This window comes from Klebsiella sp. Sb-30 (genome assembly GCF_057652795.1).
In genome coordinates this window covers 2,575,285-2,630,986 of the sequence record NZ_CM172749.1, presented here as the reverse complement: position 1 = coordinate 2,630,986, position 55,702 = coordinate 2,575,285, and the positions used below count along the sequence as shown (strand labels likewise).

Below are 55,702 nucleotides of genomic sequence, written 5' to 3'. Positions count from 1 at the left end.
CCGCCATAGACGAGGTACAGCGCGGCCAGGCCGCTGACCTGAGCCGAGAGAACCCAGCTCAGTCCGGCCATGACCGTGCCGATAGAGATAAGCAGCCGCGGGCCAAAGCGCTCAACCAGCCGTCCCTGAAACGGCGAGAAAAACGTCTGCAGGATAATCAGCAGCGAAAAGGTAACCTGAAGTTCCGCTAACCCGACGCCCAGCTTTTCGGTCAACGGTCTGGTCAGCAACGTCCAGACATATTGCGGACTGGATATTGCAGCCATACAGATCAGGCCAAGTGAGAGTTGCGTCCATTTGCCATATCTGGCGACAACCAAAGGTTCTCTGAGAACGGTCATAATCAGCTCCAGTAATCCGTTAGCCACAAATCAACAATGACGGCCATGACGGTTATGGGTCCTTGAAACCCCGCCCCGTCCCCTGCGCATCCCAATACTTACAGTGCTAAGCATTAACCATGCCACGTTATTTATTTGTTATTTATCAATGTCTTCTTGAAGTTATCGGCCGCCGTATGTTCAGCCTGGCGTTGCGCTGCACCGCTGAAGGGCGGTTTTTGTTCGCCTGATGTGCAGCTAAAAAGGGAGATTCGCTATAATTGTGTCGCCGCCGGGGATGTTCCGGGTTCAGGCAGGGAAAAGAGAAAGGAGTGAGATTGACTATTTCAGTTCGTCAGGCAACCCGTCATGACTGGCCAGCATTACAGCGGCTGTTTCTTTTATCGCGGTGTCATACGTTTACGTGGCTGAACGTCACCGATTTTCGCTTAACCGATCTGGAAAAGCAGACTGAAGGGGAAACGATCTGGCTGGCGCATGATCCTCAGGGAGAGCTGGCCGGTTTCATTGCCGTCTGGATGCCAGACCACTTTATTCACCATTTGCATGTCGCTCCCGCCCGTCAGGGATGCGGAGTGGGCAAAATGCTGCTGCAGGCATTACCCGGCTGGCAAGAACACGGCTATCGGCTGAAGTGCCTGACGCGCAATCACAAGGCGCTGGCGTTTTATGCCGCCAGCGGCTTTGTCACGCTTGGCGAAGGGAAAAGCGACGAGGGAACGTATCACCTGCTGGAACGCAAAGCGGCCTGGCCGCAACAGCAGGCGAAAAAAATGCGCCCGCAGGCGCATCGTTGACGCGGCGCGGATCTACTCTTCGCTGGCCGGGGATTTCACCCGTACGCCGGCAAAAACAATAATCATGGCGGTCAGCAGGAGTAAACCGCTGCCGGTAAAGACGCCGCTGGCGCCATTGAGGTCAAACACCGCCCCGCCGCCGGCCGCGCCGGCGCCAATCGCCAGCTGAATAGAGGCAACCAGCAGCCCGCCCGCGCTTTCCGCTTCATCCGGTACCGTCGTCGCCAGCCAGGTTGACCAGCCTACCGGCACCAGACCGAAAGCAAAGCCCCACATGGCGACCAGCAGTCCGTCGAGAAGCGCGATGTGGCCGAAGGTCACCATCATCAGCGCCAGCACGCTCATGGCCAGAGGAACCAGCGCCAGCGTCAAACGCAGGCTACGGCTCAGCAGATGCCCGGCAATAGAGGTCCCGATAAAGTTCGCCACCCCAAATCCCAGCAGAATCAGAGAGACCCCTTCGACGCTGGCCTGGGCGACGGTCTCCAGGAACGGCCGCAGATAGGTGAAAAAGGCAAAATGTCCGCTGAAGATTAAAATGGTGGCCAGCATCCCGCCAACCATGCCGGGACGACGCAGAACCTTAAGCAGCGTAGCAAAGCTGCCGACGCTTTCCGGGCGCATTGAGGGCAGTACCCACAGTTGCCACAGCAGCGCCAGAACGCTCGGGACGGTACAGAGAATAAAGACGCTGCGCCAGCCGATCAGGCCGCCCAGATAGCTGCCCAGCGGCGCCGCTACCACGGTCGCTATCGACACGGCGGAGAAGATCACCGCCAGCGCTTTCGGCACGAACGCGGCAGGCACCAGACGCATCGCCGTGGCGGTCGACATCGACCAGAATCCGCCGATCGCTATCCCCAGCAGCAGACGTCCCAGCAGCAGAAACTCCAGCGAAGTGGCGAAAGCCACCATCAGGCTGGAGACGATCTGCAGGACAGAAAAGAACATCAGTACCCAGCGGCGGTCGATATTTTTAGTGGCGGGGGTGATCAGCAATCCGGTCGCCAGCGCCACCAGAGCCGTCGCGGTCACCGCCTGCCCCGCCATCCCTTCGCTGACCCCAAGGCTGGCTGCCATCGGTGTTAACAGGCTGGCGGGAAGAAACTCTGCAACAATCAGGCCGAAAACGCCCAATGCCAGTGCATACACGGCGCGCCATGCGGGCCTGGCGGTGGCCAGCCTCTCTTCAGTTGCAATGCAGGAACTCATAAACATCTCTCCAGAACAATTAACATTTCGTTAAGGTTAGGAGGTTCCGTCAGGACGATCTATGATAAATACTCTGTGATTATTGATAATTCGTCCGGGAATGATGTTATGACTCAGCAAGCCCTCGATCTCACCAGCGAACTACTGCGCGGCATGCGCCTTTCCGGCGTCAACTATCGGCGCATCGAAACCTCCCGTCCTTTCGGCGTCGAGTTCGGCTTTGTACCCGGTAAAGCGCAGTTTCACTTTATCAGCCGGGGACCGGTACTGCTGCGCATGGTCAGCGGTCAGCGCTTAATGTTGCAAAGCGGCGATGCGCTGTTTATTCCCAACGGCGATGGCCACGTGCTGCTCTCTGATGACCAGGCATCGGTAGTCAACGTCTCCAGACTTCCCAGCGAACCGGTTTGTGACTCGGTAAGCTGTGTCAAAAACGCGTGCGACGACGCGGAAAGCGGCAGCGCCATTATCTTCAGCGCTTGTATGGACTTTGAGCTGGGCGGCATGCAGCCTCTGGTTAAAGCGATGCCCGAAGTGATGCTGGTCAGCAGCCTTCTGACCAGCCGCCCGGAAATCCAGCCGATGCTGGCGGCCATGGAACGCGAAAGCCTCACTCGACAGGCGGGCTATGCCGGTATTCTGGCGCGACTTGCCGATGTGGTGGCGGCGCTGATTGTTCGCGGCTGGGTGGCGTGCGGTTGCGGTAACGCAAACGGCTGGGTACAGGTCCTGCGCGATCCCAAACTTGCCAGAGCTATCTACGCGATGCATCAGCAGCCTGGCGTCAACTGGAAAGTCGAAGAGCTTGCGCGCGAAGCCGGGACCTCACGTTCCGTTTTTGCGGAACGTTTCCTCGCCGCCACCGGTACCACACCCGCGCGTTACCTCACGGAACTGCGGATGCGTCTGGCCGTGCAGTATATTTCGGATGAAGGTCAGACGCTGGAAAAGGTCGCCTTCCGCCTGGGATACAGTTCGTTAGCCGCCTTCAGTCGGGCCTTTAAGCGCATCACCGGCAAAGCGCCAGGGGCGCTCCGTGGCGAGACGGTGCTGTAACGCTTCGCGCTTACGCCCTACTCTTTTTTATTCTGCCAGTTCGCCCACGGGCTTTCCGCCGACAGCGGCGTCGCGGTGGAGGTTGAATCGCCGAGAGAGTCGATATAAAGGTCTTCAACCTCTTTACGCGCCCACGGGGTTCGACGTAAAAATTTGAGGCTCGATTTGATGCTCGGGTCGCTCTTAAAACAGTTGATATTGATCCGTTTTGCCAGCTCGGCCCAGCCATACTTCGCCACCAGGGCGTTCAGTAAAGCCTCAAGGGTGATGCCATGAAGAGGATCTTTAGAAGGCTGCATTGCGATGTTGAATCCTGAATACCTGATAAATGTCGCACACCATACTGGCTACACCGCCCCTGCGCAAGGCAGAAAGCAGGTTCGCGACGCCTTTATCCATTATTCGCAAAAGCACAGAACCCCGCCCGGTCATAAATTAGAAAAGAAGGTTATTGGTTGATTATTTTCCGTTGAGGCAAGCTGTGTTCACCCCACAGAATGAGGAAATCACCATGCGCTGTTGTTGTCCCCGAACCCTGAATATGAATAAACGCAACTCCCTGAATGCCGTCTTCGGAGCACACAATGAACGCAACGACTTTGCCGATTCTCGATCTTGCTCGCTACGCCGATCCTGCTGAAAAAACGGCTTTTCTGGCCGACCTTCGCCATGCGGCCCGCGAGATCGGCTTCTTTTATCTGATCAATCATGGCGTCGACGATGCCCTGCAAAAAGCTGTCCAGCAGCAATCCCGCCGCTTTTTTGCCCTGCCTGATGAGCAAAAACAGCCGGTTGCGATGATTCATTCCCCACACTTTCGCGGCTATAACCGCGCCGCATCCGAGCTGACCCGCGGACAGCCAGACTGGCGAGAACAGTTTGATATTGGCGCCGAGCGTCCGGCGCTGCGTCTGGATGACGATGCGCCGCGCTGGCAGCGTCTGCAGGGGCCTAACCTGTGGCCGGAAGCGCTACCGACGTTGAAACCCACGCTGCTCAGCTGGCAGCGCGCCATGACCGAGGTCGGCACAACCCTGTTGCGCGCCTTTGCTGAAGCGCTGGCGCTACCTGATGACGCCTTTGAGACCTTGTATGGCAATAAACCCAACGAGCATATCAAACTGATCCGCTATCCCGGTCAGCATGAGACGCAAAGCCACCAGGGCGTCGGCGCGCATAAAGACTCCGGGTTCCTCAGCTTCCTGCTTCAGGATGAGCAAAAGGGTCTGCAGGTAGAAGTTGCCCCCGGGCAATGGATCGATGCGACTCCGCTGGCCGGCAGTTTTGTCGTCAATATTGGCGAACTGCTGGAGCTGGCCACCAATGGCTACCTGCGTGCCACCGTCCATCGGGTGGTGTCTCCGCCGGTACACCAGGAGCGTCTCTCTATCGCATTTTTCCTCGGTGCGCAGCTGGATGCCACCGTTCCGGTCTTCACCCTGCCGCCGGAACTGGCGCAGGAAGCGCTCGGACCGGACAGCGATCCGCAAAACCCGCTGCTGCGCGAAGTGGGCTGGAATTACCTGAAGGGCCGCCTGCGCTCACACCCGGATGTGGCTGAACGCTACTACCAGGATGTGTTTCGCGAACCGGCCGGGCAACCAATCGTTTAAAGATAACAATAAAGGAAAACACCATGAAAATTGCCGCTTTTAAACTGGCAGGGGTTGCTCTGTCTCTCTCTTTCGCCTGGACATCAGCGCAGGCCGCCGCCTTACGCGTAGCGGCTGACCCGGTTCCGCATGCGGAGATCCTTAACTACATCAAGAAAATCGATCCGAGCCTGGATTTGAAGGTGGTCGAACTGACCAGCGGCGTAAATGCCAATGAACTGCTGGCAAACGGCGACGTGGATGCAAACTATTTCCAGCACGTACCCTATTTGAAGGATCAGGAAAAGGCGCTGGGCAAGACCTTCGCCGTCGCCGCCACGGTTCATATTGAGCCTTTGGGTATCTATTCGCGCAAGCACAAAGACTTTGCTTCACTGCCGGAAAATGCCACCGTCGCCGTGCCCAATAACACCACCAACCTGAGCCGTGCCCTGTTCCTGTTGCAAAGCCAGGGACTGATCAAACTGGCCTCCTCCTTCACCGACCCGGCCACGACGCTGGCGACGCCCAAAGATATTGTGGAAAACCCGAAGCATCTGAAGATTCTCGAAATTGAATCGCCGCAGATCCCGCGCTCTCTGGACGATGTCGATCTGGCCGTGATCAACGGTAACTATGCGCTGGAAGCCGGGCTGACGCCGGCAAAAGACGCGCTTGGCCTTGAGAGCGCCAGCCATAACCCTTACGCCAACATTCTGGTCACCAATCCCTCCCTGGCAAGCGATCCGCGCATCAAACAGCTGGCGAAAGACCTGACTTCGCCGCAGGTGGCTGAATTTATCCGTCAACGCTATAACGGCTCGGTTATCCCGGTTACCCCGAAATCATGATTGAAGCGATCGGGCTGAGTAAAACCTACGCCGGAACAGGCCGACCGGCGCTGAACAATGTGTCGCTGCAGGTCCCGAAGGGCGCGATTTACGGCATCCTCGGACGCAGCGGCGCGGGAAAAAGTACGCTGATCCGCTGTCTGAATCTGCTGGAGCGGCCCACATCGGGCCGCATTATTGTGAACGGACAGGATATTACGCAGATGGATAAAGCCGCGCTGCGCGCTTATCGCCTGCGTACCGGGATGATCTTTCAACATTTTAACCTGCTGCACGCACGTAACGTCGCCGACAATATCGCTGTGCCGTTGGAAATTGCCGGCATGACCAAAACGGCGCGTCAGACGCGAGTCGCGGAGCTGCTTGAGCTGGTCGGGCTTAGCGATAAAGCCCACGCGTTCCCTTCCCAGCTATCGGGCGGGCAAAAACAGCGCGTGGGTATTGCAAGAGCGCTGGCGTCAAGGCCGGACGTCCTGCTGTGCGACGAGGCGACCAGCGCCCTGGATCCCGAGACCACCGCCTCGGTGCTGGCATTGCTCGCAGATATTAATCAGCGTCTGAATCTGACGATTGTGCTGATCACCCATGAACTGGAGGTGGTCAAAACCCTGTGCGACCACGCCGCGCTGCTGGAAAATGGCGAAATCGTCGAAAGCGGCAGTATCGCCGAACTGCTGGTGGCGCCGTGGTCGAAGCTGCGTCAATCATTGCTGCACGATCCGCAGTCGGAACGCGATTTTCTTGCTCGTCATGGTTATCAGCGGAGGCCATTATGCACAGTCGCATGAGCTGGGATGACCTTTGGCCGCTGCTGTGGGACGGGACGCTGGAGACGGTGTATATGGTGGGGCTGGCGGCGGTATTTACCGTTCTGCTCGGCCTTCCGGTTGGCGTGGTGCTGTTTATTTCGCGTAAAAACGGGTTGCTGCCGATGCCGAAACTCAACGCGCTGCTGGGGGCAGTGATTAACTTCGGTCGCTCGCTGCCGTTTATCGTGCTGCTGATCGCCCTGATCCCGTTTACCCGGCTGATTATCGGTACGACGCTCGGGAGCACGGCGGCGGTGGTGCCGGTAACGATTGGCGCCTTCCCTTTTTTCGCCCGGCTGACGGAAAACGCGCTCGATGAAGTGGATTACGGACGTATTGAAGCCATTTTGTCGATGGGCGGCACGGTCTGGCATGTAATTTTTAAATCGCTACTGCCGGAAGCATTGCCAACCCTGCTGGCTGGCGTCACGCTGACTATCGTGATGTTGATTGGCTTCTCGTCAATGGCCGGCGTGATCGGCGGCGGCGGGCTGGGCGATTTGGCGATTCGCTATGGCTATCAGCGCTTTAATAATGAAGTGATGGTCGGCACGGTGCTGATTCTGGTGGCCCTGGTGCAGGGCGTGCAGATGGCGGGCGACAGCCTGGTCCGCCGACTGGCCCACCGTCGTTAAACATCAGCCGTCGCGGCAGGTCGCCATCACCGCCGCGACGGCTGAGTGGAAAATCCGCCCTCCCGGATCAGCGTTTGCATCAGCTCCGCTGCCGGCAACGCCCGGATCATCCCGACCCCCTGTCCTGCCCAATGTGCCCCAAATCCCCATTCGCCCTGCGCTTTCGCCGCTGCCGCCAGCGCTTTTCCCGCGTCGTAGGCTAGCGGGTAGTCCGGGGGCATAACGTCGGGATTGCGTCGACCGGTTTCACAAAATGCATTGTCAATGCAGCGCGCCGGGCGACCGGAAATCGCCGCAGTCATCACGGTTTCTGGCGTTGGTTCACCGCTCAGCGCCTGGCGATATCCGGCGTCGGTAGCCGATTCCGGGCAGAGCAGGAACGCGGTCCCCAGCTGAACCCCTTCTGCGCCCAGATGCATCATGCTGCGGATCCCGGCACCGTCCATGATCCCCCCGGCGGCAATAACCGGTATCGACACCGTCCGCTTTAGCGCCTGGACCAGCGTCAAGGTACTCATTTGCCGATCGTCGCCGCGAGGATCGAAGATCCCGCGATGACCTCCGGCCTCATACCCCTGCGCAATCACCACATCGAAGCCCTGGGCGACGACCCACTGTGCCTCGTCTACGCTGGTGGCGCTGGCCATGGTCAGCACACCTTTTTCCTTCAGCCGGCGAATGAGTGTCTTATCCGCCACGCCAAAGTGGAAACTGACCACCTCTGGCGCCAGGTCAAGTAGCAGCTCGGCCATGGGCTGATTCACAAGGAAACTTTGATAGATTTCCGTCAGCGTCTCGGGCGGTTGCGCGCCGAAACGAGCGAATAGCGGACGCAACAGCGCGGTCCACCTTGCTTCCGTGTGCGGGTCCCGGCGCGCCGGCGCATGGCAAAACAGATTGACATTGACGGGCTGCGTGGTCAGATGACGAGTACGCGCAATCAGCGCTTCGGCCTGGGAAACGGTCGCGGCCCCCAGCCCCAGCGAGCCGAGCCCGCCGCTGTTACTCACCGCGGCAGCCAGCTCTGGGGTTGAGACCCCGGCCATCGGCGCCTGAATGATGGGATAGGCAATATCCAGTCTCTGCGTAAAGCGGTTGCTCATGGTCACCCTGTTTGAATGTGTGATGCTGAATGCTTAACATCTCTTTTTGAGATGTTAAGATCAATATCATTTCCATATTTAGAAGAAAAATATGAACCACGCCACGTTACTGATCTTTAAAATTGTCGCGGAAGAGCAAAGCATTACCCGGGCAGCCAAGAAGCTGGGCCGTGTGCAATCAAACATCACCACGCGCATCCAGCAGCTGGAAGAAGAGCTTGATGTCGAGCTGTTCGTGCGGGGCAATAAAAAAATGGTGCTCTCCTCTGCCGGCAAGCAGTTCCTCGATTACGCGCTAAGAATACTGAGCCTTGGCGAAGAGGCGAAACAGGCGCTGCACCCGACAAACCCCGCCGGGCGCCTGCGCCTGGGGGCGATGGAAGCGACAGCCGCGAGCCGGCTTATTCACCTCCTTCCACGGTTCCGCGCCATCTGTCCGCAGGTCGAACTGACGTTGCATACCCAGCCTACGCAGCAGTTGACCGATCTGGTACAGCGTGCCGCCCTCGACTGCGCGCTGGTGAGTCTGCCGGTTACCGCCGAAGGTGAGCTTGTCCGCCCGACGGACATCGACGCGATCCCCGTTTTTGACGAGCAGCTGATGCTGGTGAGTCCAGAGGGGCCGGCTGATATCAGACTTGCCGCTTTTCCCAGGGGCTGCAGCTATCGGGCGATCGCGGAAGCGTTTTTCGCCTCCGATGCGCATGTCGAGATTCAGGATGTGGGGTCGTACCACGCCATGATCGCCTGCATTGCGTCCGGTGGTTATCGCGGTATCCTGCCGCAAAGCGTAATAGATATCCTGCCCCTGCCAGACAACTGCCAGATTCAGCCGCTTAAGCAGGTACAGACTCAGCTCATCTGGCGCCGGGAATCTATGTCCCCTGCGCTCAGTGAAATGCGGCAACTGCTGACGGCGGGCATCCAATTTTAAGGATGCGCGCGCGCTGACCTGACCGCAACCAGCCCTGCCGCCAGACATAGAGACGCTGCCGCCGCAAGCAATGAGGGATTAAACGATCCCGTCAGGTTATGCAGCGTCCCGGCGACAAATGGCCCGATAATCTGTCCGATACCATAAGTGGCCGTCATCGCCGCGATCATATTGAATTTTACCCGCTGATTCAGCCTTCTGGCTTCCGGGAGCGCAATGGTAACGGTGCCCATAAAGGTAAAACCGACCAGCAGCGCGCTGAGCAGGCAAGCGAGGAGCGTCTGGCTGAGAGCCGGCAGTACCACGCCCGCCGCCTGTATCAGCAGATTGGCGGTCAGCGCCCGGCGGAAGCCCAGTTTGATCACCAGTTTGTGCCAGATAAAGCATGAAGGGACCGCCGCGAGACCAAACAGCGCCCAGAGTTGCACGGGATCGATCTGCGCCAGCGAAGCGGATAAAAACAGCGGCAGGTAGGTCGCGGTAATGATGTAACCAAAGCCAGAAAAACCATATATCGCCAGCAATCGCCAGGCATCGGCGGTTTGTCCATCCGTCGCTGTTAAAGTCGGCGACTGCGGCGGCCAGGTCTGCACCTCATGGGCCGGCGTCAGCAGCAGGCACACGACCAGTAAAAAGAGGATCGTCGCGCTCGCGGCGCAGATAAGCCAGATTTGTGGGCTGGAGAGCGCCGCATGTTTCGCCAGCGAAATACCTTCGGCGGATAAAAAGATCCCCATTCCAACGCCGGAAAAGAGTACCGGCGCACCGTGATGGTGTTGCATATGCTGGAGCAGCCATAGCGAGGCGGCGATCATCGTCACCGCACTCAGCACCCCCGCCAGTCCGCGGATAAGTATGATCCCCGAGGGCGAACTCACCCACGCCAGTAGCGCCAGGCACACTAACGTGCATGCCACCGAAGCGAGAGTCAGGCGGGTGCTGTCAGCCGGTCGGGCTTTCGACAGCAGCAGCGCCCCGATCAGATAACCCGCGTAGTTGACCGACGCTGCCAGATTCCCCTGCCGCAGCGATAGAATCTGCTCATTCAGCATTACCGGGAGAATTCCGGTATAGGCAAAACGCCCGTATCCCATGCCGATAATCAGCACCACTGCACCGGCCAGCGCCAGCCACAAAGCCTGACGTTCCGGCCGCTGTTTCGTCCTGTTCACTCGCTACCTCGCCGCTGAAAATCTCAATAAGAGAATGACGTTTCTACTGTTCTCTTGGTGTCGTGGTAATAAACAGGCCGACCAGCAGAAAACGCGGAGCGCAGGCCGACCACTGCTGCCAGTGTAGAGGAGCCCGATGAAGATGCTTCGCTGAACAACGAAGTGTGGTGGTCAATGCGACGGATAAATAATGCGGGGGGCTTGCAGCCCCCGTAACGGTTAGCGGTAACTGAGCGCCAGTCTGGCCGCAAAGAGCATAAATACCCCCATTTTCGGATTTAATACGTTCCCGAGCACTCCTTTTAAAAACCAGTTGCTGGTAGAAGGCGCGGTAGACTGGCGCGTATCGAAGGCCTGACGTGGACGAAGCAGAAGCTGAAAGCCTGGCCAGCATAAGTAGGCTGCCCCACACCATTTCAGGATGTTGGTCACGAGCCGCATCGTGCTTCAGCGCACCAGGCGGTTCCACTCCTCCCGGGTGATTTCCCACAATTCTGCATCCAGCATGCCCGCGGTAAACTGCTGTTTCTCTACGCGAATCAGGCGCATGCCGCTGTTCATCGATATTTTCCTCGATCCATCGTTGTCGCGGGCTTTAGGCGCGCGCAGCACCTCCCGATGGAGAGTGTTAAACCAGAAATCGGTCACACAGCGGCAGGCTTCGGTCATTAACCCCTGACGCTGCCAGGCCGGATCCAGCCAGAAGCCGCGATTGTTATCCGCCTGGTCGGAGAGCGTAATCAGGCCGATAAGCTGCTCCGGGTCGGCCTGGCGGCGAATCGTCCAGAACCAGCCGCTCCCCTTTTCGGCAGCCGGTAAGGCAATCGTGTTCACATAGCGAGACGCGCCGTCGTCCGGGAACGGCCACGGAAAACTGGCCGCCAGATGGCGCACGATTTCCCATTGCGGAAACACCGCCTGAATCTGCGGCGCGTCGTCTTTGACCAACGGGACCAGCCGCAGCCTGTCGGTGGTTAAGAGTGGCGCTTTCACGGAGCCTCCTCGCGGAGCCATGGCGTAATCGTGACGCCCGTCAGCAGCCCTTCCGGGCTGAGCAGTCGGGTGACGGTCTGACCCCATGGTTCTTCCCGGTTGGCGATCAGCAGTCGGTATCCTTTGGCCATCAGCACGTCGGAGGCGGCCTGAATATCGCGCACTTCAAATTCAATCCACGCCTGGGGAACGGGCAGATCTGCCGGCCACTCTTCACTGCCAAAGCAGGAGAACGCCGCCTGGGCCAGCGGCCAGAGGGCAAAATGTTTCACTCCCGCCAGCGCATCCTGCTCGGTCAGCAGATAGTCATCGTTACCCGCCATCCGTTTCAACGGTAAACCTAACGTCTCGCCATAAAAGGCATGGCTCAGCGCGGTGTTTTGCGTGATGGGACCAAATCCCGCGACAAACAGCACGGCGATATCGGTGAAATCTTTTGTCATCTTCCCTCCTGACGGTGAACACAGAATAGAGCCAGTAGAAAATTTATACATTGAATACGCAGACTTGCACAGATTCGTCTTGTCCCAACGCTAATTTTGGTGGGTTTGGCTAAAACAGCGGAAAAACGCATCCTGTGCTCGTCCGAATGACCGGGTCTGCGCTATGCTGCTCACACCTTCGTTTGAAATACCATGATGTTATGACCTCTTCAGTCAGTAATACTCAGCTTAATCTGCGCATTATCTCGATCGTCGTTTTCACCTGTATCTGCTATCTCTCCATCGGCCTGCCGCTTGCCGTGTTGCCGGGATATATCCATTACCAGCTGGGATACAGTACGCTCATTGCCGGTGTTGTTATCAGCCTGCAGTACATTTCGACGCTGTTCAGTCGGCCGCACGCCGGACGCTATACGGATATCTGGGGGCCGAAAAAGGTCGTCAGTCTTGGGATCGTCTGCTGCCTGTTGAGCGGTCTGTTCACACTGGTTGCTGTGGCGCTGCAATCGGTGCCGGTGCTGGCGATTAGCGCTTTGTTGATTGGGCGTATTTTCCTCGGCGTCGGTGAAAGCTTTACCGCGACGGGAGCAACGCTGTGGGGAATTAAAACCGTGGGGGCGATCCATACTTCGCGAGTGATTTCGTGGAATGGCGTGGCCACCTATGTGGCGATGGCGGTAGGCGCGCCGCTCGGCGTGATGCTCAACAGCGTCTTTGGTATCAGCGGTTTTGCCGCGGTGGTCGTTCTGGTGGCGGTGATTGGCCTGCTCTTTGCCCGTACGCGCCAGGATGTCAGCGTCACCGCCGGTATCCGGGCGCCGTTCCACGTGGTGGTGCGCAAGATCTGGCCTTATGGCCTGGGCCTGGCCCTGGGAACCGTCGGATTCGGGGTCATCGCGACCTTCATCACGCTCTACTTTTCCGCGCATCGCTGGCAAGGCGCGGCATTTACCCTCTCCCTGTTCAGCGCCGGGTTTATCTGTGTTCGCCTGGTCGCAGGCAATGTAATTACCCGCTATGGCGGCGTCCGCGTCTCTCTGGTCTGCTTCGTGGTCGAGTGTCTCGGGCTGATGATTATCTGGCTCGCGCCTTCCGCATGGATAGCCGGCCTCGGCGCACTGCTGACCGGCAGCGGTTTCTCTTTGGTTTTCCCGGCGCTGGGCGTGGAGGCGGTCAGACAGGTTGAAGAACAAAACCAGGGGACGGCGCTGGGGACCTATTCGGCCTTTCTCGATTTAGCGCTGGGTTTGACCGGCCCGCTGGCTGGCTGGGTCGCCGGCTATTATGCACTGGATACAATTTATCTGCTGGCCGCGGTGGTCGTCGTGCTGGCATTCCTGCTGGTTTTTCGTGTCCACCTGCAGCAACGCGCCGCTTTGCGCCACGTATGAGCGACGGTCTCCGGTAGCCGCAGGTTACCGGAGCCGGTAAAAAACTAATCAATAATTGACTGTGATTCCGCATCCGTGCCAACATCCTTGTCACGTCTGGTTACAGGCGCACTGACGTGGCGGGTGGCATAACAGAGATCGCGTAATTAAAGATCCGGCCCGTGACGTAACCCAATCCGAATCACTGACCACGACGGTGAGTTCTTGAGCCTGGCGGGAAATACGCAAATGCATCAAAGCTTTAATCAGCGCGTTCATTTCTATTACTGCATCTTAGTCGCGCTGAAAATTCATGGAAAATCAAAAAAATCGGGTGGAATCAGAGGAAAGAACAATTTCCTGCTGAAATGGCTGCGTAAAGCTCAGGACAACAATATCTTCCATCCGGATATCACCAGCGAAATCGAATGGCTGCGCGGTAAAATTATTCAGGCCGGGTATGACACCGATCTGGAGCCGATGCTGGACTTCGTCTATGCCACGGCGAAACGCGCCGAAGCGCTCAAGGAGAGCGATTAACCGCCGGCACATTGCACATTGCACATTACACATGCCGGGCTCCCCGGCATAGCCCACGTGTAAACGCTGAGGCACGTGCGGCGTACCGCTCGTGCGTGACATTGTCACAAAAAGGGTGACAATTCCTTCATCGCGAGCAAAAGACGTTTTATCTGACGGCATTGCCCTCTATGCTGATGAACGCGTATATCTTACCCGGAGTCACCCATGGCCGACTGGAATCCTTCCCTGTATCTGAAATTTGGCGCTGAACGTACGCGCCCCGCCGCTGAATTAGTCGCCCGTATTGCACAGCATCCCGTCACATTCGCTGTCGATCTGGGCTGCGGTCCTGGTAACAGCACCGCTTTGCTGCATCATGCCTGGCCGGAAGCGACCCTTGTCGGCGTCGACAGCTCACCGGCGATGCTCGATGACGCCGCCCGGGCGCTGCCGACCTGCCGGTTCGTCGCCGCCGATATTCGCCAGTATCAACCCGAACGCCCCGCGGATCTTCTCTATGCGAACGCATCGCTGCAGTGGCTGACGGATCATGAAACCCTGTTTCCGCACCTCGTTAATCAGCTGGCGGATAACGGCTTGCTGGCGGTACAAATGCCGGACAACTGGCAGGAACCCTCCCACACGCTTATGCGTCAGGTGGCGCAGGAGATGGGATTCCCGGAGAGCGGACGTCATCCGCTGCCGGGTGCGCAGGCGTATTACGATATTCTCACCGCCTGCGGTTGCGAGGTGGATATCTGGCGAACAACATATTACCACCCGCTGGAGTCGCACCAGGCGATTATCGACTGGCTGCAATCCACGGGGCTTCGCCCCTACCTGCAACCGCTCGATGCCGGGCAGCAGGAGGGATTCCTCGAACGCTATCTGGCGCTGTTGCAGCAACACTATCCGCTACAGCGTAACGGAAAGGTCCTGCTGCTGTTCCCACGACTGTTTATCGTCGCGCAGCGCAAACCTCGCCTCTGATGACAGAGACGTCCGGCGAGATAGCCACGCAATGCGCTATCGCCGGGCGTCAGCGTCGTTTTTGTCGTTGTAATGACCGCTTTCTGGCATTACGCGTTTTTTCTTTTCTCATTGATCGTCAACTCAAGCATAAGGTCTTCCATCCGCTGTTTATCGTCCTCGTGGCGAAAGATAAATTGACATGAAATACGATATTCAACGCGGCTGTCGCGGCCAAAACAGGGGGGGGCTATAAATATTTTTTATCGCCAGATCAACGATTATTTCGCCATAGGCACCAAGATTTAATATGGCTTGCTTCAGATACAGGTTAGCGACTTTTAATTCACTGAATGCCTGATGCGCTATTAATCCGCAGCCGCCGCAGGATAGATTATCGATCGCAAAATGATAGTTTTTGCCATTACGAAAACGGCCATGGCAGAAGAAAGGATAGTCCGGCGCCGTCGTCAGGCGCGGATGCGCTCTTCTCTGGGTTATTGTAATGCTATCCGGGAGATTAAATAGTGTCCCGATACTGTCCGCTACACCCTTCTTTCTCCGTGAAAAAAAATTAGCCTTTCCATTCTCGCTAAAAATAGTAAAGGATAATTTTTTACCATCAGAAATATCAAGATCGGTGGTAAAACCGGCGGCACTCACCTCTTTCAACTGAGTGGTCATCAGGTTATCTTGCGTGTGTATTTGCAGGAGACTTTTATTTTTTAACTCCTCTCTCAATAAACCCATTAAATCATATTTATTCGTACGATGTATTCTTGACATATACTTCACCTCAGCGCAAATCTTAAGTGAAGATAAAAATAAACTTAAGTCAATAAACACGATAATAAATATCAATTAATACGATTGTTATTTTGCAGTCAAATTATTTATGGTTTGCACAGATTGAACGGTTTATAGCATGCCGCTATTTACTCGCCAGAAAAGACTATAATTAGGCCAATACTGAATGCGGAAAATGCTATGGATATGATTCTGGCCATGCGCGTATATGCCCGGGTTGTCGAACGAGGGAGCATCTCGCAGGCAGCCAAAGATCTGCATATGGGGCAATCTTCGGTAAGTGAAACCCTCACCCGACTGGAAAAATATCTGGCAGTACGTTTACTGATGCGCAATCCGCGCGCTATCACCTGCACGGATTATGGCATGACGTTCTACAACCACAGCAAAATTGTCCTTGCGGCGGCGGCAGAAGCCATTCGCGCCGTGACACCGACGGAAGATCGACTTGCCGGGACGTTACGTCTGTCTTCGCCCTGCTGCTTCGGCGAAACGGTGGTGCCAGAACTATTGGCACTGCTCTATGCCGCCTATCCTTTGCTAAAAATCGATCTCACCCTCAATGATGCAATTGTGGATCCGGTCACTGAGGGGGTCGACATCTCTCTGCGTCTTGGAAAATTAGCAAACGGGATTTTTATTGCCCACCCGCTTGGCCAGGTCGAAAGAAAACTTGTTGCCTCAGCTGAATACCTCCGCAACAGCGAGGCCATTACCGTTCCGGAACAGCTCCGCCATCATCCTTTTATTCGCGTAAAGGGGATTTTTGATGGTGGAGACCTGATACTGTATGACGAGGATGGCGTGGTGGTTCACACCCGTATCAATACGGTGGTGGCGACCACCCACTGGAGTTCTATTTATGGGCTGGTCAAACGCGGCATCGGCATTGGCGTTCTTCAGGCGCCGGCATGCATGAAAGAAATAAGCAATGGTGAAATGGTTGAGCTATTGCCGGGTTATCACATCCCCGCTTTTGATTTACATGCCTTGACCCCACCGCAAAAACCGGTTTCACCCGCAATCAATCAGGTGATATCTTTCCTGAAAACCACGGTGCCCTCTCTTCTGGCACAATATCATGCTTCAGCAATAAACATCCGGCGCGGTTGAGCGGCGCCAAAGCAGGCGCCGCAGCAGAGTTACCAGGAAAGATGGTGCACCAGCGAGAGATCCCACGCGGTGGCCAGCAGCGAAAGAAACATAATCAGGTTAATGGCGGTCTCGATGCGTTTTTCCATTTTTGATTCTCCTGAGTTGTTTTCAGCCGCCAGGCGACGCTGAACAACGGCTTTTCTTTTGACCTGTTTTAACAGGTGATGCGATAACGCACGTAATCATCAGCGGGAGTAAATTCGTCATACAGTCGACGGGCCGGATTGTCGGTGCGCGTATGCCAGTAAAGGCGCGACCATCCTTGCTCTTTGGCTTCCGCCCGTAGCGCCTGCATCAATTGCCGGGCAATGCCGCGGCCGCGGAGCTGCGGATCGACGAACAGGTCTTCCAGATAGCAAATCGGGGTTTTCACCCAGGTCCCTTCATGGAGGACGCAGATTGCAAAACCCGCTACGCGATCGTCGACCACGGCCACACGCCCCAGAACCGGTGAGCCGTGGTCCAGTAACCGCTGCCAGGTGTATTCCGTGACATCGGCCGGCTGCGGGCTGCCATAAAAAGAGGTATAGCCTTGCCAAAGCTGCAGCCATTGCGACTTGTCTTGCGCACAGACCTCGCGAATATCAACAACCATCGATTATCTCTCCTGATGTCCGAACTGGACCGGTTACGCGGGCGATCGATTAACGTCTTGCAGTTACGATGCCCCATTATTTTCCTGGCCTGACATTTCTTCAAGCGGCGGGGGCACAATTTGCCCTTATTCGTCTTAATCTGTACGCGCATTTACCGCTGTCTGGCGATTGCTGTTTTCAGCGCTACAGATCTGCGCGGTCTGTTTCTGATTTGCAGCCATTGTATGTTGTAACTAAATAAAGCAAGTTAATAACCCGGCCGTGGCCGGGTCAACGTTGATCGACGATGTTTAAATCAGCACAACGGCTTCACCGCTTCTCGCATGCCGCGCAGCAGAATGGCATCAAGATCCTGCGTTACCTGTTCAACCAGGCCATTAATCTGCGTCAGATCCTGCTCCCAATGAGAGGTCACCGATAGCACCGCTTTCACCAGTTCACGGGTGCCGATCTGCGCGTCGCGATGCTGCGCCCACAGGGTCTGGAAACGCGTCATCCATTCGGCGTCATCCTGCACCGGATAAGTTGCGCCATCGCGCTCCGCGCGATAGAAGGCAATCAACGCCGCCAGCGCAAAAGTCAGACGCGCCGGTAGTTTACCTGATTTCGCCTGCCCTGCCAGCAGCTGCGGCAGAATGCGGGTGCGGAATTTGGTCATGCCGTTTAGCGCAATGGAGAGCAGCTGATGTTTGATATACGGATTGCGAAAACGCCCTGTCACCGCGCTGGCAAAAGAGTCCAGTTCAGCGCGCGGCAGATCGAGCACCGGAATAATCTCTGTATATATCGCCTTCTCGACGAATGCACAAATCTCCGGGTCATTCATCGCTTCGCCGACGGTATCCAGCCCTGCCTGGTAGGCCACCGGTACCAGGGCGGTATGTGCGCCGTTAAGAATCGCCACTTTCCGCTCTTTGTACGGCTTAATATCATCAACAATCAGGACATTAAGTGGCAATTTATCCAGACGCAGTTCAGCGGCCAGCGATTTTGGCCCCTGGATAACAAACAGATAGAAGTGTTCGGCGGTGGCGAGGAAACCGTCTTTGTACCCCAGCTGCGCTTCGATCGCCGCGGCTTCATCACGCGGGTAGCCCGTTACGATACGGTCCACCAGCGTCGAGCAGAAAGCGTTTGCTTCCTGCAGCCAGGTCGTAAATGCCGCCGGCAGCGCCCATTCATGAGCATAGCGCAGCACCAGCTCGCGCAGCGCTTCGCCATTATAATCGATCAGTTCGCAAGGGATAATGATCCAGCCTTTATCCGCCGCGCCGGCGAAGTGGCTGTAACGCTCGTACAGCAGTCGGGTCAGTTTTGCCGGGTAGCTCACCGCCGGCGCATCTTCAAACCGATCGCCGGCGTGATAGCTGATGCCGGCTTCGGTGGTATTGGAAAACACAAAGCGCATATCCGGGTTATGAGCCAGCTGAAGGAAGGCGTCATAATCCGCGTAAACGCTGATTTCCCGGTTTACCGAACGGATCAGACGCGCATCGCTCACCGCCTCACCCCGTTCGTTCAAACCGCGGATAATGGTGGTGTACAGCCCATCCTGCGTGCTCAACGACGGGGGGAACGCGCTCTCTATGGGGCGAACAATCACCACGCCGGCGTTCAGGTCGGTATGCTCATTCAGCAGATCAAGCTGCCAGTCGACAAATGCCCGAAGAAAGTTACCTTCACCGAACTGGATGATACGTTCAGGGTACTGCGCGCCGGGAAAATCACGACGGTTTAATGTTTTCACAATAGGTTCCCTCGTAGAGTGGTCATACAACCTGAGTAATTGGTGTAATAACTTAACAGCTTTTCTAAGAGTAAAACCGTGTTTTGATCAAACCGGTCTCGGTTATTGCAGGATCTTATAGAACAGTGAGGTCGCCGTCATCGTTCCGTCCGGCATTAAGGCATAACGCGGAATTTCCCCGGCTTTTTCCCAGCCACACTGGACATAAAAGCGTTCTGCGCCGCTGCCGGTGGCCGTATCAAGGACCAGAACCGACTTGCCCTGCTCGCGGGCAAGTTGCTCCAGATAATTCATCATCGCATTAGCCAGCCCCTGCCGCCGCGCATTTTGGTGAACCAAAAGTTTTGCCACGTCGGCGCGATGAGGCTGATTTTCCGGTTGATCGATGACCAGCTGTACCGTGCCGACAATCTGCCCGGCATGTTCGGCCACCAGCACGAGACGCTCCCCGGCCGCCACGCTTTCGGCGATGCGCAGCCAGAACGTTCGCGCCGTTTGCAACGAAAAAGGCAGCATAAAACTGACGGAGGCACCGCCGTTAACGCAATCGGCCAGAATATCGCTCAGCGGGGAAAGGTTTTCGAGAATATCAGCACGCGAAAGCGTACGAAGGGAAAAGGATGTGGTCATTGGTCGCTCCATGAAATTGACCACATCACTATCTTTTTAACTTATATTTAACACAAGCGGAATTGTCATTGCGTTTTCTTATGGCTGATGTTCCGCCAGCGTCGGCGTACAAATCCGATTGCGCCCGGCTTCCTTCGCATTAATAAGATAATCATCGGCAGCCATCAGCAGTTGATTAAACAGCTCGGTGATCCGCCCGCCGCCGACCGGACGACACTCCAGCCCCATGCTCAGGGTCAGTTTAATCTTGTGCGGCCCCCAGACGAAGGTTTGCGCCGCCACGCCCTGGCGAATTTTCTCCGCCAGCAGCTGACCCTCCTGCGGCGTCGCGCTCAACATGGCAACGGCAAACTCCTCCCCGCCAATACGCGCCACCAGCCCCTGCTCGCCCACCAGATCCCGCACCCGCTGGGCGAACTGAGTCAGCACGCAATCTCCGCACTCGTGACCCCAGCTATCGTTGACCCGCTTAAAGTCATCGATATCCAGCAACATCACGGTAAGCTGCTGCGTTTCTGATTGCGGTTGACGCTTCAGCGCCTCGCTCAGACCGGAACGCGAGTAAACCCGCGTCTGGAAATCAAAATCAGCCCGCAGCGCCAGCTGTTTCACCAGGTTATTAATCGCGTCAACACTTGAGGCCACAATCACCGGGCTGATTAACATCGCCGCAATGCCAAGGCGGGTCGAGAACAGCTGCCATGGCTGCAGATGCGCATCGGGAGAGAGATGAACTAACGCATTCGCCACCAGCAGGATCTCCCCGATTCCGGTGAGGAAAGTCAGCAGGCAGGTCAGCGGCAGCGGATAACGAATCGCACACCAGATCAGCGCAGGCAGCGGGAAAGTGATACTTTCGGCTCCCCCTACGGCGACGCCAAGGATAATGGACAGCACCAGCACCATGACCGGTAGCAGCTGACTCCAGCGGAAGCCGCTGAACGTCGAAGGGATCGTCACCGTCAGGATAAACGGCAGGATCAGCACCGCCGTCGAGAACTGTTCGCTAAACCAATCGGCCAGCAGAGAGATAAATGTCTCCCGCTCGACATCCATCGATCCAAGCGTCCCCACGGCGGCGCTCAGGAAAGCGGCCAGCAGACAGTAACAGAACAAATTCAGCACATTGATCGGGCCCGGCATGGAATCAGTCCGTCGCTTATCCCACAGCAACAGCTGCGCCAGGCTGACGATAAAGACAATATTCGAGAAATTAATCAGCAGCGAGGCAAAGCCCATTCCCCAGCGTGAGGTCAAGCCGTCGTACACCATCATCGCCACAAAACAGGTGGCATAAAAATAGCTACGATTGAGCCAGACATAGCGGGCGAAGATCCCGACCATCACGGCATTCAGCGGCCAGAAAAAGGACAGTTCCTGGACCAGACGCAGCATGGCACCGAAAAAATGGAGCAACAACGTTAAGGTGAATAACACCAGCGCGTCACGCACGGGGTGTTCCTCACGAAACAGCGTGAATAACCGAATCGACAGTGAAGACATTCAGTGATTATCCGTCTAATTGTTTCAGGCAATTATTATGTTAATAATTAGTTAGCGGATTATCATAACATGAGAATATTTATCCAGCATACCCATGGCGGATAAATGCGCATTATTGACCTCCAGATGAATTCATCTGGATAACCAGCCAGCGATGGATCACCTGCACCACATAGCGCTGCTCCCGGTCTGTCAGTTCACGGCCGGCGGGAATATCATGCCACTTCGCGAGACAGCCACGACAGCAGGTGGCGGTGGCATGTTGGGCGATAAATACCGGATGCCCGCGCATCGGCGTCTGTTTACCGTCATTCGGAATATGCGCTGGCGCCAGCCGGCGGGCAATAAAATCCGCCGCGTGCTGGTCAATGATCTCCGGTCCTTTATCGACACAGTACTGCCGCTCTTTGCGACCAAGATGGAAGCGGGAACGAAAGGTCGACCGCTGGAGACGGGCAAATAAGGAATCTATGTTGGCCATCAGAATACCGACCTTCCCAGGCGTTGGGTCAGTTTTTCCAGTACCGCGGTTCCCGCCAGCGAGTTACCGGCCGCATCCAGCTCCGGACTCCACACCGCGATAGCCATCTCCTGCGGGACAATGGCGACAATACCACCGCCTACCCCTGATTTTGCCGGCAGTCCGACGCGCCAGGCAAATTCGCCGGCGTTCTGATACATCCCGCTGGTCATCATTAAGGCATTCACCTGCCGCGACTGGATCGGGGCAATTACCGGGGTATCCAGATGCGGAGCCACCCCGCGATCGGCGAGAAACAGAAACGTCCGCGCCAGTTCGACACAGCTCATTTCCAGCGAACAGTAGTGAAAATAGTTTTGCAGGACCGTCGCGACATCATTATGGAAGTTGCCGAACGATTTCATCAGCCATGCGATCGCGGCATTACGCGCCGAATGTTCGAACTCCGAACGCGCCACCACCGGATCATACCCGATATCCGTCACTCCGCTCAGACGACGCACGATTTCCAGCATCCTCTGTCGCGGCGCGCTCAGTCGGCTTTGCAACATATCGCAGACCACCAGCGCACCGGCATTAATAAACGGGTTGCGCGGTTTGCCCTGCTCGATTTCCAGCTGTAATAATGAATTGAACGGCTGTCCGGAAGGATCTTTCCCCACCCGCTGCCAGATCTCCTCCTCCTGATAGTGGTTCATCGCCACCACCAGGCTCAGCACTTTAGAGATGGACTGAATGGAAAAACGCTCGTGGGCATCGCCGGCAGAATAGTGTTGACCCTCCACCGTACAAATCGCCACACCCAGCTTATTACCGCTTACGCTTGCCAGCGCCGGAATATAATCCGCCACTTTGCCACGCCCAATTAGCGGCCTGATTTCTGCCAGAATCGTCTCCAGCATTGCATTATTGATGACCGTCGCCACACCCGGCTCCTTGCCCGCCGTCAAAATTCGGGCTGCGAGTATAGCAGAGCACGACGACGATCGTCAGGTGCGACTTCCGTTAGCGACGGTCTTTCCATACGGTCTGGACGTTGCAGAACTCATGCAGGCCAAAGTGGGACAGCTCGCGACCAAAGCCGCTCTTCTTCACCCCGCCAAACGCCACGCGCGCATCGCTTGCGCTGTAACCGTTGATAAAGACGCCACCGCACTCCAGCTCGCGAGAAAAACGCCCGGCTTCATCGACGCTGGCGGTAAACACGGTCGCCGACAGGCCGAATTCGCTGTCATTTGCCAGCGTCAGCGCATGGGCGGCGTCTCGCGCCACGGTAATGGTCGCTACCGGACCAAACAGCTCCTGGCGGAATCCGGTCATCTCCGGGGTCACGTTGCCCAGTACCGTTGGCGCATAGTAGTTACCCTGCCCGGCGATTTTCTCCGCCCCAAGCAGCAGGGTCGCCCCTTCAGCCAGGGTGGCCGTTACCTGTTGATGCAGCTCATCACGCAGATCGAATCGCGCCATTGGCCCGAGGTAATTGGCCTCATCACGCGGATCGCCCATCTTCAGCGCTTCAACCGCGGCAACAAACTTTTTGCTGAAGGCTTCGGCAATCCCGGCCTCAACGATAAAGCGCTTCGCGGCGGCACAAACCTGCCCGGTATTTTGATAGCGGCCAATCACCGCGGCTTTTACCGCTTCATCGAGATCGGCATCATTCAGGACGATAAACGGATCGGAACCGCCCAGTTCAAGAACGCATTTCTTCAATGCCGCGCCGGCCTGGGCGCCAATCGCTTTCCCGGCGCGTACGCTGCCGGTTACCGTCACCGCGGCAATACGCGAATCGTTGATCATCCGGGAGACGCCGTCATTGGTCGCGTTAACCCAGCCAAATACGCCGGCCGGCAGCCCTGCCTGATTAACGATCTCGCCAATCAGCGCCGCGCTCCCCATCACGTTCGGCGCATGTTTCAACAGATAGCTATTCCCCGCCAGCAGAATCGGTACCGCACCGCGCAGAACCTGCCACAGCGGGAAGTTCCACGGCATAATGGCGAGAATCGCGCCCAGCGGACGATACTCAATCACCGCATTGTTATTTTCCACCTGAGTGGCTTCGGTCGCCAGCATGGCCGGGCCGTGTTCCGCATACCAGTCGCAGAGATTGGCGGATTTAGTCACCTCACCACGAGCCTGGGCAATCGGTTTACCCATCTCCAGGCTGATCATTTGCGCCATCTCTTCGGCGCGGGCGCGCAGCGCGTTACCGACTTTACGCAGGGCGTCAGCGCGCTGTTCGAGACTGACGTGACGCCACTGACGATAACCTTGCTCAGCAAGCGCAATCGCCGAATCCACCTCTTGTTCGCTCGCCCAGGGCAGAGACGACACCCTTTCTCCCGTGGCCGGGTTGACGGAAACCGCGTGAGTTGCAGATAAATTCATCGTTATGCTCTCTCTGTTGATGACGAATGTTGATTGCGAATTGACCTCATTCTGGCTTACCCTGCTTTTCATTGAAAATGAATAATATTAAGCAACCTATTCACAAAAGAAGAACACTATGGACCTGACTCAGCTTGAGATGTTTAACGCCGTCGCCAGCACCGGCAGCATTACCCAGGCCGCGCAGAAGGTGCACCGCGTCCCGTCAAATCTGACGACCCGAATTCGCCAGCTGGAGGCCGACCTCGGCGTCGAGCTGTTTATTCGTGAGAATCAGCGCCTGCGCCTTTCGCCGGCGGGACACAGCTTTTTGCGCTACAGCCAGCAGATCCTCGCGCTGGTCGATGAAGCCCGAATGGTGGTCGCCGGAGATGAGCCGCAGGGGCTGTTTTCGCTGGGTTCACTGGAGAGTACCGCCGCGGTTCGCATTCCCTCGACGCTGGCGCTTTATAACCAGCGCTACCCGAAAATCCATCTCGCGCTTTCTACCGGCCCTTCCGGAACGATGATTGATGGCGTACTGGAGGGCACCTTAAGCGCCGCATTTGTCGACGGGCCGCTGGTCCATCCCGGCCTTGAGGGGTTACCGGTCTTTCCGGAAGAGATGATGATTGTGGCGCCCTTCGGCCATCCGCCGATTACCCGCGCCAGCGAGGTGAACGGCAGCAGCGTCTACGCCTTTCGCGCTAACTGTTCCTATCGCCGCCATTTTGAGAGCTGGTTCCACGCCGACCGGGCAACGCCGGGGCGGATCCATGAAATGGAGTCCTATCACGGGATGCTGGCCTGCGTCATTGCCGGCGCCGGGCTGGCGCTGATCCCGCGTAGTATGCTGGAGAGTATGCCCGGCCATCATCAGGTGTCGGCCTGGCCGCTGGCCGAAGAGTGGCGCTGGCTGACAACCTGGCTGGTCTGGCGGCGCGGAGCGAAAACCCGTCAGCTGGAGGCGTTTATAGCGCAGCTGAACGAAGATCGGCAACGAGCAGTTTCTCCATAAACAGGCTCAGCGGGTCCGGTTGATAGGGGGCGAAGGCGCTGCGGGTCTGATAACCCCAGCGGGTATACAACCTGACCGCTGCCTGCTGATGAACTCCCGTCTCCAGCCGCACGGTATGGCAGTCCCGGCGCAGCGCTTCCGTTTCCAGCGCCTCCAGCAGCCGTTCGCCAAGCTTTTGCCCACGATGATCCGGGTCGATAAACACCCGCTTCATCTCCCCAACCCCATCGCGGCCGAGCACAATCGCCCCGCAGCCGACCGCCTGTTGGTGGGCATCGCGGATCAGCAGCACAATCACCGACTCCACCGCCAGCTGGCTCAAATCCACGAGGTGGTTGCTCTCGGCCGGATAGAGGGATTCCTGATAGGCATCGAGGCGAGCAATCAGCGCCGCCAGATGCGGATCGGTTATGGCTGTCGGGGCGATGGTATACATAGGCGAGCTCCTTTTTTCGCCTACTGTAGCGCAGCGTATGCCCCCTTTCTCATAGTTTTAACTTATACAACCCGCCGCCACTTGCACTAAGCAATTGAACCGCAGTAATTTTATGCCATGACGCTTGATATCGGGAATGGGCCATGAATACCAAAGCACGCAAGGTGATGATTATCGGTGCCGGCAATGTCGGCACCTCAGCGGCTTACGCATTGTTAAACCAGACTATCTGCGAGGAGCTGATCCTTGTGGACCTCGATAGGGCCAGAGCACAGGCACATGCTCAGGATCTTAGCGATGCAGCCGCCTATATGCCGGGGATGATGACCATTTCAACCCGGGAGGTCAGCGACTGTGCCGATGTCGATATCGCGGTGATTACCGTTTCCGGCGGATCGCTGAAACAAGGCCAGACCCGCCTTGACGAGCTGAACGCCACCGCCAAAATCGTTAACAGCATCGTTCCACAGATGATGGACAACGGCTTCAATGGCCTCTTTCTGGTGGCCACCAACCCCTGCGATATTATTACCTGGCAGGTATGGAAGCTGTCCGGACTCCCGCGTAGCCAGGTGATAGGCACCGGCGTCTGGCTGGATACCACCCGCTTGCGGCGGGTGCTCGCCCAGGCACTCGATATTGGCGCCCAGAGCATCGATGCTTTTATTCTCGGCGAACATGGCGACACGCAGTTTCCGGTCTGGTCGCATTCGTCGGTTTACGGTTCCCCGATTGCCGATGTTTACCTGAAACATACCGGCCAGCGGCTGGATCGCCAGCAGATCGCGGAGAAGGTTCGCACCCTTGGCTTTGAAATTTACGCCGGGAAAGGCTGCACCGAGTACGGCGTCGCCGGCACCATCGCCGAGATCTGTCGCAATATTTTCACCGGCAGCCACCGTGCACTGGCTATTTCGTGCATTCTTGACGGCGAATACGGTATGTATGATGTCGCGGTTGGCGTACCGGCGGTACTGACGCAGAGCGGCGTCCAGCAGATTATTGAACTGCAACTGGCCGACGATGAAGCGGCGCAATTCCGCCGCTCTGTTGAGGTGATTAAAGCCAATATCGCCCGTCTCGGCTAGACTCGCTTCTCTGCCGTTGATGCCCGCTTTACGCGGGCATCCAGCTCTCACGGGTTTAGATTCAGCGCAGCAAAATTCTCCCCTGCAGCCAGGTCACCGCCTGGCCGGCCATCAGCACGCGATCGCCCTTCAGCTCACAGCGAATATCGCCGCCGCGCGCCGATATCTGACGGGCCAGCATTTTACTTTTCCCCAGTTTCGCGCTCCAGAACGGGATCAGCATGGTATGCGCCGAACCGGTGACCGGATCCTCCCATACCGCTTCTCCCGGGGAGAAAAAGCGGCTGACAAAGTCATACTCGCCATCGCCGGGGGCGGTAATCGTCACCTTATGTTCACCGGGCGTCATTGCCGCGATATTCGGGCGCACGGCGGCAACCTCTTCGCGGCTGGCCAGCTCGATAAGCCATGCCCGGCCACGGTGGGCGCTCACGTACCGCTCAAGGCCTAATCCGGCGAGCAGGGCTGCAGGCGGGGTGCTCTCTTGCGTGGCACTCGCCGGGAAATCCAGGGTCAGCCAGCCCCCTTCCCGGCTCACGGTCAGACGACCGGAGGCGGTCGCAAAATGAATCGCCGCGTGCGGAAAGTCGAGGTGATGAAAAATAACGTGTGCGCTGGCGAGAGTGGCGTGCCCACACAGATTCACTTCATTGCGGGTCGTGAACCAACGCAGAGAAAACGCCTCTCCCTCGCGCACCACGAAGGCGGTTTCAGACTGATTATGCTCCTGCGCCATTTTGAGCAAAATATCATCCGCCAGCCACGCGTCCAGCAGGCACACCGCCGCCGGGTTACCGGCAAAAGGCCGTTCACTGAACGCTGAAACCAGATACATGGGGATCTCTTTCACGGTATATCCTTAGCGTAGCGTAATGGTGCCGGTCATGTACGTTGTCGCTTGCCCGCCAATCAGCACTCGATCGCCCAGCCACTGACAGCGCAGATCGCCCCCGCGGGCGGAGACCTGCCGCGCCTGCAGCGTCGTTTTGGCCAGTTTTTCCCCCCAGTAGGGAATCAGCATACTGTGCGCCGAGCCGGTCACCGGGTCTTCAACAACGCCCTCGCCCGGGCAGAAAAAGCGGCTGACGAAATCATATTCATCATCGGCGGCGCTGACGCAGATCATTTTGCCCGTCCGCTCAAGCAATGACATATTCGGCCGCACGGCTTCCACCTGCTGGCGGTTTTCGAGGATCACCAGATAATCCCGCCCTTCGCGAATCTCTACGGCCTTATCCAGCCCAAGTCCGGCCAGCAGCTCCGGCGGCGGGGCGATAACCGGGGTGGTTTGCCACGCCGGGAAGTCTAACGTCAGCCAGTCGCCGTTACGCGTCACCCTCAGTTCCCCCACAAAACGGGTACTGAACACCACCGTGGTGGAAGGATGGTCGAGATATTCAAAGATAATGTGCGCCGAGGCCAGCGTGGCGTGACCGCAGAGGTTAATCTCATGCAGCGTGGTGAACCAGCGCAGCTCATAACCCTCATCGGTACGCACAAAAAAGGCGGTCTCGGACTGGTTGTGCTGCTGCGCCATACTCAGCAGCGTGTCGTCGGGTAACCATTCGGTGAGTGGGCACACCGCGGCGGCATTACCGCCAAAATTGCGATCGCTGAAGGCATCTACCAGGTAAAAATCAATTTCCTGCATCATACAACGCTTCCTGTTTTTACTTTTCTTCAACATGACATAAAAGCGGGTCATGTACACGATCTATATAAAAATGAATCCGTTAGCTTATAAATGCCGCCTGATGCCATAGTGAGATCCAGATCACAAAACGATTGTATTTTCACCAGCAATCGTTTTAAGATCGAGACCTCTTCTTCCTCTTTAGTAACCAGCTCAGAACCTATGATTACAAACACGGTTTCACGCAGGGTCGCGTGGCTTCGGGTAGTCACGCTTGCGATCGCCGCTTTCATTTTTAACACCACCGAGTTCGCTCCGGTCGGTCTGCTGTCCGACATTGCCGACAGCTTCGGCATGGAGACCGCTCAGGTGGGCATGATGCTGACCATCTATGCGTGGGTGGTCGCGTTAATGTCGCTGCCGTTTATGCTGCTGACCAGCCAGATGGAGCGCCGCCGCCTGCTGATCGGCCTGTTCATTCTGTTTATTGCCAGCCATGTGCTGTCGTTCTTTGCCTGGAGCTTCAACGTTCTGGTGATCAGCCGCATCGGGATCGCCTTTGCCCACGCGGTCTTCTGGTCGATAACCTCTGCATTAGCAATACGTCTGGCGCCGCCGGGCAAACGTGCGCAGGCGCTGAGTCTGATTGCAACCGGCACCGCGCTGGCGATGGTATTCGGCATTCCTATCGGCCGCATCATCGGGCAGTATTTTGGCTGGCGGACCACCTTCCTGGCGATCGGTCTGGGGGCGCTGGTGACGCTGGTGTGCCTGTTTAAGCTGCTGCCTAAACTGCCCAGCGAGCATTCCGGTTCGTTGAAAAGCCTGCCGGTGCTGTTCCGTCGCCCGGCGCTGCTGAGCATCTATCTGCTGACCGTCATCGTGGTGACCGCACATTACACCGCCTACAGCTATATTGAACCGTTTGTACAAACGGTAGCCGGTATGAGCGGTAATTTTGCCACCGTGCTGCTGCTGATCCTCGGCGGCGCAGGGATCATCGGCAGCGTGCTGTTTGGTAAACTGGGCAACCAGCATGCTTCCGGGCTGATTAGCATCGCCATTGGCCTGCTGCTGGTCAGCCTGCTGCTGCTGCTGCCGGCATCGCAAAACGCTCACCACCTGATGGTGTTAAGCATCTTCTGGGGCATCGCGATCATGATTATTGGTCTGGGGATGCAGGTGAAGGTTCTGGCGCTGGCGCCGGATGCCACCGATGTGGCGATGTCGCTGTTTTCAGGGATCTTTAATATTGGTATCGGCGCGGGCGCGCTGGTCGGCAGCCAGGTCAGTACGCATCTTTCGATGGACGCGATCGGCTACGTCGGGGCGATTCCGGCGCTGGTGGCGCTGGTGTGGTCAATCATGATATTCCGCCGCTGGCCGGTGTCGCTGGACGATCATCAGCCTCACCACTCCTGAACGGGATGATGAAAGAAAAAAGCCTGCCGGTTGTTCCATCGGCAGGCTTTTTTATTCGCGGGTCGTCAGTGAAGCGACGGCGACGTTATCAGGCGTGGTAGGTGGTAATAATTTCCAGCACACCGTTGATAATAAACTGTACGCCCATGCACACCAGCAGGAAGCCCATCAGGCGCGAAATCGCTTCGATTCCCCCTTTCCCCACCAGACGCATGATTGCCCCAGAGCTGCGCAGGCAACCCCAGAGAATAATCCCGACCAGGGCAAAGATAATCGGCGGCGCCACCAGCACCACCCAGTTCGGAAAATCGACGCCATGCTTCACCGTCGATGCCGTACTGATCAGCATGGCGATGGTCCCCGGCCCGGCGGTGCTCGGCATAGCCAGCGGCACAAACGCGATATTGGCCGTCGGTTCATCCACCAGCTCTTCGGATTTGATCTTCGCTTCCATCGAGTCATGCGATTTCTGCTGCGGGAAGAGCATCCGAAAACCGATGAAGGCCACAATCAACCCGCCGGCAATGCGCAGGCCGGGAATAGAGATGCCGAAGGTGCTCATCACCACCTGACCGGCATACCAGGCAACCATCAGGATAATGAATACGTACACCGAGGCCATCAGCGATTGTTTGTTGCGCTCCTCGTTGTTCATATTGCCAGCCAGCCCGAGGAACAACGCAACGGTCGTCAGCGGGTTCGCCAGCGGTAAAATCACCACCAGCCCCAGACCTATCGCCTGAAAGAGTTCAATCATAATGAATTAAGGCCCCGTTAATTTTTCACTATTAAAAAGTTTTGCCGCGCCAGTATAACTTTGCTCGTCAATATCATTCCAGCGCTTATCACCCGGCCGGTGCAGCGCCCCACCGCCGCTTCAGCCAGGGCCAGAAGTCTGCTTTAGCAAATCGTGTCATCGTCTAATCCCTCAGGTTGACATATTATTGCCTGGGCAATAATATCAGCAGCAATTAACTACTTGCCTGGGCAACCATTGTGAAAAACACCAGCGATCTGTTTAACGAAATGATCCCCCTCGGTCGCTTGATCCAAATGGTTAACCAGAAAAAAGATCGCCTGCTCAACGAATATCTCTCGCCGATGGATATTACTTCCACCCAGTTTCGGGTGCTTTGTTCCATTCGTTGCGAAGTATGTATTACCCCCGTTGAGCTGAAAACCGTGCTGTCGGTCGACCCAGGCGCAATGACGCGCATGCTCGACCGTCTGGTCTGTAAAGGCTGGATTGAACGGTTACCCAACCCCAATGACAAACGCGGCGTACTGGTGCAGCTAACACCAGACGGTGCAGCCCTTTGTGAGCAGTGTCATCAGGTTGTGGGTCAGAAATTGCACCAGGAATTAACAAAAAATCTGTCGGCGGATGAAGTGGTCAATCTTGAGCATTTACTCAAAAAAGTCCTGCCGTAATAAGAAGAGGTAAGATGATGTCCAGACGCAATAATGACGCCATCACTATCCATAGTATTTTGTCGTGGATTGAAGATAACCTGGAATCGCCCCTGTCGCTGGAAAAAGTGTCCGAGCGTTCTGGTTACTCCAAATGGCACCTGCAAAGAATGTTTAAAAAAGAGACCGGTCACTCCTTAGGCCAGTACATCCGCAGTCGCAAGCTGACGGAAATCGCGCAAAAACTCAAGCAGAGCAATGAGCCGATTTTGTACCTGGCAGAACGTTACGGTTTCGAATCGCAACAAACGCTGACGAGAACCTTTAAAAACTACTTCGACGTTCCGCCGCACAAATATCGCATGACCAATATGCCGGGTGAATCCCGCTATCTGATGCCACTAAACAACTGCTGTTAATCGCCTGCAACAAGACGTATTGAGGAAATCATGAAACTATTCGCTACCGCGGCCATGGTCCTGGTCGGCCTGGTCTCCAGCCAGAGCTATGCGGAGCAAACGACTACGCCGGTTCGCCACAATCACCGCGACGCGATGATTATGCCTTCCGAACATAACGACTCTCCATTTGATTTCAATCATATGGCTGCCGGTAGCGACAAATCGGATGAGCTGGGCGTACCGTATTACAATTAACTGCACTACCCGAGCATTTCGCCCCGTTTACGGGGCTTTTTTTTGCGCCTCTGACAACAACGGATCGCGACCCCTGACTGTCCCCAGGTGGCCGTTTACTGCGCTCCCTCAACTCAATTTGTCCCCCAATATCATATAATTCCTTATCCCTGTTCATCGTAGTTACGCTCGCAAAACGATAAGACCGCCGATGTACATTTCAACCCGGTTTAAAATTGTTCTTCACCTGTGTGGGTTTCTGGTTTTGCTCTACAGCCTGACCATGATCCCGCCGATGCTGATTGCGCTGTTCGCCAAAGAGCGCAGCGTTTTTGCCTTTTTTTCGACCTTTGTTCTCGCCTTCTCTGGCGGTTTGCTCTGCTGGCGGGCGACGCATCAGTCGAAGGTTAATCTCGAAACCCGCGATGGTTTTCTGATTATCGTGCTGTTCTGGCTGCTGTTTTCCGCCATCAGCGCTTTGCCGCTGTGGTTAAATGACGAACTACGCCTGTCGATAGCCGACGCCCTGTTTGAGGGCGTCTCGGGGATTACCACCACCGGGGCGTCAGTATTTCATGACGTCTCTTCGCTACCCGTGTCGATCCTCTATTACCGCGCCCAGCTCAATTTTGTGGGCGGCTTAGGGGTTATCGTGCTCGCTGTGGCGGTGTTGCCGCTGCTGGGCATCGGGGGAATGAAGCTTTATCAGTCCGAGATGCCCGGTCCGTTTAAAGAGGAGCGTCTGACGCCGAGGCTGGCGGATACTGCCAGAAGTCTGTGGCTCACCTATATGCTGTTGGGGGGCGCCTGTACTCTTGCTTTTTTCCTTGCCGGGATGTCGTTTTTTGATGCCCTTTGTCACGGGCTATCGACGGTGTCGCTGGGAGGGTTCTCCACGCATACGGAAAGCATCGGCTACTACCAGAGCGATGCAATAGAACTGGTGGCCGGGGCCTTTTCTCTGCTCTCGGCCCTTAACTTCACCCTCTATTTTGTGGCTATCGCGCGTCGTAGTCTGAAACCGTTTCGCCGCAGCACCGAGATGCATTTCTTTTTCCTGGTGGTGGCGCTGGTGGTCGCGGTGGTCACTTTCGAAGTGTGGCGTGCGGGGATGTACAGCCTGCCCAAATCATTGGTCCACGCCTTTTTTCTCACCAGTTCTATGATCACCGATAACGGTCTGGCAACGGCGGATTATGCCTCCTGGCCGCCGGAAATTATCGTGCTGCTGCTGTCAGCGAGCTTTTTCGGCGGCTGTGTCGGGTCGACCTGCGGGGGAATTAAGGCGCTGCGTTTTCTGATCCTCTTCAAGCAGAGCCGCCACGAGGTACATCAATTAGCCCATCCCCGGGCAATCATGAGTATCCGCGTCGGAAACGCAATCATCACCGATCGCGTGCTGCGTTCGGTGTGGAGTTTCTTCTTTCTGTATATCCTCACGACCTGCGTATTTGTCTGGCTGCTGAATCTACAGGGCTACGATCTGCTGACATCGTTTGCATCGGTTGCCGCCTGCATTAATAACATGGGCCTCGGTTTTGGGGCGACCGCCGATGGCTTCGCTGGCCTGAATGATGTCTCGAAATACCTGATGTGTATGGCGATGCTGCTGGGGCGACTGGAGATCTATCCGCTACTGATTCTGCTTTCGCGTACATTCTGGCGTAGTTAGCGGAGACGGCTTCCGGCTATTCTCCAGACAGTTGATTGCGCTCCGGCGCTGAGAAGAATACATAACGCCTGCAGTGCAGGCGTTAGTGGTTAGTTCACCGTGGCCGGATGCGCCAGACGTCCCTCGTCCTCACCCTGCTGCTCTTTCTCGTGCCTGCGCTCCGCCAGTAGTCGGCAGATCTCCGCATGCTTCTCCTCGGTAAAGGTAAAGCGCGACATAAACACCAGCCGGATCAGCGAGCCTATGGCCGGGAGCAGGCAGATACCAAAGAACAGCCCCGACAGCACACCGTCACTCTGGGTGGGCGCCTGCGGCACATAGCCGATCATCGTCAGAAACACGCCGATTAACCCGCCGCCGACCGCAACCGACATCTTGCCGGTAAAGGTTTGTCCGGAGAAGGTGATCGCCGCGCAACGCTTGTGGGTGTGGTACTCCGCATATTCGATGGTGTCGGCAATCATCGACGAGGTGAGGATATTGGTCATCATCACGAACAGCGTACTCAGGCCAAGCAGGGTAAACAGCATGGCCGCGTGCTGATATCCGACAAACCACATCACCACGCGTACCGCGACATCCAGCCCGCAGAGGATCATAAACAGCTTCCGCTTCTGCATCCTGCGCGTCAGCATCGGGGCGACAAGGCACACCATCGCCGCCATAATCCCCATCACGCCGATCGCCATCTGCAGGCTGCCGTCCCCCATATTGTTGATAAAGAAGTAGATATAGAGGCCACCGGCCACGTTGTGAAACACGCAGAAAAAGAACGACAGCAGAACGATAAACAGCGGCTTGTTCTGGCGCAGGTTATGGAAGGTGTCACGTATCGTCACCTTTTCCGGACTCGGCGGCACGCGCTCCTTAATCTGCATAAAGCCGTTGAGCATCAGCGGCAGGCCTACCAGCATCATGACCAGCGCCGCCATAAAGTAGCCTTTGTCGTTGCTGTAGTGCGCGAAAAACGCCGCCAGTTTCGGGAAGAAGATATTGGCGCAGGCGATCCCGGCGTTGACCCCCAGCATGGCCGCCGTCACCGCGCGGGTGCGCTGCCCGGAGTCATTGGTCATCACCGACGACATCGACCAGAACGGAATATCAGAGATGGCGTACAGCGTCCCCCACAGAATGTACGTCACCCCGGCGTAGAGAATTTTAGTGGTCATGTCCGCTTCGATTTTATAGAACGACAGCAGCGTGACGCCGGTAATCAGTACCGGGGCAATCAGCAAAAAGTGGCGAAACTTGCCGAACCGGGTGTTAATGGTATCCATTATGCTGGCAAATAGCGGATCGTGAACCGCGTCCCACGCGCGGGCAATCAGGAAGATGGTACTCGCCGCCAGTGCCGAGATCCCCAGCACGTCGGTGTAGAAATAGTTAATAAACGAACCCACTAAACCAAAGCTAAAACACTGACCTAAACCATAACCAAAATAAGACCACAACTCGCGAGACGGTATTTTCATTGTCATTGCCATAGTGCGTACCTGGTTGCCCGGCGGCAGGCCGCCGGGTGGATATTATTAGCCCTGAGCCTGCGGGGCAATCTGACGGAGCTTCTTCATTAAGGCCATTTCACTGCGCGAAAACGGGATACCGTTCTCCTCAAACACATCGTGGAACCAGAGACGGCAGTAGTCCGTGGACTCTTTCATCACTACCGGCCACGGCAGCCACGTCTGCGTTTTGCCGCGCACTAGTCCCCACTGATACGGAGCGATCTTCGCCGCGTACATCAGCGGGAGTTGCTCTTCGATGGTGCTGCCCACGTGGCGGGCCAGCCATTCGGTGCAGAAGATTGGTCGCCCAAGCGCCTGCAGCTGCTGGATAATCGCGGTCATACGCCCGGTGTTGGTGTAGGCGTGGAAACTCACCACGTCTGATAACGCCAGCGCGGTCTGATCCAGCGGATGCTGATAAAACGTCTCGCCCTCCTCCTCCGCCGGCAGACGCCAGGCGCAGACGGTAAGCGGCTGAGTCGGATCCTCTTCACGCGCCCAGCGGAACGCCAGTTTCATCAGCTCATGCGCGCAGGTCTCCAGCTTCGCGTCATACTGCACCTCTTGCGTACCGGTTGCGAAAATGCCGCGGTTGCCCGGCTCGTTATACAGATCCCACAGCAGCACGCGGCTGTCGTCGCGGAACTGGCGGACAACGTCGCGGATATAGCGCTCAATATGCGGCCAGCAGTCGGGATCGCAGACCTTGTCACGTCCCGGGCTCGCTGCCGCCTGGCTGTTGTGCTTACCCGGCACCGGCGGTTTTTGCGGCCCCAGATAGGGCTCATCACCGGAGAAACCGCAGTCGTCCATCAGAGTCAGCATGGTGCTGAATCCGCGACTGTCGGCGAGGGTCAGAAACTTGTCGATACGCGCTATCAGGCCGTCGCGGTCGTCTTCCCAGACAATAAACGGCAGGTTGATACGCAGGGTGTTGTAGCCCGCCTCCGCCGCCCAGCCCAGTTCGCGATCGATGGTCTCGGCATCGAAAGTCTCTTGCTGCCAGATATCGGTCCAGTTCACTGCCGTTGACGGCAGGTAGTTGAACCCGCACAGCCACCCCTTCTGCTGATACCACGCCTGCGCCTGCGCTTTACTCCACTGCTCTTTCATTACGCGTCCTCTTGCTGATAATATTTAGCTAATAAATATTAGTTGCGGGATAAATGCGCAAATCACCACGCGAAGAAAAGCGACAGCCTTCACAAAGTTCACGCTTCGGTGAATGAGAAACGTGATCGACAGCGCGTAAGCGAGCAGTTAGGGTATGATGCGGTGACGCGAGAGGGAGAGGACGAATGAAGCGAAAGACTAAAGTCACGATGAATGATATTGCGCGAACGGCGGGCGTGTCTCAGGCGACGGTATCGCTGGTGCTCAACCAGTCGCGCAACATCAAGCTCAGCGACGACACCCGCCAGCGGGTCATCAGCGTGGCGACCGAACTCGGCTACGACCGCCTGCCCGCCATTCATGCGCCGCGCAACCAGGAAGAAATCGCCCTGCTGGTGAGCTCCCTGCAAAGCTTTGATCCGTTTATCGACGCCATCAGCCAGGCGCGGGAAGCCGCGTGGCGCAACGAAGCGCTGCTGACCGTTTACGACTATGGCGATGACGTGGAGCTGGCGCTGAACATTATCCGCCAGCTGGAGAAGCGCAACTGCGTGGGGATTATTCTCGCCTCCCCCGTGACCACCCTTGTCGACATGACTGCTTTTCAGGACTGCAGCCGCATTCCGCTGGTGCTGCTCAACCAGCGCGACCCCGGCTCGCCGCTGCTGCCGTCGTTTATTCCGGACGACTACGCCAACGCCTTCCAGGTAACAAAACACCTTATCGCCTGCGGCGCAAAGCGTATCGCCCACATCACCGGGGAGAGCTGGATGGAAGCCTCCCGCCAGCGTCTGGCCGGCTACCAGGCCGCGCTGCAGCAGGCCGATTTAGCGTGTGACGACAGCCTGGTGCGCCAGACCAACTGGCAGTTCAGCGAGTCTTTTACCGCCACCACCTCTCTGCTGGCGCTGGATGAACGCCCGGACGCCATCTTCTGCGCCAGCGACTGGCTGGCGATCGGTTGCTATCAGGCGCTGGCGGTAAACGGCATTGGCATCCCCCAGGATATGCTGCTGGCGGGTTATGATGACCAGAAAATCTCCGAGCAGCTCACCCCGCCGCTGACCAGTATCCAGCTGCCATACAGCGAGCTGGGACGCCTGGCGGTGGAGTACCTGTGCAACCAGGAAGATGCCGCCACGCACGTGATGCTGGCGGGCAGGCTCAAGGTGCGGACATCGAGCCTCGTCTGAGGTGAAGACCCTTCTGGCGCAAGGCTCGCCGCCGGCGTGGCGCGTAACTTACGGCTATTGACTATCCGAGCGCGCAGAACCGCATCGATCGGCAACGATGTCCTGAAGATCTGTGCGCGAGGCGGCTACGCTTTTCACGCGACCATGATAGACCGCCGAATTAACGTGTCCGGTATCGCCAGCGCCATTAACGCCGGCGAGATGTCTCGCCCAGGCTGGAAGGCGAACGGTCGCTTGCATCGTCCCCCAGGGGGTGGGGAAATGGTTGCGATGATCTGTCTGTTCGACCGAAAGCATATTTCGTAACCTTATCTGCCCTGCATTGCTAAACACCCGCGGCTACCACTCATCAGCAGGTTTTAAACTTATTCATGGCTAATAATCAAGCGGTCCCACAAAAATCCGTAACGTGCGTATCGATAAGACCGATAATTGCACTTCCCTGTTTTTTTTTAAATATCAGATGCTCAGAAAATATCGGGTGTTTTTTAATCCCTCATGTAATTATATTCGCTGCAAGGAGATGCAATGCGCTATACCCATTTTTTAATGGTTCCTGAAATCGGCGCGAGCCGCCTCAACCAGACGCTGAAAAAAGACGCACAGACCATGCCTTTTTATGTCGCTTTCGATAACAGAGGAAACCGACAGCATTATGGCTATATCTCTTGTCAACAGGCAAAAGTCAGGGGAATATTTAGTCAGTAAGTTTGATTAAAAACCATTCCTCCTCATGCTGTCTTGATTAAGAAGAGGAATATTAATTTATTAAAAAATCAGTACCCTGCAGCTTTATTGGCGGCTTTTATACGCTTATTCATGGCGTCTTTTTCTTGTTTGTCATGGGCCTGCATTATCCCGCCCGCAGCATCCACCCAATCATTTGCGGTACATCCTGATAATCCCACGCTCAGCATAAACGCAAAAACATACTTCATATTCTCCCCATCCCCTGATTTTTGTAGAAATAACGTCCATGTAATACACAAAGCATTCGACGCTGACGTCGTTACTTTAACAAGAAAAAGGCATTATGAACAAGACGAGAATTTCCAATCCGCTACGCTATAACGGCCAGAAATGAATTCTGACGTTATTCATTTAATATACAGAAGAGAAAATAGAACTTAACACACTCCATTTTAAAGGGTGAACTTGACTGTTTTTTAGCGTGGCGTCGCCTGGATGCGGGATGTTGCCAGAAGGCCGCGTCGGGGCATTGGACATCCCCCCGTTCCCCCTGCGATGGTTGACAGAAGAAAGCAAGAAGCCCTTTGCTTTCTCTCTCTTCTCAGACGGATTTAATCAGTTGGTCGGCAGCAGCTAAAAAATGAATGGCCCGAATGACAAGAGCACTTAGATTTCAAGTGCAGCACGGATTATGGTTTCCATTTTCTCCGGCGTGACGAACGGTGCAAAACGCCTGAGCGGTTTACCGTCGCGTCCAATCAGAAATTTAGTGAAGTTCCACTTGATCCGCCCGCCCAGTACGCCGGGCAGTTTATCTTTCAGGAAACGAAACACCGGGTGCGCTGCGGTCCCGTTCACCTCTACTTTCTCGAACATCGGGAAGCTCACACCGTAGTTGATGTGACAGGTCCGGGCGATTTCGTCGGCGCCGCCGGGCTCCTGCTTACCGAACTGATTGCAGGGGAAACCAAGCACCACCAGCCCCTGGGCGGCGTACTTTTTGTACAGCGCTTCAAGACCGGCGTATTGCGGCGTGAAGCCACAGTGGCTGGCAGTATTCACCACCAGAACCAGTTTGCCGGCGTAGTCGGCCATAGAGATGCGCTGGCCACGCAGACTGTTGGCCGTCAGTTCATAAAAGGCGGTCATGTCGGAATCCTCAGAGCAGAACCCGTTCGACACCGACATGACTACGCAGCGCGTTGCTGCACGGGAATATCGCGTGGAGAGCGGCAAGTTGTTCCTGCTGATGATAACCCGGTAGGTCCTGAATCGCGACGTCAAGTTTTAGTAAGAATGATGCCGGCGGTGGTGGCCTGAATCCGAACGCGGATCCCGGCATCGTTCCTTGGCTGCCTGTTCACACAATTAAATCGTGCGAACAGGACCAGAAGGACACCCAACAGGCGACCGGTGCCCCGTTCCCCATTGATGAACTCTGCATGATGTTAATCGTGTCCGTTTTGCTACGAAACCCACCATAGAGCTACCATCGGACGACGATGAGCGAAAAGCTGACCTTGAGTCATCCTTTCCCAGGCCGGCGTTTTATGTTTTCCTTGGCCTAAGCAACGGAACAAGGAAAACACCGTGAAAATCTACTGGACCCTAAAAAGTATTACCGAACTAAAAGACTTATCTTTTCGGGAGCGCGGAAGACGGTGGCGGAATGCCTATAAATCGGCCTTCCGGCACTGGCAGACCTGGGGCGGCCTCGTCCTCTGCGGGGCCTTCAGCGGCGCGGGAGCGCACTTTGGCGGACTGGCCGGCACCGTAATATTTGCTGGGCTGGGTGGCTTTATTTACGGCCAGATCGTGACACACGTTGTCCTGAAACATTATCGGCACCGACTGCAGGACGAAGCCAACTGATCTTTCAGGCCTGAAAAGCGTTCAGGCTCATCAGGCTGTAAGTGACTAGATCTTTTTTTCGCAGCTAACCTTAAGATTCAATCATTTCTAATGATTGAATCTTAAGGTGCTCCCTCCTGCTCACCCAGGCCAAAACCCGCACTACGTTTCCCCGCGATACAGTAAAGGCCCTGCATTTAAGATACCACCCCAAACAGTAATGATAACTATTTGCATCAGTGTGCTATGTTGTATGCGCTTAAAACAAGAGCGGGTTCTCATGGCGGAAGATAAGACTCATCGCGTGGGAAAATCCTGTGGCTGCGCTGAGATGCAGCATCAATACAATTTATGGAGAGAAGATGAGAAGAATTTCAGTCTGGTCAGTGCTGTTGGCTTCAGCTATTGCGATGTCAACCGCCATAGCGGCATACGCCGATAGCCAATGGACAGCCGCCACCACGACCTTTCCTGGTAGCATCCGTGCCGGGTCACGGGAAATTCCCGTCAAGCCCGGAGATAAAACGGTTATAGCCATTAAGAGCCTACAGGCGGGCACGACCGTCACCATTCTCAATGGTGCTGAAGTCCTGACACCGAAACCACTGACCGCCGACGAGAAGGGAAACCTCACTATTCCGTTGACCGTTCCGGCCGATGCCGCAACAGGCCTTCATCCACTCACTGTTATTACGCAAAACCCGGCGAGCGTTTCGCAGGTCATGTTGAAATTGTCCCAGATTGTCCCGCCAAAAAACACGGAGGCTTTCAGGCTGCAAACAACGTCCGTCGGTGAGCGGGCTTACCAGGTGGCAGTGTCGGCTGACGGAAAGCTGTTCGTGACCTCTGCACGCGGCCCGAAGGATGGTAGCCGCCTACTGAGACTGAATGCCAGAACCCTGGCTGTCGAAGCGGAGGCAACACTGCCTGAAGACAAAAAGGGCGAGCAGATTGGTGTCTTCGGCGTCGGTGTTGATAATGCCCATAATCAGGTCTGGACGACGAACACCCTTGCCGAGACGGTGACCGTCTATGACGCAAAAACGCTTGCCGTCGCCAAAGTCTTTCCGGAGGGTTCGGTCGCACATCCACGCGATGTGGTTATTGACGAAGCCAACAATCGGGCCTATGTCAGCGCGGCGCTGACCGGTTTTGTCGAAGTGTATGACACCAAAACGCTGGAGCACATCGGTCAGCTGGAGTTTGTGGTGGAGCGTGGCAAAAACCTGTTTAACAGTACCGATCTTACCCTCGATAGCGCTGGCGGCAAGCTCTACGGCGTCAGCCGCGATACGCCATGGGTAGGCTGGATTGATCTCAAAACCGGCAAGAGTACGACGGTGAAAGTACCTCAGGCGCAGGGCGCAACCGACATCGCTCGCGATCCGCAGACCGGCCGTCTGTATGTCGCGTCCCAGGAGACGAACAATGTCGTGGTTCTTGATGCGGACGGTAAGGTACTTGCGGATACCTATATTGGTGCCGGGGGAGTATCTGTCGTCTGGGATCCGGTGACCTCGCAGGTTTTCGCCGCCGCGCGTGCAGGCGGAACCGTAGCAGTGCTGAACAAGGACGGTAAACTGGTCGCTAATATCCCGGTGGATGATACGCCAAACAACCTGACCGCCGGGCCTGATGGCGCAGTTTATCTGGTGTCTATGTATGGCTCGACCGGAGATAAAGTTCAGACCGGTTCAGTGACGAAAATCACCGCCAAAAAATAACGCCATGAGTCCGCCGGGTTAGTCGCAGGCAGGTCAGCCTGGCATTATTATTAACCCCCAGTCACCTGTGGGCCGGGGGTATGTTTTAGCGTATCCGATCGATATTCACATCTTTTTACTCGAAGCTGATTGACGTCCATCGCGATCAAGCAACACAAATCTCGTTCTGGTGTTCACCGTCTCACCTGGACGAAGCGGTATGTCTGCCCAGAGGCCCACAAAAAACGGCTTCCGCGGTTGCGGCACCTCACCTTCCGGCTGCAAGCAGATCAGAATAAAACGCTATACGTCAGGAGCTCGAGGGAAAATTTCAAGGTAACTACTATTCGTATAAAAAGGAACAATCAGAAACAGCATACCGGCACCTCCTTGCTGATACTGTACGGCTAAATCTCCATTATGAGTGATGAAGAGTCGGTGCTCCCACCACTGGCATCCGGCGCTCATATCTGGGGTACAGTTTTTGACCTTTCTAATTAATTCACCATCCTTTGTCAGATATAGAGATTTCACGTTTGAGTCTGATGGTTTTTCTTCTGAGCCATCGAGAAGGACAAATGTTCTTTCATCCAGAGTTCTGTTTTGCGAATCAATCGATTTGATATGCATTGTTTTGGAATCATAATCGAGTTTTAACTCTACAGTTGAAGTCTTGTCACCTTTAACGTAAAAAAACTCAGTCAAATCGCCTGCGCCCCAGTATTTCTCCTCACTTGATTTAACGGGTTTAGCCATGAACCGATAAAGGCTATGTGAATGAATATCCTGTCGGTTAGAATACTCCGCTTTATATTGTGCCATCTGCGGCGAATGGACAACACACCCGCTCAGTGCCAGCACAATGAATAAAACAGACGGTCCGCGCATTGACAATTCCCTATGTTAAATAACCCAAGCCAGCATTAATTTATACTATATCTCTAAGCGGCTGACTAACAGGGATTATCGACCGCTGTTCAGCGGTCAGCTATATAGCCTGATCCGGTCACGGAAACCCTCTCAACGAAGAAAAGTGAAAAAGCCAGACCTCACTCCAGCCTGTTTTTGCCGGTGACCTCTCTTTCTACCTGTTTTCGCGTTGCAGCGGGCGTTCCGCTGTTTCTGTCTATGCATGCAGAATGGCTGCCGATACACCTTCATGAGTTTACAGTAGTTAACCGGCAGCTTTGAGCGAGAAGCGGACCGTCATCTATCACGGTGAATACGCGAGACTCAATCATCCACCGTCAGATTAAGGCGCTAACGGATGAAACCCGATCATTGTGTTGTTGGTTGCGTTTTTTCCAGAATCAGCAACAGCAGGCAGATGGCTCCCGCCGCTGCGAGGTTGTAAAGCATTCCAGCCACAAAGGCAGAAGCATACTGTCCGGCTGGTGACAAAGAGGTCGTCTCTGCAAGAGCGCCATTAAACAGAATGCCCACGACAGCAACGCCCAGAGCAGCGCCGACTTGCTGTACTGTTGATACCACTCCGGAAGCCATGCCGGAGTCTGCTTCGTCAACGAAACCCAGCACCAGGTTCAGCAGTGGCGTCATAATGTAACCCTGTCCGGCACCGATCATAACAAGCGCCGGGAGCAAGTACACCGGCTTCAGTTCAGCGCCTGACAGCCAAACCTGAGCAACTAATACCGTGATGAATAGCGCATAGATCAGGGCGCCCCAAAAAAGGGTCCGGGTTCCCCATCTGGAAAGCACTCGTGGCGCCGCCAGTGACGCAAGCACAAACCCTACGCTACAGGGCGCAAACAGGCTTCCCGCCATGAAGGGATCCAACCCCATCCCCGTCTGTACCAGTAAAGCAAAGCAGAGGAAAAATGAACTTGATGTCGAATAAACCAGTAATACCAGCAACGTGCCCAGCGCAAAATGGCGCTTCGCCATCAGGCGCATATCCACGAGCGGCCATTTACCACTCATTCGGCGGCGTACCTGTTGTCGACAAAAGAGCGCGAGTACAATCAGCGCGATACCCGGTGACCATAGACTCCACGCGGGCCAGCCTTGCACCGGCCCTTCTATCAATGGAACCAGCAACAGCGTCAACCCGGAGCTGATCAGTACCACGCCGATCCAGTCCAGCTGTGGTCTTTGCGGGGCGGCGGATTCGGGAATCGATCGTGCGGCGAGAATAGCGAGAACGCCAACCGGCACATTGATAAGAAACAGAGTGCGCCAGCTCAGGCCGAACAGGTCTACATGTACCAGCCAACCGCCCAGCACCTGACCGGCAATCGCGGCCAACCCCAGAGTCATCCCCAACAGGCCAAAAGCTTTGCGCCTGTCATTACCCGCAAAGTTAACCCGGATGGAGGCATACACCTGCGGGAACAACAATGCCGCCGCCAGCCCCTGTAACACCCGGGCGCTGATAAGATAACCGGTATCAGGCGCCAGGCCACAAAATGCCGACGCCAGCGTAAAGCCAGCCATACCGATGATGAAGAGGCGACGGCGGCCAAACCGATCCCCCAGCCGCCCGCCGGTAATCAACAAAACGCCAAACGCGAGTTCATATCCGGCGACAATAAGACCAATCTCGGCGAAATTTGCCCCCAGCCCGGCCTGAATACTGGGAATGGCCACATTAACGACAAACAGATCAAAGATGGTGACGAATCCCGCGAGGAGCAACACGGTCAAACCAGCCCACGGAGGCGTTTCACGTTCGCGCGGCATCGAAAAACAGAGGGGTGAACTCATCATGTATATCCAGGGTAAGGAGAATATGCGACGATTCTCTCTTGCTCTTTAAACCATTACAATTTAACACTTTATACTATTACTTTAAGTAACGAGATAAGCGATGCGCACACTGAATCGAACGCGTTCCGATCTGGCAGCCTTCCTGCGGGCACAGCGGGAACGTCTGTCACCTGCCGACGTCGGGTTGCCCAGCGGAACCCGGCGCCGGACGCCAGGCCTCCGGCGTGAAGAAGTCGCGGCGCTTGCCGGAGTCGGCCTCACCTGGTACACGTGGCTTGAACAGGGCCGGGATATTGGGGTGTCGTCCACCTTTCTGGATAATCTGTCGCGGGTACTGAAACTGGATGCCGCTGAACGTCGACACCTCTTTATGCTCGCACATCAGCGTCCTCCTGCCGACCCCGGAAAAACCTGGTGCGTACTCCCTCCCCTTGTGCGGCGGCTGATGCACGATCTGCCGCATCCTGCTTTTGTGCTCAATCTGCGCTGGGATGTCCTGGGCTTTAATATGTTAGCCGATAAGCTGTTTAATTTTGCCCGTCATGTACCGGAGCGGCGTAACCTGCTCTGGCTACTGTTCACCGATTCCGCGCTACGGGCGCGTGTGGTTGACTGGGATGAACAGGCTCCGCTGATGTTGTCTGACTTTCGCCGTGACTTCACTCGCGCCAGCCAGAGCAGCGATATTCCTGAACTGGTCAATGAGCTGGAACAGGTTTCACCCGAGTTCAAAACCTGGTGGCGACAACATCAGGTTCACGCGCCTTGTAATGGCATCCGCCGTTTGCTGATAGAGGAACAGCCCGTGCCTTTCGAATTCACGTCGCTGACCGTGGATGAAGACAGGCATCTGAGGCTGGTGGTGTATGCGCGCCAAAAAGAGGAACCAGCGCTTGCTGATTAGCATTCAGCGTGGGGCCAGTGGCTTTCGCCCGCTGGCTTAAACACGGCTGAATCTACCGCAGCTGCTCACGTAACTACGTTCCGATCCCATCTGGCGATCTTCAGATACCTTCGGGACCAGGGGCTTTCCGCGGGAGGCAACTTGTTTTTCTCACTACTTCGTTCTTTTATTCATCTTGATCCAATACAACTTGAGCGTGCCCGGGAACACCTTCGTCACCCTCTCCGGTGCGATGAGCGGTGGATGGACAAATCAAAGTAACGATACCTCTGTTTTTTCCGGATGCGTAAGCACGCAAGATAGCGTTGGAGAAAATGGGGGCGATAGAAAGCGGGAAGCAAACCCTGGCGCGCCTCGCAGGCTATGTAATCAAAACCTAATCAAAGAGAAAATCATGAGAAAAATAGTTTCGTTTGTCCATGTGTCGCTAGATGGTTTTGTCGCTTCTACCGCAGAGGGCCCGGCGGGTCTGGCCTGGATAAGCATAAGCCCCGACCTGTTTGAATACGTAGAGCAGCGAATTCAGCAAACCGACACCGCCTTATATGGGCGCACCACCTACCAGATGATGGAATCGTACTGGCCAACGGCTGCCGACAAGCCTGACGCCAGCCCACATGACCATGCGCATTCGCGTTGGTATAAATCTGCCCACAAAGTGGTGTTGTCGAAAACCCTTCTGGAGAAAAATCACCCTAATACGCAAATTATCAGTCGCAATTTAAGCGGCGAAATCAGCAAGCTCAAGCAGAGCGCGGGTAGCGAAATCTTAATGTTTGGTAGTCCCTCAGCTACTCACTCGCTAATGGCGGAAAACCTTATTGATGAGTATTGGCTATTCGTCAATCCGATTCTGCTGGGGCAAGGCATTCCCTTGTTCCAAAATATAAAACACAGAACCTCACTCATGCTGGTGAAGAGTCACGTTTTCCCGTCGGGCGTAGTGTGTCTGCAATACGAGGTGAAACGAAATTAATAATGCCAGGTTCCGATAGTTCAGCAACAGGAATAAAACTCCGGGCGGCTGCATTTCTGCAAAAGTGTAGCCAATCGATGTTTTGCGCTATGTGTCTACCCTGATTGACAATAGCGCCTAAGGGGTCGCAACATCCGCTCCTGGCACGCAGCGGACTTTACTTACATAGATATTAGGGAGGCGCAATGTTGTCATTGCGCTGTGGCCTGATGAAAATCGTGCGCTCTCGATGATGGCCTGCCGATGTAAACAAGTCTTTCATTTTCATCATCTCCAACGATAATCCACTATAACCCCAGGCCCACACTATGCGGGCAGGATTAGCTGCAAATCCGGATAGCGTTCCAGCCACCGTTTTGCCACGACACGCTGCCAGAAAACATCCCGCTTATCGCTCTCAAAGAATGGCGTTGCCCGAAGACGTCGTTCAAACAGATCGTCGAGCCCATAAGGCGCAATGATCTCAAGAAGGGTGGAACGGCCTATTCTGACCGCGACGGCCGTCGCCGTCTCAGGCCAGTAGCGAAGAGCATTCGCTGTCGAGCAATAGGGTTCATTATCATTACGTTGATGCATCCTGGCTTGATTCTTCACCGACCAGTTAAAGACCGGTGATTGCCGGCTGAGCGTCTCTTCCAGAGCGCTATCAACAACTGAACTGCAGTTTTTCGGGTCGAACCAGACAACATCCACATCACCTGAGACTGGCCTTTGCCCGTATCCGTGCAGATGATCCCAGACCGCATCTCTGACCAAGCCGGCACCAATCCAGCCATCGCTGAGTTCCAGCGCCTGAACGGCATACAGCGCCTTCATTCTTATCGGGTCGTTTAACAACAGGTCCTGCAATACGTCCTGATATTTCATCATTTCCCTGAAAACAGTGATTAAGGTTGCTATCTGCCTGATAATAGCATCAATGTCCAGGGGGGCGCCGCTGCTGGCGCCCCCCTGCTATTACCTCGCGGCTAATCCTCGTACGCGGCGTGATGGAAATCAATTTCCCACTGCAGCACATCCCCGTACAGCGCCGACAGCGCCTGCTTTTCGTTTTCACTCAGCGCCATGGCGCAGCGATCGAGTTCGTTCTTCAGCCAGAGAGCCTGCTGATAAAAGTCGTCTTCGGCGTGCATTACCACCCAGCGCCTGACGTCAGCATCGCTCTGACGATGCTCGCTCGCCCCCCGGCACCAGGAGTAGTACATCCATTCCGCCCCGAACATCATGGTAATGATCTGTTCATAGTTGCCCGACCGGGCTGTCCGCAGCATGCCGTCGCGAAAGCGCTGCACGGCTGGCAAATCGTGCGGATAATCCGCGGGATTAATCCGCCGGTCTGACAAGACCTGTTCAAACCACGCAATCTGCGTGTCTACCAGCGCGTTCAGTACGCCGATAAGCCAGCGCTGCTGCTGAATATCCGGCGCCTTGCTGACCCCGAGGGCGAAAATCGCGATTGCCGTGGCGACAAAGTTGCCCTCAAACACCAGATAGCGGTTAAATACGGTTGTCGGCAGACGATCCTGTTCAATATCAACCACAAAACGGTGCCTCTGCATCGTCTGCCAGACCTGCTGATGTTCGCGCAGCAGGCGATCGCTAAATGCTTCCATTATGCCTCCTCCAGCGCGGCCTGGGCGACGGACATAAAATGCTTAACCCGGGCCAGCTCTACGTCGTTCCACCAGACGCCATCAACCTTCATGGTGCTGGCCACAATGACTCCCTGAGTCCGTCCGAGGATCTGGCTGACATTGGCTGGTGTCACCCCCGAGCCCACTAATAACGGTAGCTCTGTCGCCGCGCGAATCTCATCAATTTCCGCCATCGTGGCGCTATCGCCGGTGCGCTGACCCGTGGCAATCACCGCGTCGGCCTCGAAAAAGTCCACATCGCGAGTCAGCTCCTGAATCGAACGATCGGCAACGATAGCATGGCTGCCGTGCTTAACGTGGCTATCGGCAAAAACGCGGATATGTTCAGCGCGCAGCATGCTGCGATAGCGCAACGCCCTGGCCGCCGCCCCTTCAATAAACCCTTCGTTGGCGATATAAGCATTGGCCCACTGATTGACGCGAATGAAATCGGCGCCCCCCGCCAGAGCGATAGCCATCGCCGGAATCGCAGCATTTGCCAGGACATTAATTCCCAGCGGTACGCCAAAACGCTCGCGTACTTTCTCGGTAATGACCGCCATCAGCGCCGAGGTTTCATGACCGATATCTTCAGGTTTAGAAAAAGGGATATCGCCATGATTTTCAACAATCAAGCCATGAACGCCTCCAGAAATATAATTTTCAGCATCCCGAAGCGCACGCTCGACAATATCACCCACTGATTTCCCTCGATATTTAGGCGTGCCGGGAAAAGGATCGCAATGAATAACACCTATAACAACTTTACCACGTGAAAAAATAGCTTGTATTGCATTCGTTTTTTCTGCTGAGATAGCAACCATCTTATCCATCCTGTTAAGGGAACACTATGCGTGTTTACGTTATCGGCAATATTACCGTAGATGAAACCTGGTCTGTTTCGGATATACCAAAAAAAGGCACTTCAATTCATGGCGTTAAAGTTTCGCAGGATATCGGCGGTAAAGGCGCGAATCAGGCGATTATATTATCCCGCAGTGGAATAGAAACGAGCTTAATTGCTGCCACAGGAAATGACAGCAATGGAATCTGGATTCGCCAGCGGATACAAAATGAAGCATTAACGTTGCTACCCGACTGCCATTTTAACCAACATAGCGATACCTCGATTATTTTAAATAGCGCTGATGGCGATAATGCCATCATTACCACTACCGCCGCCGCCGATACATTCCATCTTGATGATATTATTCCACACATGGCCGATGCCGCCGCGGGCGATATTTTGCTACAACAGGGCAATTTCTCCCTGGAGAAAACGCGGGCGCTATTCCAGTACGCCAGAACCCGCGGTATGACAACGGTATTCAACCCCTCACCGGTCAATCCTGACTTTTGTCATCTGTGGCCGCTTATCGACATCGCAGTGGTCAACGAATCAGAGGCTGAATTGCTCCAGCCATACGGCGTAAAAACCTTAGTGATTACCCAGGGGGCAGCAGGTGCCTGGCTGATCCGTGATGGCCAGCGTCAGTTTTGCCCCGCCGCCCCCGCCGAGGCGCTTGATACCACCGGCGCGGGCGATACGTTCCTCGCTGTGATGCTGGCATCCGCGCTACTGCGCGACGTCGAACCAGATCGCCTGGCGCTTGCCCATGCCAGCCGTGCTGCCGCGATTACCGTTAGCCGCCGGGGCACGCTCAGCGCGTTTCCCGATGCTCAGGAACTCGCCGCCCTGTTAGCCACGGGCGGCGCGCACTGACCTACTTAAACAGCGAGCGGTAGCTATCAACGTTCGCTTTGGTCACCACCGTTGCCGGAACCAGAATGGTTTTCGGCACGGTTTTTCCCGACGTAATGCTGTTCAACGCCTTGAGGGCTTCGGCCCCCATCTTTTCCGGATCCTGTTGCAGTACGGCGGTGACGTATCCGCCGTCAATACCCGAAATCGCCTTCGCCGTCAGATCCCAGCCAAAGACTTTAATATCTTTCTGACGCCCCTGGTTCTCCACCGCGGCAATGGCACCCAGCAGCGCAGGTTCGCCGGTAGCATAGATAGCCGTCAAATCGGGGTTGCCGGTAATCAGGTTTTCCGCCGCGGTCATCGCTTTATCCTGCACGTTCTGCCCGTCGACGACGTTGGCGATGGTAATTTTCGGGTTGCTTTTCAGCGTCTCTTCGAAGCCCTTCTGCCGCTGGTTCTGAATCGCCGAGTTCAGGGCGCCGACGATCCCCAGCCGCGCCTGGCCGCCCATCTCTTTCTGCACGTAGTCAACGAAGTATTGGCCAATAATTCTGCCGCCTTCGATATTATCCACGCCCACCTGAGCCGCCTGAGGCCCGGCCGGTAATACGGCATCAATAGCAATCACAGGAATGTTAGCAGCGGCGGCTTCTTTTACCGCGGGCATAATTCCGTTAACGTCGATAGCGGCAACCAAAATGCCCTTAACACCTTGCTGAATATAGTTTTCAATCGCGTCATTTTGCGCGACGGGATTGTCGTTAGAGTTAAAAATAACTAAATCCTTACCGCTGGCTTTTGCTGCATCCTGAGCGCCTTTATTCATCAAATTAAAAAACAGAGCCTGCTGATTGATCTGTACCAGTGCATAAGTGGGAGCGGCGGCACTGGCGGTAGAAATAAAGCTCACTGATGCCAGCATCGTCGTTGCTATAGCAATAAAACGCAGTTTTCCGGTGTTAAATAACATCATCAGTATCCTCGTCGGGAATAGTTGATAGCCAGCAGAGTTCCGCGTCGCATGCGAACGCAGAAGGATTATTTTTTGGCGGGCAAATATCGTCTATATGGCCAGAACGATCGTCGAACGTTCGGCTGGACCTGCTTAATTTCATTCCGGCAACCGGTCCGTGTCGGTGCGCGACTGGAATGAGTTAAACGGGTTTGGGAATGACTTCCCGGATGATGCGGTAAACTGCCTATACAATTCTCCGCCATTTAAAATTTGTCAAGCATTTATTTAAGGATATTGTTAACAGAGATATTGCTGTATCCACCGCGCTTAACTATGTTACAGATAGCCGATTCTGGCAGAAATGGCGCAGGAAATGAGTATAAAACGCGTATTATTATCCGACGTGGCAAAGCTGGCGGGCCTGTCGAAGGCTACCCTGTCGCGCTATATGAACAACAGTATTGTGCTGCCGCAGGAAACCATCGACCGCATCGAAACGGCAATACGCGAACTGGACTATCGCGGTAATAGCCTCGCACGCCGTCTGAGTAAAGGCGGAAGCGAAACCCTTGGCCTGGTGCTGCCCGACATCACCAACCCCTTCTTTGCCGAACTGGCCGATGCCGCCGAAGAGGCCGCCTCTGCCAACGGCTACAGCCTGGTACTGTGCATCACTCGTAATAACCCGGAAAAAGAGTGTCAGTTTATACGCTGGCTGGATACCTGCCAGGTCGATGGTCTGCTGTTCACCACCAACCGCCCCGATAACGGCCTGCTGCGCAAAGAGGTTCAGCGCCACGAACGCATTGTGCTGCTGGATGAGGACATTCCCGGCAGTAAGGTTCCTAAAGTCTTTGCCGATAACGTCCAGGGCGGGCGGATTGCGACCGAAAAACTGATCGCCGCCGGGCATCGCCATATCGCTTTCGTCGGCGGTCCGGACAAGCTGATGAGCGTCCGCGAACGCTATCAGGGCTTTTGCACCGCCATGAAGCAGGCCGGTCTGAGCTGGCCCCCCGAATGGGTTATGTACGGCGACTACCAGCGCGAGTTCGGCCAACAGGCGCTGCAGTATTTGTTTAGTCAGCCGGTTCGCCCTACTGCCGTCTTCGCCGCCAGCGACTATCTGGTGCTTGGCCTGCTCGATGGGCTGCGCGCCGGCGGACTGCAGGCGCCGGAGGCGCTGTCGTTAGTCGGCTTCGATGACGCCAGCTATGCCGATTTCACCCAGCCGCGTATTTCAACTATCCGCCAGCCCGCCCGGGAGCTGGGCCGCACTGCGGTGAACATCATGATGCGCTTGCTCAACGACGACAAAGATATCCCGGCAGAAACCCGCCTGCCGGTGGAATGGATTGGCCGCGACTCGATCAAGATTTGTTAAGCGCGTCCCAAAATGGCGCAAAAGCGCCCAGTTTTGGCGCAAAAAACGTTCAACCTGCCATCTCTTCACTATAATCAGTAAACCGGTTTACCGGAATGTAATCAAGAAACACTATCTATTACATAAGGTTAAGTCACAGGGCTGCGGTGTTGTTCCTGCCCTGGCACGGATGCTGCAATGTTCTTACTGGCGAACAAATATCTTACATAGCGTTTGACCAGACTGTGTTGGCGAGTGCTCCACTCCGCAGGTAAACCGGTTTACTAGAATGTAAACCGTGTCGGATGGGGTATCTCCCGCAGGCTGGCGAACATTTTCCCGGCAATAGCGATGGGAGTTATCAGATGCAGCAGCCACAAACTACCCCGCCAAGGGTGGAGATGATCAATATCACCAAGACCTACGGGTCGATACGTTCGTTGCGCGGAGTCAACCTGGAGCTGGCTCCGGGCGAGGTGCTGGGATTAGTGGGCGATAACGGCGCGGGGAAATCAACCCTGACCAAAGTACTATCTGGCGCGGTGATCCCCTCCAGCGGCACTATTCGTATCGACGGTGAACAGCACCAGTTTGCTAATCCGGCCGATTCGCGTCGCTGCCATATCGAGATGGTGTATCAGGATCTGTCGCTATGCGACACGGTCGACGTCGCGGGCAATCTGTTTATGGGTCGCGAGCCGATGAAATCGCTCCTCGGCATCCCCTTTCTCGACGAAGCCAGAATGCACGCCGATGCCCGGGAGATGCTAAAAGGGCTGGGAATTTCCATTCCTGATACTCGCCTGTTGGTGCGAAATCTTTCCGGCGGCCAGCGCCAGGCCATTGCCATCGCCCGCGCGGCGGCTTTTGATCCGAAGGTGCTGATCATGGACGAGCCAACCGCCGCGCTGGCCGTCGCGGAAGTTGAAGCGGTTCTGGAGCTAATTCGTCGCGTTTCCGCTCGCGGCGTGAGCGTTATTCTGATTACCCACCGCCTGCAGGACCTGTTCCTGGTCTGTGACCGGATCATGGTGATGTATGAAGGTACCAACGTCGCCGACCGGCGGGTGGCCGACACCAGCCTGAGCGATATCGTTAACCTGATTGTGGGCGAGAAATTCACCGCCCGCTCTGCGGCTGCACATTGAGGTAACAGGATGAGTATCATGAACTTAAGCAGCTCCCGCATGATCCAGCATTCGCTGCCGCGCCGCCTGCTGCATAACCACTCGGGCGTGGTGAGCATCGCGCTATTTTTTGTCTTCTGCTGCGTGGTGTTTTCGCTGATTACCGGCAATTTCCTCACCGGCACCAACTGGCTGAATATCATCCGTCAGAGCGCCCCGCTGCTGATCGTCGCAACCGCAATGACCCTGGTGATTACCACCGGCGGCATCGACCTGTCGGTGGGATCCACCCTCGCGCTGGTCGGCGCGCTTTCCGCTATCGCCCTGAACAACTGGGGACTGCCGTGGCCGGTGGTTTTGCTCGGCGGTCTGCTGCTCGGCGGATTAGTCGGCGCCATCAACGGCTTTTTTATTGCCTATGAAGGCATTCCGGCGTTTATCGTCACCCTCGCCACCCTGGCCGTTGTGCGCGGTATCGCGCTGCTGGTGACCCAGGGCTATTCGATTCCGCTTCCCGCTGACAGCCTGTTTACCTTTATAGGGCGCGCGTGGGTCGTGGGTATCCCCATGCCAGCGCTGATTGGCATTATGGTTCTGATTATCGGGCATATCGTTCTCAACCATATGCGTTTTGGCCGCTATGTGACGGCTATCGGCGCGAATGCCGAAGGCGCACGACGCAGCGGGATTAACACCAAAGCGGTGACCATGAAGGTCTATATCATCAGCGGAATGGCCGCCGCGCTGGCCGGAATGATTATTACCGCACGTCTCGGCAGCGGCTCCTCCAACCAGGGCGAAGGTTTTGAACTGCAGGTCATCGCCGCCGTTGTGCTCGGCAGTACCAGCCTGTTTGGCGGCTTCGGGACGATTATCGGCACGCTGCTCGGCGCGCTGTCGATTGCGGTGATTCAGAACGGGCTGATCCTGTCGCATATTTCACCGTTCTACACCCAGATAGCCACCGGCACTATCATCCTGCTGGCTATCTGGCTGAACACCCGCATTCTCAACCCCACGCGCTCGGCGGCAAAAGGATAGATAGCTGATGAAAGGATCAATTTTTCGCCATCCCTCCCCGCTGCCGGTCGGCGTCAGCAGCGGTTACGTCATGACGGTGCTGGGCCCGTTGCCGATTAGCGAGATGGGCGTCACGCTGATGCATGAGCATATTCTGCTGGACGCCTCCGGCAAATGGGTGCCGCCCTGCTGCTGTAGCGATCGCCATCTAGCCGAAATGCCGGTGAAGATGGAAAACCTCGGCGAACTGTCGCTGAACCCGCTGATGAGCCGCGATAACTGCCAGCTGTTTGATGTCGACGTCGCGATTGAAGAACTGACCAAATATCGCGCGCTTGGCGGGGAAACGGTGGTCGACCCGACCAATATCGGCATTGGCCGCGACCCCAAAGCGCTGGCGCGCATCGCGCGTCTGACCGGTCTGAACATTGTTATGGGTACCGGCCTCTATCTGGAGCCGTCACACCCCGAGTGGGTAAAAACCAGCAGCGTCGAACAGCTGGCCGAACGGCTGATTTACGATCTTGGCGGCGCGGAGGAGAAACCGGAGGTGCTCGCCGGGCTTATCGGCGAAATCGGTATCTCAAGCCGTTTTACGCCGGATGAAGAGAAGTCTCTGCGCGCGGCCGGCCGGGCCAGCGCCGCGACCGGCGTGCCGATCGAGGTCCATCTGCCGGGCTGGGAGAGACTGGGTCATCGGGTGCTGGATATTCTCGAACAGGAAGGCGCCGATCTCCGTCATACGGTGCTGTGTCATATGAATCCCAGCTTTGCCGATAAGCGCTACCAGCGCGAACTGGCGCAGCGCGGAGCGTTTCTCGAATACGACATGATCGGCATGAGCTACTACTATGCCGACGAGTCGGCGCAGTCGCCCTCCGACGAGGAGAACGCCCGTGCGATTCGCGAGCTAATTGACGATGGCTATCTCCAGCAGATTTTGCTGTCGCAGGATGTGTTCCTGAAAACCATGCTCACCCGCTACGGCGGCCACGGTTACGGCTACATACTCAAGCACTTTGTTCCTCGTCTGCGGCGCCACGGCGTCAGCGGCGAACAGCTTGAAACCTTGATGATTGGCAATCCCCAACGGGTCTTTGGCGGATAAAAGGAAACTCATAATGCAGAAAAAAATCTTACTGGTCGGGGAATCCTGGACCAGCACTTCAACGCACATTAAAGGCTTCGATCAGTTTGCCACCGCTACCTGGCACACCGGCGCAACGGATTTTCTCGCCGCGCTTGCGGACAGTCATTACGCGATTACCTACATGCCTGCCCACGCGGCGGCGACCGACTTCCCGCTGACTCAGGAAGCGCTGCGGCAGTGGGATGCAATTATCCTGTCGGATATTGGCGCCAATACGCTGCTGCTGCATCCGGATACCTGGCTGAAAAGCCGGCGCACCGCCAACCGGCTGACGCTGATCCATGACTACGTTGCCGCCGGCGGTGCGCTGATGATGATTGGGGGCTATTACAGCTTCCAGGGAATTAACGGCGGCGCACGCTATCGCCATACCGCGGTGGAGAAAGTTCTGCCGGTGCGCTGTCTGGCATGGGACGATCGTATTGAAACCCCGGAAGGTTGCTATGCCGAAGTGACAGAATCTCACGCCCTGTTTAACGATATTCCTGGCGAATGGCCGTGGCTGCTGGGCTATAACGAAGTGGAAATGCATCCGCAGGGCAAACTGCTGGCTACCGTCGCCGGAACCGGTCATCCGCTGCTGGCTATTCGCGAATATCAACAGGGTCGCTCGCTGGTGTGGACCAGCGATATGTCCGCACACTGGCTGCCGGAAGAGTTTGCCAAATGGCCCGGCTATCGCCA

59 protein-coding genes and 1 pseudogene (2 of these 60 running past the window's edge) are annotated in these 55,702 nt (G+C 55.8%); 30 read left to right on the top strand and 30 right to left on the bottom strand.

Going from position 1 to position 55,702, the window contains the following annotated elements:
* Window positions 1-341, bottom strand: partial view of an oxalate/formate MFS antiporter gene (gene oxlT / locus AC236I_RS12395; protein ID WP_004862108.1) — the 5' end (the start) only. Its footprint begins 934 nt before the window's first position; 341 of the gene's 1,275 nt are visible here — the first part of the coding sequence; the start codon lies at window positions 339-341; its stop codon lies off the left edge, out of view.
* 317 nt (window positions 342-658) lie between these two features.
* Between oxlT and AC236I_RS12390 the strand changes: the two genes are divergently transcribed.
* On the top strand, window positions 659-1,138 hold the full coding sequence (locus AC236I_RS12390; RefSeq protein ID WP_004862110.1) for a GNAT family N-acetyltransferase: 480 nt from the start codon (window positions 659-661) through the stop codon (window positions 1,136-1,138).
* Between the two features lie 12 nt (window positions 1,139-1,150).
* Here the strand turns inward: AC236I_RS12390 and AC236I_RS12385 are convergent, their stop codons facing one another.
* Entirely contained in the window at window positions 1,151-2,350 is a 1,200-nt protein-coding gene (locus AC236I_RS12385; protein ID WP_054828904.1) for an MFS transporter, read from the bottom strand.
* 108 nt (window positions 2,351-2,458) lie between these two features.
* Between AC236I_RS12385 and AC236I_RS12380 the strand changes: the two genes are divergently transcribed.
* The gene (locus tag AC236I_RS12380) at window positions 2,459-3,406 is read left to right on the top strand and encodes an AraC family transcriptional regulator (protein ID WP_004862114.1); all 948 of its coding nucleotides are present in this window, start codon (window positions 2,459-2,461) and stop codon (window positions 3,404-3,406) included.
* A gap of 17 nt (window positions 3,407-3,423) precedes the next feature.
* On the opposite strand, the gene AC236I_RS12375 is transcribed toward AC236I_RS12380, so the two are convergent.
* Window positions 3,424-3,705 carry a VF530 family protein gene (locus AC236I_RS12375; RefSeq protein ID WP_004862116.1) on the bottom strand — a complete coding sequence of 94 codons (282 nt, stop codon included), beginning with the start codon at window positions 3,703-3,705 and terminating at the stop codon, window positions 3,424-3,426.
* Between the two features lie 285 nt (window positions 3,706-3,990).
* On the opposite strand from AC236I_RS12375, the gene AC236I_RS12370 reads away from it, so the two are divergent.
* The 4 genes from AC236I_RS12370 to AC236I_RS12355 are packed head-to-tail and all read left to right on the top strand — an operon-like array spanning window position 3,991 to window position 7,293.
* Window positions 3,991-5,019 (top strand): isopenicillin N synthase family dioxygenase, encoded by a 1,029-nt coding sequence (locus tag AC236I_RS12370; protein WP_004862120.1) that lies wholly within the window; start codon window positions 3,991-3,993, stop codon window positions 5,017-5,019.
* Between the two features lie 23 nt (window positions 5,020-5,042).
* Window positions 5,043-5,849, top strand: coding sequence for a MetQ/NlpA family ABC transporter substrate-binding protein (locus AC236I_RS12365; RefSeq protein ID WP_004862122.1), 807 nt, complete (start codon window positions 5,043-5,045; stop codon window positions 5,847-5,849).
* Window positions 5,846-6,637, top strand: coding sequence for a methionine ABC transporter ATP-binding protein (locus AC236I_RS12360; protein WP_004862124.1), 792 nt, complete (start codon window positions 5,846-5,848; stop codon window positions 6,635-6,637). Before AC236I_RS12365 ends, AC236I_RS12360 begins: the two co-directional genes overlap by 4 nt.
* Window positions 6,634-7,293: a methionine ABC transporter permease gene (locus tag AC236I_RS12355; protein WP_160873165.1), complete on the top strand. Its 660-nt coding sequence runs from the start codon at window positions 6,634-6,636 to the stop codon at window positions 7,291-7,293. Before AC236I_RS12360 ends, AC236I_RS12355 begins: the two co-directional genes overlap by 4 nt.
* A 26-nt stretch (window positions 7,294-7,319) precedes the next feature.
* Here AC236I_RS12355 and AC236I_RS12350 read toward each other — a convergent pair whose 3' ends face one another.
* Window positions 7,320-8,396 (bottom strand): NAD(P)H-dependent flavin oxidoreductase, encoded by a 1,077-nt coding sequence (locus AC236I_RS12350; RefSeq protein WP_487608821.1) that lies wholly within the window; start codon window positions 8,394-8,396, stop codon window positions 7,320-7,322.
* A 91-nt stretch (window positions 8,397-8,487) separates the two neighbouring features.
* Here AC236I_RS12350 and AC236I_RS12345 point away from each other — a divergent pair, with 91 nt between their 5' ends.
* Window positions 8,488-9,330, top strand: a complete 843-nt coding sequence (locus tag AC236I_RS12345; protein WP_015584306.1) for a LysR family transcriptional regulator — start codon at window positions 8,488-8,490, stop codon at window positions 9,328-9,330.
* On the opposite strand, the gene AC236I_RS12340 is transcribed toward AC236I_RS12345, so the two are convergent.
* The 4 genes and pseudogenes from AC236I_RS12340 to AC236I_RS12325 form a co-directional block, all read right to left on the bottom strand.
* Window positions 9,327-10,424, bottom strand: coding sequence for a YbfB/YjiJ family MFS transporter (locus AC236I_RS12340; protein ID WP_406948018.1), 1,098 nt, complete (start codon window positions 10,422-10,424; stop codon window positions 9,327-9,329). The genes AC236I_RS12345 and AC236I_RS12340 overlap by 4 nt on opposite strands.
* 336 nt (window positions 10,425-10,760) lie before the next feature.
* A pseudogene (locus tag AC236I_RS12335) lies at window positions 10,761-10,937 on the bottom strand (LysE family translocator); the annotation flags it as partial.
* Window positions 10,938-10,949: 12 nt separating this feature from the next.
* The gene (locus tag AC236I_RS12330; protein ID WP_004862134.1) at window positions 10,950-11,495 is read right to left on the bottom strand and encodes a GNAT family N-acetyltransferase; all 546 of its coding nucleotides are present in this window, start codon (window positions 11,493-11,495) and stop codon (window positions 10,950-10,952) included.
* Window positions 11,492-11,938: a VOC family protein gene (locus AC236I_RS12325; RefSeq protein ID WP_004862136.1), complete on the bottom strand. Its 447-nt coding sequence runs from the start codon at window positions 11,936-11,938 to the stop codon at window positions 11,492-11,494. The genes AC236I_RS12330 and AC236I_RS12325 overlap by 4 nt, the downstream gene beginning before the upstream one ends.
* A gap of 200 nt (window positions 11,939-12,138) precedes the next feature.
* Between AC236I_RS12325 and AC236I_RS12320 the strand changes: the two genes are divergently transcribed.
* From AC236I_RS12320 to tam, 3 genes are all read left to right on the top strand, one after another.
* Window positions 12,139-13,329 carry an MFS transporter gene (locus tag AC236I_RS12320; protein WP_032717467.1) on the top strand — a complete coding sequence of 397 codons (1,191 nt, stop codon included), beginning with the start codon at window positions 12,139-12,141 and terminating at the stop codon, window positions 13,327-13,329.
* 228 nt (window positions 13,330-13,557) lie between these two features.
* Complete coding sequence (locus tag AC236I_RS12315; RefSeq protein ID WP_004862141.1) at window positions 13,558-13,848, top strand: hypothetical protein; 291 nt, start codon at window positions 13,558-13,560, stop codon at window positions 13,846-13,848.
* A 207-nt stretch (window positions 13,849-14,055) separates the two neighbouring features.
* A complete protein-coding gene (gene tam / locus AC236I_RS12310) occupies window positions 14,056-14,820 on the top strand; it encodes a trans-aconitate 2-methyltransferase (protein WP_032717468.1) in 765 nt (254 codons plus the stop codon).
* Between the two features lie 195 nt (window positions 14,821-15,015).
* Here tam and AC236I_RS12305 read toward each other — a convergent pair whose 3' ends face one another.
* Window positions 15,016-15,585 carry a flagellar brake protein gene (locus AC236I_RS12305; protein ID WP_487608820.1) on the bottom strand — a complete coding sequence of 190 codons (570 nt, stop codon included), beginning with the start codon at window positions 15,583-15,585 and terminating at the stop codon, window positions 15,016-15,018.
* A 201-nt stretch (window positions 15,586-15,786) separates the two neighbouring features.
* Between AC236I_RS12305 and AC236I_RS12300 the strand changes: the two genes are divergently transcribed.
* Entirely contained in the window at window positions 15,787-16,719 is a 933-nt protein-coding gene (locus tag AC236I_RS12300; RefSeq protein WP_048023607.1) for a LysR family transcriptional regulator, read from the top strand.
* A 196-nt stretch (window positions 16,720-16,915) separates the two neighbouring features.
* On the opposite strand, the gene AC236I_RS12295 is transcribed toward AC236I_RS12300, so the two are convergent.
* From AC236I_RS12295 to sad, 7 genes are all read right to left on the bottom strand, one after another.
* Window positions 16,916-17,356, bottom strand: coding sequence for a GNAT family N-acetyltransferase (locus AC236I_RS12295; protein WP_004862154.1), 441 nt, complete (start codon window positions 17,354-17,356; stop codon window positions 16,916-16,918).
* Between the two features lie 296 nt (window positions 17,357-17,652).
* On the bottom strand, window positions 17,653-19,104 hold the full coding sequence (locus AC236I_RS12290) for a tagaturonate reductase (RefSeq protein ID WP_064367565.1): 1,452 nt from the start codon (window positions 19,102-19,104) through the stop codon (window positions 17,653-17,655).
* A 102-nt stretch (window positions 19,105-19,206) separates the two neighbouring features.
* Complete coding sequence (locus AC236I_RS12285; RefSeq protein ID WP_004862158.1) at window positions 19,207-19,734, bottom strand: GNAT family N-acetyltransferase; 528 nt, start codon at window positions 19,732-19,734, stop codon at window positions 19,207-19,209.
* Window positions 19,735-19,812: 78 nt separating this feature from the next.
* Complete coding sequence (locus AC236I_RS12280; RefSeq protein WP_048023611.1) at window positions 19,813-21,237, bottom strand: GGDEF domain-containing protein; 1,425 nt, start codon at window positions 21,235-21,237, stop codon at window positions 19,813-19,815.
* A 112-nt stretch (window positions 21,238-21,349) separates the two neighbouring features.
* Window positions 21,350-21,718 (bottom strand): DUF4186 domain-containing protein, encoded by a 369-nt coding sequence (locus tag AC236I_RS12275; protein WP_032717473.1) that lies wholly within the window; start codon window positions 21,716-21,718, stop codon window positions 21,350-21,352.
* Window positions 21,718-22,644, bottom strand: a complete 927-nt coding sequence (gene glsB, locus AC236I_RS12270) for a glutaminase B (RefSeq protein ID WP_004862165.1) — start codon at window positions 22,642-22,644, stop codon at window positions 21,718-21,720. Before glsB ends, AC236I_RS12275 begins: the two co-directional genes overlap by 1 nt.
* Before the next feature lie 79 nt (window positions 22,645-22,723).
* Window positions 22,724-24,109, bottom strand: a complete 1,386-nt coding sequence (gene sad / locus AC236I_RS12265) for a succinate-semialdehyde dehydrogenase (RefSeq protein ID WP_015584296.1) — start codon at window positions 24,107-24,109, stop codon at window positions 22,724-22,726.
* Window positions 24,110-24,227: 118 nt separating this feature from the next.
* Here sad and ptrR point away from each other — a divergent pair, with 118 nt between their 5' ends.
* Window positions 24,228-25,106, top strand: a complete 879-nt coding sequence (ptrR, locus tag AC236I_RS12260; RefSeq protein WP_004862169.1) for a putrescine utilization regulator PtrR — start codon at window positions 24,228-24,230, stop codon at window positions 25,104-25,106.
* On the opposite strand, the gene AC236I_RS12255 is transcribed toward ptrR, so the two are convergent.
* Window positions 25,060-25,542 carry a GNAT family N-acetyltransferase gene (locus tag AC236I_RS12255; RefSeq protein WP_075808555.1) on the bottom strand — a complete coding sequence of 161 codons (483 nt, stop codon included), beginning with the start codon at window positions 25,540-25,542 and terminating at the stop codon, window positions 25,060-25,062. The genes ptrR and AC236I_RS12255 overlap by 47 nt on opposite strands.
* Window positions 25,543-25,685: 143 nt before the next feature.
* On the opposite strand from AC236I_RS12255, the gene AC236I_RS12250 reads away from it, so the two are divergent.
* On the top strand, window positions 25,686-26,630 hold the full coding sequence (locus AC236I_RS12250) for an L-lactate dehydrogenase (RefSeq protein ID WP_015584294.1): 945 nt from the start codon (window positions 25,686-25,688) through the stop codon (window positions 26,628-26,630).
* 61 nt (window positions 26,631-26,691) lie between these two features.
* Here AC236I_RS12250 and AC236I_RS12245 read toward each other — a convergent pair whose 3' ends face one another.
* Together AC236I_RS12245 and AC236I_RS12240 are read right to left on the bottom strand one after the other, a co-directional pair.
* Window positions 26,692-27,480, bottom strand: coding sequence for a PhzF family phenazine biosynthesis protein (locus AC236I_RS12245; RefSeq protein WP_032717476.1), 789 nt, complete (start codon window positions 27,478-27,480; stop codon window positions 26,692-26,694).
* Window positions 27,481-27,489: 9 nt separating this feature from the next.
* Complete coding sequence (locus AC236I_RS12240) at window positions 27,490-28,281, bottom strand: PhzF family phenazine biosynthesis protein (RefSeq protein WP_032724359.1); 792 nt, start codon at window positions 28,279-28,281, stop codon at window positions 27,490-27,492.
* Between the two features lie 204 nt (window positions 28,282-28,485).
* Here AC236I_RS12240 and AC236I_RS12235 point away from each other — a divergent pair, with 204 nt between their 5' ends.
* Window positions 28,486-29,685, top strand: coding sequence for a sugar transporter (locus tag AC236I_RS12235; protein ID WP_004862182.1), 1,200 nt, complete (start codon window positions 28,486-28,488; stop codon window positions 29,683-29,685).
* A gap of 88 nt (window positions 29,686-29,773) precedes the next feature.
* On the opposite strand, the gene AC236I_RS12230 is transcribed toward AC236I_RS12235, so the two are convergent.
* On the bottom strand, window positions 29,774-30,442 hold the full coding sequence (locus AC236I_RS12230; RefSeq protein ID WP_004862185.1) for a MarC family NAAT transporter: 669 nt from the start codon (window positions 30,440-30,442) through the stop codon (window positions 29,774-29,776).
* Window positions 30,443-30,681: 239 nt separating this feature from the next.
* Between AC236I_RS12230 and marR the strand changes: the two genes are divergently transcribed.
* The 4 genes from marR to AC236I_RS12210 all read left to right on the top strand — a co-directional run bounded on the left by marR (window position 30,682) and on the right by AC236I_RS12210 (window position 33,402).
* A complete protein-coding gene (marR, locus tag AC236I_RS12225) occupies window positions 30,682-31,116 on the top strand; it encodes a multiple antibiotic resistance transcriptional regulator MarR (protein WP_004862187.1) in 435 nt (144 codons plus the stop codon).
* 17 nt (window positions 31,117-31,133) lie between these two features.
* Entirely contained in the window at window positions 31,134-31,514 is a 381-nt protein-coding gene (marA, locus tag AC236I_RS12220; protein ID WP_004862191.1) for an MDR efflux pump AcrAB transcriptional activator MarA, read from the top strand.
* A gap of 30 nt (window positions 31,515-31,544) precedes the next feature.
* A complete protein-coding gene (gene marB, locus AC236I_RS12215) occupies window positions 31,545-31,751 on the top strand; it encodes a multiple antibiotic resistance protein MarB (RefSeq protein ID WP_004862194.1) in 207 nt (68 codons plus the stop codon).
* Window positions 31,752-31,941: 190 nt separating this feature from the next.
* Window positions 31,942-33,402, top strand: a complete 1,461-nt coding sequence (locus AC236I_RS12210; RefSeq protein ID WP_487608819.1) for a TrkH family potassium uptake protein — start codon at window positions 31,942-31,944, stop codon at window positions 33,400-33,402.
* 89 nt (window positions 33,403-33,491) lie between these two features.
* On the opposite strand, the gene AC236I_RS12205 is transcribed toward AC236I_RS12210, so the two are convergent.
* On the bottom strand, window positions 33,492-34,886 hold the full coding sequence (locus tag AC236I_RS12205) for an MFS transporter (RefSeq protein WP_487608818.1): 1,395 nt from the start codon (window positions 34,884-34,886) through the stop codon (window positions 33,492-33,494).
* A gap of 45 nt (window positions 34,887-34,931) precedes the next feature.
* Complete coding sequence (locus tag AC236I_RS12200; RefSeq protein WP_015584289.1) at window positions 34,932-36,020, bottom strand: cellulase family glycosylhydrolase; 1,089 nt, start codon at window positions 36,018-36,020, stop codon at window positions 34,932-34,934.
* A gap of 185 nt (window positions 36,021-36,205) precedes the next feature.
* Here AC236I_RS12200 and AC236I_RS12195 point away from each other — a divergent pair, with 185 nt between their 5' ends.
* Complete coding sequence (locus AC236I_RS12195) at window positions 36,206-37,213, top strand: LacI family DNA-binding transcriptional regulator (RefSeq protein WP_015584288.1); 1,008 nt, start codon at window positions 36,206-36,208, stop codon at window positions 37,211-37,213.
* 528 nt (window positions 37,214-37,741) lie between these two features.
* On the top strand, window positions 37,742-37,921 hold the full coding sequence (locus AC236I_RS12190) for a hypothetical protein (RefSeq protein WP_071359419.1): 180 nt from the start codon (window positions 37,742-37,744) through the stop codon (window positions 37,919-37,921).
* Window positions 37,922-37,989: 68 nt separating this feature from the next.
* Here the strand turns inward: AC236I_RS12190 and AC236I_RS12185 are convergent, their stop codons facing one another.
* Both AC236I_RS12185 and AC236I_RS12180 read right to left on the bottom strand, forming a co-directional pair.
* Window positions 37,990-38,151, bottom strand: a complete 162-nt coding sequence (locus AC236I_RS12185; RefSeq protein WP_004862211.1) for a hypothetical protein — start codon at window positions 38,149-38,151, stop codon at window positions 37,990-37,992.
* A gap of 418 nt (window positions 38,152-38,569) precedes the next feature.
* Window positions 38,570-39,052 (bottom strand): glutathione peroxidase, encoded by a 483-nt coding sequence (locus AC236I_RS12180; protein ID WP_487608817.1) that lies wholly within the window; start codon window positions 39,050-39,052, stop codon window positions 38,570-38,572.
* 441 nt (window positions 39,053-39,493) lie between these two features.
* Here AC236I_RS12180 and AC236I_RS12175 point away from each other — a divergent pair, with 441 nt between their 5' ends.
* Entirely contained in the window at window positions 39,494-39,775 is a 282-nt protein-coding gene (locus AC236I_RS12175; RefSeq protein ID WP_004862215.1) for a hypothetical protein, read from the top strand.
* 341 nt (window positions 39,776-40,116) lie between these two features.
* A complete protein-coding gene (locus AC236I_RS12170; RefSeq protein WP_327204563.1) occupies window positions 40,117-41,478 on the top strand; it encodes a YncE family protein in 1,362 nt (453 codons plus the stop codon).
* Between the two features lie 282 nt (window positions 41,479-41,760).
* Here the strand turns inward: AC236I_RS12170 and AC236I_RS12165 are convergent, their stop codons facing one another.
* Both AC236I_RS12165 and AC236I_RS12160 read right to left on the bottom strand, forming a co-directional pair.
* Entirely contained in the window at window positions 41,761-42,345 is a 585-nt protein-coding gene (locus AC236I_RS12165) for a hypothetical protein (protein WP_004862221.1), read from the bottom strand.
* A gap of 390 nt (window positions 42,346-42,735) precedes the next feature.
* Complete coding sequence (locus AC236I_RS12160; RefSeq protein WP_233446197.1) at window positions 42,736-44,184, bottom strand: MFS transporter; 1,449 nt, start codon at window positions 44,182-44,184, stop codon at window positions 42,736-42,738.
* A gap of 100 nt (window positions 44,185-44,284) precedes the next feature.
* Between AC236I_RS12160 and AC236I_RS12155 the strand changes: the two genes are divergently transcribed.
* Together AC236I_RS12155 and AC236I_RS12150 are read left to right on the top strand one after the other, a co-directional pair.
* On the top strand, window positions 44,285-45,088 hold the full coding sequence (locus tag AC236I_RS12155) for a helix-turn-helix transcriptional regulator (protein WP_004862226.1): 804 nt from the start codon (window positions 44,285-44,287) through the stop codon (window positions 45,086-45,088).
* Between the two features lie 394 nt (window positions 45,089-45,482).
* A complete protein-coding gene (locus AC236I_RS12150) occupies window positions 45,483-46,064 on the top strand; it encodes a dihydrofolate reductase family protein (RefSeq protein WP_032717483.1) in 582 nt (193 codons plus the stop codon).
* Between the two features lie 306 nt (window positions 46,065-46,370).
* Here the strand turns inward: AC236I_RS12150 and AC236I_RS12145 are convergent, their stop codons facing one another.
* The 3 genes from AC236I_RS12145 to AC236I_RS12135 all read right to left on the bottom strand — a co-directional run bounded on the left by AC236I_RS12145 (window position 46,371) and on the right by AC236I_RS12135 (window position 48,522).
* Entirely contained in the window at window positions 46,371-46,931 is a 561-nt protein-coding gene (locus tag AC236I_RS12145; RefSeq protein WP_032717588.1) for a nucleotidyltransferase family protein, read from the bottom strand.
* Window positions 46,932-47,032: 101 nt separating this feature from the next.
* On the bottom strand, window positions 47,033-47,677 hold the full coding sequence (locus AC236I_RS12140) for a TenA family protein (protein ID WP_004862233.1): 645 nt from the start codon (window positions 47,675-47,677) through the stop codon (window positions 47,033-47,035).
* Window positions 47,677-48,522 carry a BtpA/SgcQ family protein gene (locus AC236I_RS12135; RefSeq protein ID WP_004862236.1) on the bottom strand — a complete coding sequence of 282 codons (846 nt, stop codon included), beginning with the start codon at window positions 48,520-48,522 and terminating at the stop codon, window positions 47,677-47,679. The genes AC236I_RS12140 and AC236I_RS12135 overlap by 1 nt, the downstream gene beginning before the upstream one ends.
* 26 nt (window positions 48,523-48,548) lie before the next feature.
* Between AC236I_RS12135 and AC236I_RS12130 the strand changes: the two genes are divergently transcribed.
* Window positions 48,549-49,421 (top strand): PfkB family carbohydrate kinase, encoded by an 873-nt coding sequence (locus tag AC236I_RS12130; protein WP_487608816.1) that lies wholly within the window; start codon window positions 48,549-48,551, stop codon window positions 49,419-49,421.
* A gap of 1 nt (window position 49,422) precedes the next feature.
* On the opposite strand, the gene AC236I_RS12125 is transcribed toward AC236I_RS12130, so the two are convergent.
* Window positions 49,423-50,376 (bottom strand): ABC transporter substrate-binding protein, encoded by a 954-nt coding sequence (locus AC236I_RS12125; RefSeq protein WP_004862240.1) that lies wholly within the window; start codon window positions 50,374-50,376, stop codon window positions 49,423-49,425.
* Between the two features lie 343 nt (window positions 50,377-50,719).
* On the opposite strand from AC236I_RS12125, the gene AC236I_RS12120 reads away from it, so the two are divergent.
* The 5 genes from AC236I_RS12120 to AC236I_RS12100 all read left to right on the top strand — a co-directional run.
* Window positions 50,720-51,742 carry a LacI family DNA-binding transcriptional regulator gene (locus AC236I_RS12120; RefSeq protein ID WP_004862242.1) on the top strand — a complete coding sequence of 341 codons (1,023 nt, stop codon included), beginning with the start codon at window positions 50,720-50,722 and terminating at the stop codon, window positions 51,740-51,742.
* Window positions 51,743-52,122: 380 nt separating this feature from the next.
* The gene (locus tag AC236I_RS12115) at window positions 52,123-52,869 is read left to right on the top strand and encodes an ATP-binding cassette domain-containing protein (protein ID WP_160873108.1); all 747 of its coding nucleotides are present in this window, start codon (window positions 52,123-52,125) and stop codon (window positions 52,867-52,869) included.
* 18 nt (window positions 52,870-52,887) lie between these two features.
* Window positions 52,888-53,889 carry an ABC transporter permease gene (locus tag AC236I_RS12110; RefSeq protein WP_004862247.1) on the top strand — a complete coding sequence of 334 codons (1,002 nt, stop codon included), beginning with the start codon at window positions 52,888-52,890 and terminating at the stop codon, window positions 53,887-53,889.
* 7 nt (window positions 53,890-53,896) lie between these two features.
* Window positions 53,897-54,976: a phosphotriesterase family protein gene (locus AC236I_RS12105; RefSeq protein WP_004862249.1), complete on the top strand. Its 1,080-nt coding sequence runs from the start codon at window positions 53,897-53,899 to the stop codon at window positions 54,974-54,976.
* 13 nt (window positions 54,977-54,989) lie between these two features.
* Window positions 54,990-55,702: the 5' portion of a glutamine amidotransferase gene (locus AC236I_RS12100; protein ID WP_004862251.1), read on the top strand. 43 nt of this gene lie beyond the right edge of the window; the window shows 713 of its 756 coding nt (coding positions 1-713); it begins with the start codon at window positions 54,990-54,992; the stop codon falls past the right edge of the window.

Excerpts from the sequence above, each read along its gene's own strand:
- AC236I_RS12325 (WP_004862136.1), bottom strand. The coding sequence starts at position 11,938 with ATGACAAAAGATTTCACCGATATCGCCGTGCTGTTTGTCGCGGGATTT.
- AC236I_RS12300 (WP_048023607.1), top strand. The coding sequence starts at position 15,787 with ATGGATATGATTCTGGCCATGCGCGTATATGCCCGGGTTGTCGAACGA.
- AC236I_RS12165 (WP_004862221.1), bottom strand. The coding sequence starts at position 42,345 with ATGCGCGGACCGTCTGTTTTATTCATTGTGCTGGCACTGAGCGGGTGT.
- marA (WP_004862191.1), top strand. The coding sequence starts at position 31,134 with ATGTCCAGACGCAATAATGACGCCATCACTATCCATAGTATTTTGTCG.
- AC236I_RS12210 (WP_487608819.1), top strand. The coding sequence starts at position 31,942 with ATGTACATTTCAACCCGGTTTAAAATTGTTCTTCACCTGTGTGGGTTT.
- AC236I_RS12305 (WP_487608820.1), bottom strand. The coding sequence starts at position 15,585 with ATGTCAAGAATACATCGTACGAATAAATATGATTTAATGGGTTTATTG.
- marB (WP_004862194.1), top strand. The coding sequence starts at position 31,545 with ATGAAACTATTCGCTACCGCGGCCATGGTCCTGGTCGGCCTGGTCTCC.
- AC236I_RS12350 (WP_487608821.1), bottom strand. The coding sequence starts at position 8,396 with ATGAGCAACCGCTTTACGCAGAGACTGGATATTGCCTATCCCATCATT.
- AC236I_RS12295 (WP_004862154.1), bottom strand. The coding sequence starts at position 17,356 with ATGGTTGTTGATATTCGCGAGGTCTGTGCGCAAGACAAGTCGCAATGG.
- AC236I_RS12195 (WP_015584288.1), top strand. The coding sequence starts at position 36,206 with ATGAAGCGAAAGACTAAAGTCACGATGAATGATATTGCGCGAACGGCG.
- ptrR (WP_004862169.1), top strand. The coding sequence starts at position 24,228 with ATGGACCTGACTCAGCTTGAGATGTTTAACGCCGTCGCCAGCACCGGC.
- AC236I_RS12315 (WP_004862141.1), top strand. The coding sequence starts at position 13,558 with ATGCATCAAAGCTTTAATCAGCGCGTTCATTTCTATTACTGCATCTTA.
- AC236I_RS12340 (WP_406948018.1), bottom strand. The coding sequence starts at position 10,424 with ATGGGATACGGGCGTTTTGCCTATACCGGAATTCTCCCGGTAATGCTG.
- AC236I_RS12370 (WP_004862120.1), top strand. The coding sequence starts at position 3,991 with ATGAACGCAACGACTTTGCCGATTCTCGATCTTGCTCGCTACGCCGAT.
- AC236I_RS12150 (WP_032717483.1), top strand. The coding sequence starts at position 45,483 with ATGAGAAAAATAGTTTCGTTTGTCCATGTGTCGCTAGATGGTTTTGTC.
- AC236I_RS12240 (WP_032724359.1), bottom strand. The coding sequence starts at position 28,281 with ATGCAGGAAATTGATTTTTACCTGGTAGATGCCTTCAGCGATCGCAAT.
- AC236I_RS12320 (WP_032717467.1), top strand. The coding sequence starts at position 12,139 with ATGACCTCTTCAGTCAGTAATACTCAGCTTAATCTGCGCATTATCTCG.
- sad (WP_015584296.1), bottom strand. The coding sequence starts at position 24,109 with ATGAATTTATCTGCAACTCACGCGGTTTCCGTCAACCCGGCCACGGGA.
- AC236I_RS12285 (WP_004862158.1), bottom strand. The coding sequence starts at position 19,734 with ATGACCACATCCTTTTCCCTTCGTACGCTTTCGCGTGCTGATATTCTC.
- AC236I_RS12200 (WP_015584289.1), bottom strand. The coding sequence starts at position 36,020 with ATGAAAGAGCAGTGGAGTAAAGCGCAGGCGCAGGCGTGGTATCAGCAG.
- AC236I_RS12125 (WP_004862240.1), bottom strand. The coding sequence starts at position 50,376 with ATGATGTTATTTAACACCGGAAAACTGCGTTTTATTGCTATAGCAACG.
- AC236I_RS12115 (WP_160873108.1), top strand. The coding sequence starts at position 52,123 with ATGATCAATATCACCAAGACCTACGGGTCGATACGTTCGTTGCGCGGA.
- AC236I_RS12380 (WP_004862114.1), top strand. The coding sequence starts at position 2,459 with ATGACTCAGCAAGCCCTCGATCTCACCAGCGAACTACTGCGCGGCATG.
- AC236I_RS12365 (WP_004862122.1), top strand. The coding sequence starts at position 5,043 with ATGAAAATTGCCGCTTTTAAACTGGCAGGGGTTGCTCTGTCTCTCTCT.
- AC236I_RS12360 (WP_004862124.1), top strand. The coding sequence starts at position 5,846 with ATGATTGAAGCGATCGGGCTGAGTAAAACCTACGCCGGAACAGGCCGA.
- tam (WP_032717468.1), top strand. The coding sequence starts at position 14,056 with ATGGCCGACTGGAATCCTTCCCTGTATCTGAAATTTGGCGCTGAACGT.
- AC236I_RS12140 (WP_004862233.1), bottom strand. The coding sequence starts at position 47,677 with ATGGAAGCATTTAGCGATCGCCTGCTGCGCGAACATCAGCAGGTCTGG.
- AC236I_RS12375 (WP_004862116.1), bottom strand. The coding sequence starts at position 3,705 with ATGCAGCCTTCTAAAGATCCTCTTCATGGCATCACCCTTGAGGCTTTA.
- AC236I_RS12280 (WP_048023611.1), bottom strand. The coding sequence starts at position 21,237 with ATGTCTTCACTGTCGATTCGGTTATTCACGCTGTTTCGTGAGGAACAC.
- AC236I_RS12120 (WP_004862242.1), top strand. The coding sequence starts at position 50,720 with ATGGCGCAGGAAATGAGTATAAAACGCGTATTATTATCCGACGTGGCA.
- AC236I_RS12145 (WP_032717588.1), bottom strand. The coding sequence starts at position 46,931 with ATGAAATATCAGGACGTATTGCAGGACCTGTTGTTAAACGACCCGATA.
- AC236I_RS12345 (WP_015584306.1), top strand. The coding sequence starts at position 8,488 with ATGAACCACGCCACGTTACTGATCTTTAAAATTGTCGCGGAAGAGCAA.
- AC236I_RS12355 (WP_160873165.1), top strand. The coding sequence starts at position 6,634 with ATGAGCTGGGATGACCTTTGGCCGCTGCTGTGGGACGGGACGCTGGAG.
- AC236I_RS12235 (WP_004862182.1), top strand. The coding sequence starts at position 28,486 with ATGATTACAAACACGGTTTCACGCAGGGTCGCGTGGCTTCGGGTAGTC.
- AC236I_RS12155 (WP_004862226.1), top strand. The coding sequence starts at position 44,285 with ATGCGCACACTGAATCGAACGCGTTCCGATCTGGCAGCCTTCCTGCGG.
- AC236I_RS12130 (WP_487608816.1), top strand. The coding sequence starts at position 48,549 with ATGCGTGTTTACGTTATCGGCAATATTACCGTAGATGAAACCTGGTCT.
- AC236I_RS12250 (WP_015584294.1), top strand. The coding sequence starts at position 25,686 with ATGAATACCAAAGCACGCAAGGTGATGATTATCGGTGCCGGCAATGTC.
- AC236I_RS12135 (WP_004862236.1), bottom strand. The coding sequence starts at position 48,522 with ATGGTTGCTATCTCAGCAGAAAAAACGAATGCAATACAAGCTATTTTT.
- AC236I_RS12205 (WP_487608818.1), bottom strand. The coding sequence starts at position 34,886 with ATGGCAATGACAATGAAAATACCGTCTCGCGAGTTGTGGTCTTATTTT.
- AC236I_RS12230 (WP_004862185.1), bottom strand. The coding sequence starts at position 30,442 with ATGATTGAACTCTTTCAGGCGATAGGTCTGGGGCTGGTGGTGATTTTA.
- AC236I_RS12160 (WP_233446197.1), bottom strand. The coding sequence starts at position 44,184 with ATGATGAGTTCACCCCTCTGTTTTTCGATGCCGCGCGAACGTGAAACG.
- AC236I_RS12185 (WP_004862211.1), bottom strand. The coding sequence starts at position 38,151 with ATGAAGTATGTTTTTGCGTTTATGCTGAGCGTGGGATTATCAGGATGT.
- AC236I_RS12190 (WP_071359419.1), top strand. The coding sequence starts at position 37,742 with ATGCGCTATACCCATTTTTTAATGGTTCCTGAAATCGGCGCGAGCCGC.
- AC236I_RS12110 (WP_004862247.1), top strand. The coding sequence starts at position 52,888 with ATGAACTTAAGCAGCTCCCGCATGATCCAGCATTCGCTGCCGCGCCGC.
- AC236I_RS12385 (WP_054828904.1), bottom strand. The coding sequence starts at position 2,350 with ATGAGTTCCTGCATTGCAACTGAAGAGAGGCTGGCCACCGCCAGGCCC.
- AC236I_RS12180 (WP_487608817.1), bottom strand. The coding sequence starts at position 39,052 with ATGACCGCCTTTTATGAACTGACGGCCAACAGTCTGCGTGGCCAGCGC.
- AC236I_RS12105 (WP_004862249.1), top strand. The coding sequence starts at position 53,897 with ATGAAAGGATCAATTTTTCGCCATCCCTCCCCGCTGCCGGTCGGCGTC.
- AC236I_RS12275 (WP_032717473.1), bottom strand. The coding sequence starts at position 21,718 with ATGGCCAACATAGATTCCTTATTTGCCCGTCTCCAGCGGTCGACCTTT.
- AC236I_RS12170 (WP_327204563.1), top strand. The coding sequence starts at position 40,117 with ATGAGAAGAATTTCAGTCTGGTCAGTGCTGTTGGCTTCAGCTATTGCG.
- AC236I_RS12255 (WP_075808555.1), bottom strand. The coding sequence starts at position 25,542 with ATGTATACCATCGCCCCGACAGCCATAACCGATCCGCATCTGGCGGCG.